Raw genomic sequence first — 44447 nt, forward strand, 5'->3', positions numbered from 1 at the left:
CACCAGCGAGCACTCCCGTGGCGCGTAGCAGGGCCTGCGCACAGCACCCAGGCCGAGTTGGCGATAAAGCGTCCCTCCGTTATCTTTAGCCTTCTGGTTGCCCGTCCCGTTGACCTGCTGCGATGCGTGGTGGTCAGTGTCGTCGACGCGGCCGTCAACAGGGTCCGATGACGGGTTGCGATTTCTTTCTCGGCGTGTCGCCTGGGCGGCCGACGATCGAGGCGGTGCGCTGTTCACCGAGCGCGACCGCAAGGGCTTCGCGTAGTTGCCGATTCTCGGTCTCTAGTTGGCGATTTCGTTCCGACATGATCTGGAGTCGCTGCCGCAGCGATGCCTCGGATGCGCGTTGCCGGTCAGGAAGGCGGTCCCGAACAGGTGCTGGATCCCACCTGGCGCGGAGTCGTTCGACCTCGACGCGCAGGTCGGGCTGGGCGTAGAGCCAGGAGCGTGAGACCTTGGCTTCGCGGGCTAGGGCGTCGAAAGAGATCGGCTGTCCCGCGTTGTCCATTCGGCGAAGTGCGGCGGTGGCTCGGCGCCGTGTGGCGGTAGCTCGGCGTCGGGCCGCTGCGACGAGGTGGTGTGAGTTGTCAGCTCGCATGGGTGGTGTCCGTGCTCTCCGTCGCGGTCTTTTCGACCTCGCTGATCATCCGGTCGAGGTTGTTGAGAACCTGTTGGTTCATCTCGACCATGCGGACCTGCCCGCTGCGTTCGGAGACATCGAGGAGGGTGAGGGTGCGCCGCTGCTGCTCGCGCAGTTCGGGTAGGAACTCCGGGCCGGTGAGGAAGACTGGGCAGGTCAGACAGGCGTTGGCATGCGGACAGGTCCGCTGCAGCGGCAACCCACAGTATCCGTTCGGCAAGGTCTGGGTGGCCATACCGTATCGGGTTTTGGCCCATTGTGCTTGTGCCAGTGGACCTTCTGGGTCGATCGCGACTCTTTCACCTTTGATGTTGACCTTGGTCGCTGCTTCCCAGCGGCGCCGGACGGTTTGGTCGGTGATCCGGGCGTAGTGGGCGGTCATCTGGGTTGATTGGTGATCGAGTAGGACTCGGATGACCTCTTGGGGCACGTCGCGGTTGATCAGGCGACAGGCAAAGGTGTGGCGCCATTGATGTGGGGTGAGCTGCGCTGGCTGGCCGTGCTGATCGTGGACCTCGCAGGTGGTCAGCCAGGAGTTGAGCATGCCGCGATAGCTGTAGTAAGTCATGGGATTTCGTCCACTGAGGTTGCGGGTGATGGCGGGAAATAGGTGTCGATGCTGCCCCGGCCAGCGGTCGGAAACTCGCTGTTGTTGGGTGCGGATTTCGTTCTCGAGGTCTTCATCGATGGGGACGGCGGCCTCACGGCGCATCTTGTTGTTGAAGTAGCGCAGATAGGCGGCGTGTTGTCCGTCGTAGAGCAGGCAGTCGAACGGCAGTGTGCAGGCGTCGGTGGCGCGCAGCCCGCACCGGATCAAGATGATCGTGATGAGTCGACCCTCGGGGTTGGGCCACTTGTCGAGGTTGGCGGGTGCTTCGACCTGGGCCATGATGTGCTCGGCGACGCGACGGGTGAGTCTGGGCGGACGAGCGGGCAGGTCGCCGGGGAAGAACACCGCGGTGGTCGGTAGGTTCATGTCCCAGTTGTGCTGGCGGATTGCCTGGAAGAAGGCTCCGGGTGCGGTGACGGCATCTTCCTTCGCGCCGCAGCCAAGGGATTGGGTGGTAAGCCATGCCAGGTAGCGTTCGAGCAGGGCGCGGTCAATGTTGCTCAGCGCATGGGCCTTTGGAGTGCACTCGGCCAAGAATGTACTGAACCGCGTCAGACCCAGCACGTCACTCTGCACGGTGCCCACGGTCAGCCCCGCACTCAGTCGTAGCCGGGCCCAGCGTTTGGCCAGGGTTCTCAGCCACGGCTGGGTTACCCGGTCGAACCGCAGATGGGTGCGGGCGTGCGGGGTTTTGCCTGGGCTTCGGGTCAGGCCGGGCAGCAGATGCAGGCGCCAGATATCGCGGGGATACTCGACGTCCCAGCCCTTGCCGTCGCGCAGGGTTTCGACGGTGTCCTGCGCGAAGATCAGGAACCGTTGGTAAGTGCCCTCTTTCGTGCCCGCAAACGCACGCCATTGCTGAGCGGACAGGTCGAGCAGGGAGGTCACTGCAGCGTCTTTGGCGATGCGGATGGCCCAGGCAATGATCGGCGGTGCGGCGGTGATTGTGGCTTGGTCGTAGCGGCTCTGAACCGCGTATTGGAATTCGAGTTTTAGCTGGGGAGCTAGCCCGCGGAAGTCGATGCGCGCGGTGCCGCGCTGCTGGCAGTGCGCAAGGTATTCTGCGGCGTCGGGGCGGCCGAGCTGGACCCACCGGGTGGTATGAGACTTGCAGTACAGGGTCCTGGCGTTCTCGGTCCACACGGTGCAGAAGGGCAGCCCACATTGTCTGGGTTCGGGTGGACCGAGCAGCCCTGCCTGGGCCGACCAAACCGCCGGATCCGGTTGGCCGACACGGGACCACGCTGTGCGATGTCGCATGCACAATCCGACGCCGCTGCTGCCGTAGCGACATCCGATCACCGTGCAGACGCTCAGATCCCGGCGGCCATTCAACACGGGACCGGGATCGGCGAGGAACACCGCGAGCGCCGGCCGGTTGCGGTCGCGCCACCGTTGACCATGGCCCGAGCACAGCCCGTTCTCCGAGACCGGACGGTCACAGTCAGCCACCGCGCACTGCCGACGCCCCAGTACCGGATCGTCGGGATCGACAAGATAGACCTCGACACGAAACTCGGGTCGCACCACAGCCATCAGTTTCTCGAGCAGCCCGCTGCTTATGGGCGCCCGGCGTGGGCCCGGTGCGGTCACCAGTGCACCTCCCGGCCGGTGAACCAGCCCGCTGCTGCCAGGGTTGTTCTCGCGTCTTCGACGGTGAGGTGACCGTAGGTGTCGATCGTTGTGGCGATCGAGGCGTGCCCCAATAGTCCCTTCACCGACTCCATGCCGGCACCACGGCGCAGCAGCCAGGTGGCGTAGGTGTGTCGGAAAAGGTGGGGTCCGAACTCGATTCCGGTCCGCGTTCGCAGCCGCTTGACGAGGTCGTAGACCGCCGAATACGACCACGGCCGGCCCAGCGGTGCCGACCACAGGTTGACGAAGACGTAGTCCGAATCCAGTGCCCGGTATTCCCGGTTGAGGTAGTCGGCATAGAGGCGCATCAACTCCACGCTGGCCGGGATTGTCCGCGACCCTGTCTTCGCGCGGGCACGGTTGTCGTTGTCACGCGCAGTGATGGTGATCGTCTTCTCTGCGATGGCCAGGTCTTCGTGGCGCAGCCCGAGAGCCTCACCCACCCGAACGCCGGTGTCGAGCATCAGGGCAAAAAGCAGCCGGTCCCGCAGATGCTCACAAGCATCCAAGATCGTCTGAACCTGCTGGACAGTCAGCACTTTGGGCAGTGACTGCGGCGCCTTCAACTTGATCGCCCGCCGCCGCTCGCTCCCGCGTTTGGACACATGGTGCAGAAACGGCCGATACGACGTCGCCGCAGCACGACCGCGACCAGTCGTCGGCTGCAGGGTGATCAGCAACCCCGATAAATTGACGCCATGGCGGGCATGGAACCCGCAAAACGACGTCAACGCCGACAGCTTCCGATTCACGCTGCTCGCCGAGCAGAACGGTTCCACCGTGGGCAGCACCGACACGAGTCCGTCGCGGGCCTGCGGCGGCACCCGCAGCCACGCGACGAACCCGGCCACATCCTCCAGCCTGGCTGCCCGCCAGTCGACGCCGTGCCGGTCCAGGTAGGTCAGCCAGTCCTTCAAATCATGGGCATAGGCCTTGATGGTGTTCGGCGACTTCTCGATCGACGCCAGATACGACAGGAACCGCTCGACCGGTTCGACCGGTTCCAGGTCGTCACCGAGCACAGTCCACGACTCGAACCCGGTGCCCGGCATCAGCACGCGTTGCACCCTCATCTTTACCTCCCGTTCCGTGTTGGACAACGGAAGGTAATCCCGTCCACAACGCGATCCCAGGGATTTCCGGTGCACGTCGCCTACGTCGCAGACAGTGCCGATTCAGCTACAGATAACCTCCGGGCATTTCGGGGCCAACTCCGCCTGGATCCTGTGCGCAGGCATCGCCCACAACCTGCTGCGCGCCGCCGCGGTCCTGGCCGGAAGCCCCCACCGCACCGCACGCGGTGCCACACTGCGTCGCAAGATCGTCAACATTCCCGCCCGACTGGCCCGCCCCCAGCGCAGGCTAAGCCTCTGAAGGAACAAGCGGCAGCAGCGATCTAGTGCACCGGACCAGGATCGCTCGTTGACGGGCGCTTCGCATTCGGTGCCGAAGGCGCCCCGGATGGTTGGGAACGGCCTCATCGAGCCCTTGACCGACCTGGCTCCCGGGTTGGAGCACGTCACCCTGCTGCAGGGCGCGAAGGCCTACGGTGCACACGCCGGACACCCAGCCGCACCTTCCGACGCGTGAGCGCGACCCGCGCGCCCAGCACGACAACTTCTACTGGCTTCAGGAGGACTACCTCCGACAGGCCTCGGAGACATGGGGTTTCGCGTGGACCATCTTCCGGCCACAGGTCGTGGTGGGTGGGGCCTGGGGTGCGTCCATGAACCCGTCGATAGCGCTGGCTCGTCGATGCAGGCCTTCTGGCAGAGGCATTCGACTGGGCGGCCACGGCGAAGGCGGCGCGCAACGAGACGTTCAACATCACCAACGGCGACGTCTTCGCCTGGCGCGACGCCTGGCCAGTGCTGGCCGATGCATTCCACGTCGATGTCGGGCCAGACACGCCGATGCACCTCGCGGAATACCTGTCAGACCGGGAAGCGCTGTGGCAGCAGGTAGTCGCACGTCACGGGTTGCGGCCACTCGGCCTGATGCAGTTGCTTGGTGAAAGCCATCACTACGCCGACCTTCTCTTGCGGATGGGAGCCGGCACGATTGCGCATCCGACCCTGTTGAGCACGATCAAGCTTCGCCAGGCCGGCTTTACTGCCTGCTGCGACAGCGAAGACGTCCTCAGACACTGGGTCCGGGTGCTGCAAGACCGGAGGTTGATTCCGCGGAGCAAGAGCGAGGGCGTTAGGACTTCTGTCGCTCCTTGAGCTCGGCGAGAACCTCGTCGGTGTGCTCGCCGAGTCCCGTTGCGGCCCAACGCGGTTCCCACGGCGTGCCGTGGAAGTCGGCAGGCGTCGCGACCATCGGGATGCTCGCGTCCCCGTCGGGTACATCGACCAGACCACCCCCGGCGTGGAACTGTTCGTCGCCCAGGATGTCCTCGAGCGAGTTGATCGGCGACCAGAAGAAGTCCGGTTCGCGGTTGAAGACGTCGGCCCATTCGGCGAGCGACTTGGTCGCGAAGATCGCGTCCAACTCGGCGATCAACCGTTCGCCGTTGAGGAAGCGGTCCCGGGCGGTGGCAAAGCGTGGGTCACGCAGCCAAACCTCCTGCCCCACAGCTCGACACAACGCGGGCCAGTGCCGGTCGCCCTCGAGGCCAACGATCCAGAACCGCCGTCCGTCGCCCGCCGCATAGTTGTTCATGCACGGATTGCCCATCGACTCACGCTGACCGATGGAGATGGGATGGCCAGCGAGCAGGTAGGTATTCAGGTCGAAACTCACGGTGTAGACACCCTGGCGATACAGGGATGTCGTGACGAGTTGACCCGCGCTGGTGCGCGCGCGGGCGACCAAGGCCACGCACACCGCCGCGGCCAATGTCATGCCGACCGCGTGATCACCCATGCCGCCACGCTGGAACGGGGGCGTGTCACCGGGCCGCGTCAGCAAGTGCGCCAACCCTGCGCGAGCCCAGAATGCCGCGACGTCGTAGGCCGCCCGGTCCGCGTCGGGCCCGGTCATTCCATATCCAGTGATCAATCCGTAGACGAGGCGCGGATTCAGAGCCGCCACGGTCTCGTAGTCCAGCTTGAGGCGCTGTAACGCAGCGGGCCGCACATTCGTCAGGAAGACGTCCGCGTCGGCGAGCAAGTCCATCGCGCTGGCACGGCCCTCGTCAGTCCCGACGTCCAGAACGACGCTGCGCTTGGACCGATTGTCCATCTCGAACGGTGGGCTCGCGGCGTGACCGTCCTGTGGGAGACCCAGCATGCGGCCGAACGTTCGCGCGGGGTCGCCCGTCGGGGGCTCGATCTTGACGACGTCGGCGCCCCAGTCGGCGAGGATTCCGCCCGCCGCAGGGCCCGCCACCCAGACACCGAGTTCGACCACCTTGACGTCTTCCATGGGTCCCGCCATGTCGCCTCGTTTCGTTTCGGGTTCCGCCGAAGCACCTTACGGTTGGACGTTGCTTTGTAAACTAGTGCACCAAATGGGTGACGTCGGGCCCGTTGGAGAGGTCACTGTGATGTATATCGTGCCGCGCGGCTACCGTGACCACGCATTTCGCGTTCTACCATCAGATGTACCGACCGCTGCACTTCAGATCTCGACGGAGCTCTTCACGTGAATGGACCAGCAACCGCTGAGCGGGGTTCCGATGACGTTGTCGGCGATATGTCGACCAGGCACCGAATTCTCGCTGCCACCGCGGAGGTGCTCGGGAGTAGCGGACAGACCAAGCTGAGCCTCTCCGAGGTGGCATTGCAGGCCGGCGTATCGCGACCGACGCTGTACCGCTGGTTCGCGTCGAAAGACGAGTTGCTCGCTGCGTTCGGACGTTATGAACGCGACATGTTCGACTCCGGGATCAACCATGCGACCTCCGGCCTCCGCGGCAACGAAAGGCTCGACGCGGCGCTACGGTTCATCGTCGAGTACCAGCAGTCGTATTCCGGTGTCCGACTCGTCGACATCGAACCAGAAGTGGTCATCGCGCAGTTGTCGCGGATCGTTCCGCTCATGCGGGGCCGTCTGGTGAAATTGCTGTCGGGTCCCAATGCCGCCGTCAAGGCCGCGACGGCGGTCCGGGTCGCGATCTCGCACTACATCGTCCGCAGTGACGATGACGACCAGTTCCTGGCGCAGCTCCGTCACGCGGTCGGGATCAAGCAGCCTGACTCAAATGGCTAGAGATCCGCTGCAGCCGTGACACTTTCGGTGGCCACGTGCTTGGCCCAGCGATAGTCGGCCTTGCCCGCCGGCGACCGTTCGATCTTCGGCGTCCGAACGAACGCCTTTGGGATCTTGTAGCGCGCAATCTGTCGTGCACAGACCTCGACGAGGTCCTCGTCGGTGGGTGACGTGCCTTCGGCAGCCTGAACGACCGCGACGACCTCACTGCCCCACCGCTCCGAGGGGCAGCCGACCACGACCACGTCATTCACGTCGGGGTGAGCGGCGATCGCGCGCTCCACCTCTTCGGCGAAGATCTTCTCCCCGCCGGAGTTGATGGTGACCGAATCGCGGCCCAACAATTCGATGCGGCCGTCCGCGAGGATGTTGGCCCGGTCACCGGGCATCGACCAACGGACCCCGTCAATCGTCGGGAACGTTCGTGCCGTCTTGGCCTCGTCACCCAGGTAGCCGAGTGGCACGTAGTCGCGCCGGGCGAGCCAGCCCTGGCCGTCCCCCGGTGAGAGGACATGGTCGAAATCGGTTGCGACCAAGGCGGTGTCGGATTGCGGTGCGAAGACTGCGGGTGGCTTGTCTTCCGCGGCGGCCCCCACCGTCAAGCTGCTCATCTGCATGCCCGACTCGGACGCCCCGACGCCGTCCACGAGAAAGAGGTGGGGTAGCGCAGCCAACAATCAATCACGGAGAGTAGGCGTCAACGCCCCGCCCCCATTGCTGATCGTAATCAGCCCGGAGAGGTCGTAGTCGCCCGCCTCGATCTCCTCGACCAACGGGCGGGCAATCGCATCGCCGACGGTGGTGAGGGACAACACCTTCTCGCGCTGTACGAGGTCCAGTGCGGCGGCGGGGCGGAAGCGCTCGACGTCGTCGGGGATGACGATCCTTCCTCCCATGGCGAACGCGTGATATGCGGCCCACTGGGCCGCACCGTGGATGAACGGGGGGATCATCAGGATCGACATCAACCCCGCGGACTTGCGGACCTGCGCGGTCAGCTCCTCGTAGGACGCCAACGGCCGGTCACTGCCGAACGGACGGCCACCCATGGACGAGACGAAGATGTCGTGTTGACGCCACAGCACGCCCTTCGGCATGCCCGTGGTACCGCCCGTGTACAGAATGTAAAGATCGCCCGGAGACGGCTCGGGCATCCCTGCGGCAGGCGGTGGCGTGTTCACGATCGACTCGTAATCAACTGCGCCGGGCAATAATTCGTTGCCGGAGTGGTCAGCGATCTGAATGAGGACGGCGAGATGAGGCAACCGGTCGCGGATCGCCGCCACGCGGGGGGCGAATTGGGCGTGGTACACCAGCGCCGACGCCTTCGAGTCGGCGAGGAGGTACTCGAGTTCGTCTTCCACGTAGCGATAGCTCACGTTGAACGGCGCCACTCGGGCGCGGTAGCCGTCGATCATGGCCTCGAGGTACTCATTGCCGTTTCGCAGGTACAGACCGAGGTGGTCTTGTCCCGACTCGTGCCCAGCCAGTTGGTCACGCTCGGTGTGGCAGCCCAGTCCGGCGGCGACGAGGTAGTGGGGGCCACCCCGTCGACGCGCGCGTCGGCATCGGCATAAGTCAGCCGTCGGTCCCGCCAGACGAGCATCTCCTGATCGGGAACGGTCGCCGCCACCGTCCTGAAAACCGTCGACAGATTGAACTGAGCGTTCACGACGTCATGATCCTCGGACACGGCGAGAGCGTGACATTTTTATCCCATTTTGTAAACTCCGAAGACTGGACTTCGACGCAGGTCGCCTATCGTTCACCACGAGAAACACCCGTCGACGACGCACTGACGAAGGAGACGTCGTGCCATCGGTAGAAGTGAATGGCGGCATTCGACACTCGGGCCATGGCCGCCCCCACCATCCTGTAATTCCTCAGTCGGTAGCTCGCCTCGCCCAGATGCAGGAGTATGGACCAAAAGAGTGACACTCCACCGATATTTTGTAAAGCTAGCTAGATGACGAGCGTGCAGAGCGATTCGGGTGTGTTGGCCGGCGACGAGCGGATGCTGATCGACGGCGAACTCCAAGACACCGGCAACGGTGCGAAGTTCGACGTGATCCACCCCGGCAGCGAACAGGTCGCCGGCCAAGCCACCGACGGCACGGTGGAGGACATGTCGCGTGCGGTCGGTGCGGAACGCCGTGCGTTCGACGAGACCGACTGGTCACGCGATCTCGAGTTCCGCTACCACTGTCTGACGCAGTTGGCTGCGGCGCTGGACCGCGACAAGGAACACCTGCGGCGGGTGCTGATCACCGAGGTCGGTTGCCCGATCACGTTGTCGGGCAGCCAGATCGAGAGCCCAATCGCAGAAGTCACGCATTGGGCCGAGCACGGCAGAGACTTCGAGTACCTCGTCGACACCGGTGTGCACGACACCCCGATGGGCCCGGCGCGGCGCAAGATCCACTACGAACCGATCGTGTGGTCGGGGCGATCACCCCGTGGAACGTGCCGTTCTATCTGAACATCGCCGAGACCGTGCCCGCCCTGATGGCTGGCAACACCGTCGTCCTCAAGCCTGCGCAGCTGACGCCGTGGTCGGGCAGTGAGTACGGCCGCATCGTCGCCGAGGAAACCGACGTCCCGGCCGGCGTGTTCAACGTGGTGGTGTCCAACGCGAACGAGGTCGGCGCTGCGCTGTCCGCGGATCCCCGGGTGGAAATGATCACCTTCACCGGGTCGACCGCGACCGGCCGGGCGATCCTGGCCGCCGGAGCGGCGACGGTGAAGAAGACGCTGCTGGAACTGGGCGGCAAGTCCGCGCACATCGTGCTCGACGACGCCGACTTCAACTCCGCCCTGCCCTTGGCGGCGATGATGGCATGCGTGATGTCTGGGCAGTCCTGCATCCTGCCCAGCCGGATCCTGCTGCCCCGCAGCCGTTGTGAAGAAGGTATCGCGCTGCTCAAGACCAGTATGAAGAACTTTTCCGGTCGGCGACCCGTGGACGCCGGGCAACATGCAGGGCCCGCAGATCAGCGAAACCCAACGCCAGAAGGTCCTTGGTCTGATCCGGGGCGGGGTGGCTGCGGGCGCTCGTCTGGTCACCGGCGGCGGCGTCCCGGAGAATCTGCCCGTCGGCTACTACGTACAGCCCACCCTGCTGGCCGACGTCGACCCGAACTCAAAGATCTCCCAGGAGGAGATCTTCGGTCCCGTGCTAACCGTGACCCCGTACGACACCGACGACGACGCGGTCGCGATCGCCAACAACTCCATCTACGGCCTCTCCGGCGAAGTCAGCAGCGGCGACGTCGACCGCGCCATGGCCGTCGCGATGCGGATGCGCACCGGCAACGTCACGATCAACGGCAAGTCCCACTTCGGCATCACCAGCCCCTTCGGCGGCACCAAGCAGAGCGGGCTGGGGCGCCGCAACGGCGATGAGGGTTACCGGGAATACCTGGAGGGCAAGACAATCGGGCTGCCGGAATGAGCGACGAGACGGACATCGCCGCGCTTCTGTACCGCTACGCCCGCGCGGTCGACACCAAGGACTGGGACCTGTACCGCTCGGTGTTCACCGACGACGCCACCATCGACTACTCGTCGGCCGGCGCCATCGCAGGCACACGTGACGAGGTTGCCGATTGGCTGAGCGTGGGTTTCGCCGCCATCCCGATGTCGATGCACTACATCACCAATGTCGAGGTGCTCGGATCGGACGGCGACAACGCGCGCGTGCGCGCCATGTCCTACAACCCGATGCAGCTGCCCGGAATGACGGAGTTGAGCTCGTGCGGCGGCTACTACCACCACGAGTTGATCCGCACTGAAGGCGGCTGGCGCAGCCGCAGCCTGCGCGAGGAGAACATCTGGTTCCTCAACGCGCCAGGCGGCTAGCCCTCCGCCGCGAGCTGCCCACACGCGGCGGCGATCTCGCGACCGCGGGTATCGCGGACCGTGCAGGACACCCCCCGCTCGCGGACCCGCTTGACGAACTCGCGCTCGGCGGGCTTGGGACTGGCGTCCCACTTGCTACCCGGCGTGGGGTTGAGCGGGATGACGTTGACGTGCACCAGCGGACCCAGGGCGCCGTGCAGCTTCTTGCCGAGGAGGTCTGCTCGCCACGGCTGGTCGTTGACGTCACGGATCAGCGCGTATTCGATCGACACGCGGCGGCCGGTCACGTCTGCGTAATACCTTGCGGCGTCGAGGGCTTCGCCGACGTTCCACCTGTTGTTGACTGGTACCAGGGTGTCGCGCAACTCGTCGTCGGGAGCGTGCAGGGACAGCGCCAGCGTGACGCCGAGGCGTTCGTCGGCGAGCTTGCGGATCGCGGGAGCCAACCCGACCGTCGAGACCGTCACCGACCGCGCCGAGATGCCGAACCCACCAGGCGGGGGTGTGATGATCCGACGCACCGCGGCGAGTACCCGATTGTAGTTGGCCAACGGCTCACCCATGCCCATGAAGACGATGTTCGACAGGCGGCCGTCATGCTCGTCGCGCATGGCCGCCGACGCGGCGCGCACCTGCTCGAGAATCTCTGCGGTGGAAAGGTTTCGGGTGAGACCGCCCTGCCCGGTGGCGCAGAACGGACACGCCATGCCGCACCCTGCCTGCGACGAGATGCACACCGTGTTGCGCTGCGGGTAGCGCATCAGCACCGATTCGAAGGTGGTGCCGTCCACCGCGCGCCACAAAGTCTTTCGGGTGTCCGCGCCGTCGCACTCGATCGACCGCACGACGTTCAGCAGTTCCGGGAACAACGCCTCCGCGACCTTGTCCCGCATGGCAGTCGGCAGGTCTGTCATGGCGTGCGGATCGGCGATCAGCCTGCCGAAGTATTGGTTGGCCAACTGCTTCCCGCGGAACGCGGGCAGTCCCAGTTCGGCGACCGCTGCGCCGCGGGCGTCGTCGTCGAGATCGGCGAAGTGCCGGGGCGGCTTTCCTCGCTGCGGCGCCTCGAACACCAAGGGCAGTTTCATGGTCCCGTTCATTATCAGGCCTGCTCACTCAGAACGTCGCGGACGGCCCCGTCGACGGCCGCCAGGGCACCGGCGTCGACTCCGGCACGGCCCCGCACGAACACCGTCGCGCGACTGGTCGGAGGCAGCCCCTCGGCCAGGCACAACCCGTCCGGCAGCCGTCCGATCATGGGCAGCAGCGCGACGCCGAGGCCGGAACGCACGGCGGCGAACAGGCCCGAAAGGTCGGAACTGTCGGCCGCGATGCGATAGGGCACACCGATGCGGTCGAGCGCGGCGAAGTTCGGCTCGCGGAGGGTGCACGGCTCGGAGAACGTCACGACCGGCAGCGGCTCGCTTGCGGACACCGAGAAACTGCGACCCGAGATCCATTTCAGCGCAACCATTCCCGACGCGTTGGCCGGATCGAGACCAGAGCCGTCGAGCATGACCGCCAGGTCGACGACGCCGTGCTCGATCGCGTCGGCAAGCATTACGTTGCGTAATAGTCGAAACCGCAGCCGCCATTCGGGAAGCCGCTCCCCCAAGGCACTCGTCAGGCCGGGCAGCATGACTTCGGCGCCGTGTTCGGTCGCACCGATCAGCAGCACCCGTTCCTCGGCCGCCCCCAGGTCGGCCAGTGCGGCGTCGTGCGCCGCCAGAATGGTGCGTGCGTGGGCGAGGACCCGGTGGCCCAGCTCGGTGAAGGCGACGCCGCGGCCGGACCTCTCGACGACGGGTCCCCCGACGACGGCCTCGACCCGTCGGACGTGCTGGCTGACGGCGGACTGCGTCAGATGCAGGACGGTCGCGGCGCGGTGAAATCCGCCACAGTCGGCGACGGCCACCACGCTGCGCAGCGGCGCAATGTCGAGGACCTGACCCATGCCGCCAAGGTACTCCGATCAGTAGAAACGATCAAAGAGGCGCATTCCGCGACCGATTGACGTCAACTGCCGATGAATCGATCAGCGATGCCGATCAATCGCGATCGCCGATAGTCGTTGGACGCGGCACGTCGCCGTTCACGATTCGACCAAGGCCCTGTTCGCGGTGGCCGGGGTGGTGCTGCTCAACGCGACGCTGGGGGTGTCGCTGTACGTGCGGGCGATCAACCTGCACGGCGCGGCCGGGCGTCCTGTCGTGGTTGCTGCTCGGTCAGGGCGTCGACGTCGGAACGGGCATCGGTCTGCTGTTCGGGGCGCTCGCCTGCTGGATCAACTCCAAGGCCTCCAAGCCCTCCAAGGCCTCACGCGAGAAGCGTCAGGACGACCCACGTCGCGACGGCCGAGGGCAGGACCGAATCGAGACGGTCCATCAGGCCTCCGTGGCCGGGTAGCAAGGTGCCCATGTCCTTGATTCCCAGATCGCGCTTGACCTGCGACTCGATGAGGTCCCCGAGCGTGCCCGTGAGGACCAGCATGAGCCCGAGCGGGACGCCAACCCAGGCGGGCTTGTCGAGCAGGTACGTCACGGCGAGCACCGAGGCGGCGGTGCCGAAGACCAGCGAGCCGGTGAAGCCCTCCCAGGACTTCTTGGGACTGATCGCCGGCACCATCGGGTGCTTGCCGAACAACACTCCAGCGGCATACCCGCCGATGTCGGAGAAGACCACGCCCAGCATCAGGCAGAGCACCCGCCAACGGCCGTCCTCGGGATAGACGAGCAGGACACCGAACGCACCGAACAGCGGTATCCAGGCCGCCAGGAAGATCGTCGCCGTGACGTCGCGCAGGTAATTCACCGGCGGGTCCTTGAGGCCCCCCGAGAGCAGCCGCCAGATCATGCACACGACGACGGTGGCGCCGAACGCCCCCAGGGCGCCCGTCGGGCCGAAGGGCCACGTCAGCCAGACGATGGCCTGGCCGCCGACGAGGAGCGGAATGATCGGGATCGCGTAACCGGCGGTCCGCAGCCGCCGGACGACCTCGTGGGTCGCCACGGCCATGGCAGCCGCCACGACCGGCACCCAAACCAGCGGTGCGAACACCAGGATGGCGATGACACCGAAACCCAGGAACGCCCCGACCGCGATGGCGGCGGGTAGGTTGCGCCCGGCTCGCCCTTGTTTCTTCTTGGGCTCGGATGCGTCGGCCCCTTCGGCGGGCGCCATGTCGGTGTCTGCCACCGTGCTGTTACTGAAGGTCTGGTCTCCGGCGACCTAGACCTCCAGCAGCTCGCCTTCTTTGTGCTTCACCAAGTCGTCGATCTGGCCGGTGTAGGTCTGGGTGCTCTTGTCCAGATCCTTCTCGGCCCGGCCGACCTCGTCCTCGCCTGCTTCGCCGTCCTTCTTGATGCGGGCGAGCTCCTCCATCGCCTTGCGACGGATGTTGCGCACCGTCACCTTGGCGTCCTCGCCCTTGGACTTGGCTTGTTTGACCAGGTCGCGCCGACGCTCCTCGGTCAGCTGAGGAATCGAGATGCGGATGACGTTGCCGTCGTTGCCCGGGTTGACGCCGAGGTCCGAATTGCGGATCGCGTCCTCGATGGGACGCAGCTGGTTGGCCTCGTACGGCTTGATGACGACGAGCCGGGCCTCGGGCACGTTGATGCTGGAGAGCTGGGTGATCGGCGTGAGCGAGCCGTAGTACTCGACCTTGACCCGATTGAACATGCCGGGATTCGCGCGGCCCGTGCGAATGGACGACAGGTCGTCCCGCGCCACGGACACCGCCTTCTCCATCTTCTCCTCGGCCTCGAAGAGGGTTTCGTCGATCACTAGTTCTTCTCCCGTCGCTGTCGCTCGACCACGGGCCATTGTCCCGTCCGCCGGCGCTCGCTCAGTCGTCCACCAGTCAGGTGGTGACCAGTGTGCCAATCCTCTCACCTGCGACCGCGCGCGCGATGTTTCCGTCGGTCAGCAGATTGAACACCAGGATGGGCATGCTGTTGTCCATGCAGAGGCTGAAGGCCGTGGCGTCGGCGACCTGCAGGCCGCGGTCGATGACCTCGCGGTGGGTGATCGCCACGAGCAACTCCGCGTCCGGGTTCGTCCGCGGGTCGTCGGTGAAGACGCCGTCGACGGCCTTGGCCATCAGCACCACCTCCGCGCCGATCTCCAGGGCTCGCTGCGCGGCGGTGGTGTCGGTGGAGAAGTACGGCAGGCCCATGCCTGCGCCGAAGATGACGACCCGACCCTTCTCCAGGTGCCTACGGGCGCGCCCAGGGATGTACGGCTCGGCGACCTGACCCATCGTGATGGCGGTCTGCACCCGGGTATCGATGCCTTCCTTCTCCAGGAAGTCCTGCAGCGCAAGGCTGTTCATGACGGTGCCGAGCATGCCCATGTAGTCCGACCGGCTGCGCTCCATGCCGCGCTGCTGCAGCTGCGCCCCTCTAAAGAAGTTGCCCCCACCGATGACCACGGCGACCTGGACGCCGCCGCGCACCACTTCGGCGATCTGGCGGGCGACGAGTGCCACCACGTCTGGATCGAGTCCCACCTGGCCGCCGCCGAACATCTCGCCGCCCAGTTTGAGCAGAACGCGCGAGTAACCCAGCTGGCCGGCAAGGACCGTTTCCGCCATCCTGACTCCTTCGGCTCCGCCCACGAGACATCCGCCCGAACGTTCTACCCGCGACGACGCCCCCAATCCTGCCAAACGGCTTGATTGGGGGCGCCGAGGGGTGGCGAAGGTCAGCCCTTAGCCCAGGTGCGCCGACAGCAGCCAGGCGCCCACCGACATGCGACCGTTGCCCTCGTCCTGAATGCCCGCACCGGCAAAGTCCTTGAACCCGGTGAATTTCTCCGCGACGTTGACGTGGATGCGGGCCGGTCGGACGTCGTCGATGACCCAGTACTTGGACACCACGTCGCGCAGTTCCTGTTCGGTGACGGGGTGTGCGGGTCCGGCGTCACCCATCGAGCCGCGGTCGAAGACCAGCACGAAGTACGACGCACCCGGCGCGGCGGCCCGCACGATCGACTGCTGGTACCCGTCGCGAAGTTCGACGGGCATCGAGTGGAAGAGGGTCGAGTCCACGATCGTGCCGAAGCGTCCGTCGTAGCCGGTGAAGGCGCTGATGTCCGCGACGTCGAAGGTGGCATTGGTCAGACCGCGCTTGGTGGCCTCTTCGCGCGCCAACTCGATCGCGGTGGCCGACTGGTCGAGGCCGACCGTGCTGTAACCCTGTTCGGCGAGCGCCAACGCGGTCGCGGCCTCGCCGCAACCGGCGTCCAGGACATCGCCGTGCAACTTGCCTGCCGCGATCAGTGCCGCGATCTCGGGTTGCGGCTCGCCGATGCTCCACGGCGGCTTGGTACCGAGACCCATTTCTTCGGCCTCGCCGCGGTAGGCGGAATCGAACATGTCGTCAGTCGGATGAGTCATGCCATCCTGTTTATCAACTTAGTTGATATGTGTCAAGATGATTGACATGAATGAGGCTGGGGACGAACCGCTGGGCTATCTACTCCAGCGATTGGCGATGTCGTTGCGCTCCGAAGTGACGTCGTCGGCGCTCGAGCCGTTGGGACTGTCGTTCCCGCAGTACATCTGCATGCGGACCCTGTCGAAGTCGCCTGGCCGCTCCAATGCCGACCTGGCCCGCGACGTCAGCGTGTCGCCTCAGGCCATGAACATGGTGGTGCGGGGGCTGCAGGACCGTGGTCTGGTGGCACGGCCGGCGGCGGTGACGTCCGGGCGCTCCCTGCCCGCCGAGCTCACCCGCGACGGTATCGAGCTACTGAAGCGGACCGACGCGGGCGTTCGCGACGCCGAGCGAAGGGTGTTGGCACCCCTCAGCCCAGAGCAGCGAGCAGACTTCAAGGAGTTGCTCGCCGCCCTGGGCTGAGGGCGGTTACGACTGGCAGCTCAGGACTCCATGGCCTTGGCCGCCACCGGCAGACCCGCGTGGTGCGCACCATGGCACGCCTTCGGCGGCGTCGGCGGAATGTCCAGTGCCGGATTGCCGTCGAAGACGGCCGATCGGCTTGAGATGGAACCCCGTGTAGGCACAAGGCATCACCGGCCAGTCCTCCGGCCGCACCACGTGATGCGCGCCGAGCGTGTACCAGAGCACCACGTCGGTGTTCTCCAGCGGCGCGTCGTCCGCCACGAACTCCGGTAGCCCCTGGGCGTCGGCCGACTGGTACATGTAGTCACCCGCGGCGAACTTCTCCGCGTCGTCGTACTTGGTGACCCACAGGTTGTGCTGAACGAACCGCGCCCGATCGTAGATGTAGGAGCCCTCCTGCACCATGACGGGCACGATGTCCTTGGGCACAAACTTGTAGGCCGTCGGACTGCCCAGCTCGTTCTTCATCGTCGGGTTGGTGACCTTCCAGTACCGACCGGTCTTCCAGTCCCAGTCGCGAGCACCGTCGGCCTCGGACGCCACCAGGGTGTCCTGGGTGATCCAGGCGTTGTTGTGCGGATTGAGCGCAGGATCGGGCTCCGGGATCGAATCCACCTCGTACACACTGTTTCCCGGCCCGTCGACGCTCATGTCGAGCCGGAAGTTGAAGAAGTGCTGATGGTTCGGCCCATAGACACCCGGTGCGACCAACTTGCCCCAGCGCGGAACCTCGCCCTCGGCGATCGAGCCCATGGTGAGCACGCCCGACAGCTTGACCTCGACCTCGATGGACGCGTCGTTGTAGAAGTACCAGAAGAACCCGTACTCGTAGTTGCCGACGGTGCAGATCATCGAGACGACCAACCGGCGCGAGCGCCGGACCTCCACCTCCTGCGTACGGAAGTCGTTGTGCTTCCAGGAGATTCCGTAGTCCTCCTCGTGCATGCAGATGGCGTTGGGGATCGTCACCGCGTTGCCGTCCGAGTCGTTGACGGTGCCGTCGAAGTAGTGGATCTCGCCGAGACAGTCGCAGCCCAACGTCAGCGGGTTGGCCGAGAAGCCCATGCCAACCTCACCCATGTCGAACACGTTCTTGTTCCAGTGCGTCGGCGAGGTGTCGCCGTAGGGCACCACCATCTCCGACAACGAACCCCGGTACATGATCGGCCTGGTCTCGCCGCGGTCGGTGTAGGTCACCTCGTGCAGCGTGATCCCCTCGCGAGGATTGAAACCGAGGCGCATGGACCACTTCTGCCACGTCACGTGCCACCCGTCGACGGTGAAACTGGGCCCGTCGGGTTGAGTGATCTCGATCGGCTTGACGTCCGAACGGAACTCGGTGAAGGCAGGACGGTTGTTCGGGTCGAACATGAACCGCGCGTCGTAATTGCCCGCCGTCGGCGGCATCGGGACCACACCGTGATCCTCGATGTCGATGATCTCCATGTTGTCGAGGTCGAACGTGACGATCAGGCCCTCGACCGGACGCGCATAGCCGTGCTCGGACGGCGCCGCCCGCATGAAGGTCAGCGGACGACAGATCAGTGGCGAGTTGTCGTAGTGGTCACCCTGGCCGCAATAGCCCGCCGGCCACGGGATGTTCAGCTCGCCGTGTTTCTTCCCTTGCCATTACTGATGTCCGGCAGGTTAACTCGACCTAAGTCGGATTACGTTGCCGTGTCACGCCTGCAACGAATTCCGTTGCCTCAACCGAGGCGTGCAGCGAATCTCCCTGCCCCTCAGTGTGATTGGACGTCGAAATCCGCATCACTTCTGGGTGAGGAGGCGGAACGGCGCGGCCTCCTCCAGCTCGTATGCCAGCGCGAGCAGCGTGGCCTCGCGCCCCATTCGTGCGCTGAACATCATGCCGATGGGAAGACCGTCCTCTGACTCGCCCAGTGGCAGCGAGATTGCCGGGTCGCCCGTGACGTTCTGCAGGGGCGTGAAGGCCACCCAGTCCACCAGCCGGTCGATGATCTGCTCGTAGTCGGCCGTCGGGTCGAGATGCCCGACGACGGGCGGAACGTCGGCCAATGTGGGCGTCAGCAGCACGTCGTAGTCCCGCACCCGTGTGAGCATCCGGCGTCGCAGTGTCGCCAGGCGGGCGATCGCCAGCGGAAGCCGGTGCAGATTGCCCGCCGCGAAGCCCTCGAGACCGAGACTGAGGTTGTCGAGCTTGTCGCGATCGAAGGAATCGCCGAAGCGGCCCCGTCCGCCCCGCAGCAGCGCGAAGGAGAGCAGTGCCCAGTACAGGAGGAAGTCGTCGATGAAGGACGGCGGCACCGGCGGTTCGTCGAGACGTTCGACGTGGTGCCCCATCCTTTCGAGTAGTGCAGCGGTAGCCAGTGTCTGGTCGCGGACCGCGGGGCTGCATTCCCGCTTGACGGACTTGGTGAACAAGGCGATGCGCAGTCGATCCCGTCCCGGCCGCGTCACGTCTCCGATCGGATCGAGTTTCGGTTTGCGCCAGACGTTCTCGGCCTCGCGGTAGAACGCGGCAGTATCACGGACCGACCGGGTGACCACCCCGTTGGCCACGATGCGAATCGGCATCTGGCGCATGTCCTTGTCCAAGGGCAGACGGCCGCGCGAGGGCTTGAGTCCGACCAGCCCGTTGCACGACGCCGGGATCCGGATCGAGCCACCGCCGTCGTTGGCGTGCGCGATCGGTACTACGCCCGCCGCGACGAAGGCTCCGGAGCCCGATGACGACGCACCGGCGGTGTGGTCGGTGTTCCAGGGGTTGCGCACTGCGCCGAGACGCGGATGTTCGGCGACGGCGCTGAAGCCGAACTCCGACATCTGTGTCTTGCCGAGCGCGACGAGGCCCGTCGACAGGTAGGCGCGGGTGAATTCACCGTTCACGATCTCCGGCCGCGGCTGCCAAGCGTCGGTACCCTCCATCGTCGGCATGCCCTCGACGGCGACGTTGTCCTTGACGAAGGTCGGCACGCCGTCGAAGAACCCGCCATATCGGGTCTGGGCCGCTGCTCGGACGCGGGCCCGGTCGAAGGCCTCGTAGGCCAGGCCGTTCAACTCAGGGTTGACCTTCTGCGTTCGGGCGATCGCCGCCTCGACGACGTCCACTCTCGACACCGCCCTGGATCGGATGGCCTCGGCCACCGCCGTGGCGTCGAGCTCGCCCAGTGCGTCGTCGCCGAACGCAGATACGAAGGTCATCACCCGACGCTAGCAACACACGTGTGCAATAACGCCGTCGGGTCATCGACCGCTAGATACGGAGAAACCCCGCGCCCACCGGGATCGCCGGTGGGGGCGCGGGGTCTCCTAGATGAGCGATTTGGTGCGTCGCCCAAGTCAATGCGTCTAGGCGCGACCGACCTCGAAGCGGACGAACCGGGTGACGGTCAGTCCAGCATCGTCGATCACGGCCTTGACGGTCTTCTTGTCGTCGGAGATGGCCTGCTGCTCGAGAAGGACGACGTCCTTTAAGAAGCCCGTGAGGCGACCTTCGATGATCTTCGGCAGCGCCTTCTCGGGCTTGCCCTCTTCGCGAGCCGTCTCCTCGGCGATGCGTCGCTCGTTGGCGACGGCATCGGCGGGAACGTCGTCACGCGTCAGGTACTTCGCCTTCATCGACGCGACCTGCAGCGCGACGGCGTGCGCGACCGCGACGTTGCCTCCGGTGTACTCGACGAGCACGCCGACGGCGGGCGGCAGATCGGACGACCGCTTGTGCAGGTACGCCTCCACCGTGCCGTCGAAGTACGCGACGCGACGCAGTTCGAGCTTCTCGCCGATCTTGGCGGAGAGGTCGGCGATGACCTGCTCGACGGTCTTGTCCCCGATGGTGGCGGTCTTCAACTCCTCGACGTCGGACGCCTTGAACTCGGCAGCCGCGGTCACGATCTGCGCCGCCACGGCCTGGAACTCCTCGTTCTTGGCGACGAAGTCCGTTTCCGAGTTCAGCTCGATCAGCGCGCCGCCCTTGGCGGCGACCAGGCCCTCGGCCGTCGCACGCTCGGCGCGCTTGCCGACGTCCTTGGCACCCTTGATGCGCAGGACCTCGACGGCCCTCTCGAAGTCACCGTCGGCTTCGACGAGCGCGTTCTTGCAGTCGAGCATGCCCGAGCCAGTCAGCTCCCGAAGTCGCTTGACGTCGGCAGCGGTGTAGTTCGCCAATGTCTCAGCCTCTCTAGGAAGATTCAGCGGTCGTCTCGGTGGCAACGGCTTCCGCTTCCGCGGGGGCAGCCGAGGGCGCCGTGGCCGTGGCCAGCAGTTCCTGCTCCCACTCGGCCAGCGGCTCGGCACCCTCGGCGGCGGCTTTGTCGGCGCCGGCGCCGGAGCGGGCCTTGAGCCCCTCGGCGACCGCAGAGGCGATCACCTTGGTGAGCAGTGAGGCCGAGCGGATTGCGTCGTCGTTACCCGGGATCGGGTAGTCGACGAGGTCCGGATCGCAGTTGGTGTCGAGGATCGCGATGATCGGGATGTGCAGCTTGCGCGCCTCCGCGACCGCGAGGTGCTCCTTGTTGGTGTCGACGACCCAGATCGCCGACGGCACCTTCTGCATGTCGCGGATACCGCCGAGGCTGCGCTCGAGCTTGTTCTTCTCGCGGGTCAGCATCAAGATTTCCTTCTTGGTGCGGCCTTCGAAGCCACCGGTCTGCTCCATGGTCTCCAGCTCCTTCATACGCTGGAGGCGCTTGTGCACGGTCTGGAAGTTGGTCAGCATGCCGCCGAGCCAGCGCTGGTTGACGTAGGGCATCCCGACGCGGGTGGCCTCGTCGGCGATGGACTCCTGTGCTTGCTTCTTGGTACCGACGAACATGATGCTGCCGCCGTGGGCGACGGTTTCCTTGACGAATTCGTACGCCTTGTCGATGTACGTCAGCGTCTGCTGCAAGTCGATGATGTAGATGCCGTTGCGGTCGGTGAAGATGAACCGCTTCATCTTGGGATTCCAGCGACGGGTCTGGTGCCCGAAGTGGGTGCCGCTGTCAAGCAGCTGCTTCATGGTTACAACAGCCATGGTCGGCCATGTCCTTATTCTGTCGGTTGTCGTCCGGCGTCGGGTGATGCCGAACCCTGGCGCCCGTTGCGTGCCGGACCCGGTCTCGAGGAGCTCGAGGCGGGACCGCCCGGCATGCGTGTGCAACCCAATCGATCGGGGCTGCGGCACAGGCGCGCGAAGTCAACCCGCTCACGCGGATTGCGGGGCTGAGTTTACACCGTTGACATGCATGCTTTGTCCACGCGAGGGCAGGAGCGTGGCGACCGGGGTCATCCACAGTCGCTGTTTGGTGCACAGATCGCGCCGAGCGCCTTCCGCCACCCGGCGTCAAGGCGCTGAACTGGCCAGATGAGATCTCTGTCGATCGTACTGGCCGTCGGCGTCCTGCTGGCGGTACCGGCGTCCGCTGTCGATGGCCGGCTGGACTGGCCGCTACGACCCCGACCGGGGGTGCTGCGGACGTTCGACGCGCCGTCGCCCAACTGGAATCGCGGCCACCGTGGCGTCGACCTGGCCGGCACTGCAGGTCAGACCGTGTACGCCGCCGCGGCGGGCACCGTCGTCTTCGCCGGCGAGTTGGCGGGCAGACCCCTGGTGTCGATCGCCCATCCGGGTGGCCTGCGCACGACGTACGAACCGGTGCGGGCCGTCGTGCGGGTGGGACAGCCGGTCGATCCCGGTAGTGCGATCGGAACGCTGGTCGCCGGTCACGCCGACTGTGGAGCCGATGCGTGCCTGCACTGGGGTGCCATGTGGGGCCCGGCGTCGCGCGCCGATTACGTCGACCCGCTCGGCCTGGTGGCGACGACCCCGATCCGGCTCAAGCCCTTGGGTGCGCCTGATCGTGAACAGCACGCAACCTCGCGACGGTGACGTGGGTGTACAGCTGGGTGGTGGCCAGGCTCGAATGACCCAGCAGCTCCTGGACGACGCGGAGATCCGCCCCTCCTTCGAGCAGGTGCGTCGCCGCGCTGTGGCGAAGTCCGTGTGGGCCGATGTCGGGAGCTCCGTCGACGGCGGCCATCGTCTGGTGCACCACGGTGCGGGCCTGGCGCGGGTCGATGCGCCGTCCACGCGCGCCGAGCAGCAGTGCGGGTCCCGAGGTGGCGGTGGCCAAGGCAGGCCTGCCCTCGGTTAGCCAGGACGTGAACGCCCGCAGAGCGGGTTCGCCGAAGGGCACCGTCCGCTGCTTGTTTCCCTTGCCGAGCACTCGCAGCACCCTCCTGCCGGTGTCGACGTCGTCGACGTCGAGACCGCACAGCTCGCTGACGCGAATTCCCGTGGCGTACAACATCTCGACGATCAACCGGTCCCGCAGCGCGAGCGGATCTCCTTGCTGCGCACCGGACGTGGCGGCGTCCATGGCATCGAGTGCCTGGTCCTGACGCAGCACCGCGGGCAGGGTGCGGCGTGCTCTGGGGACTTGTAGACGTGCCGCGGGATCCCCGTCCAACAGGCCACGTCGAGAGGCCCATGCGGTGAACGTCTTCACCGCCGACGTCCGCCGCGCCAGCGTCGTGCGCGCTGCTCCCGCCGCGGCCTGGCTCGAGAGCCACGTCCGTAGCAGCGGCAGCGTGAGCCGCTCCAGTGGGGGGTCGGGCGTTCGCTCCGCGAGAAAGCTGAACAGCGAGCGCAGATCGCCGAGATAGGCACGGCGGGTGTGTTCCGACCGACCGCGTTGCAGCGCGAGGTACTCGTCGAACTCCTCGAGGACCACGTCGACCGCCACCACGATTCCCTACGTTGGCAGACGCTTCCTGGCGTCGCATTCAGTGGCGGCCCGTGTCGCCAATTCGAGACCACATGGTGACCTGACCCCGCGGACCTGATTCCGCGAAAACTTCTGCGCCACTGTGGTTTCACCAGTCACAAGCCGGAGTTTCTTGTCGGTGGTTCGAACTAGCGTTCGGTTATGAGTTCGCACGCCGTCGCAGCCATCGAGGCGCTGTAGGCCGCCCGCGACGCAGTGACCGCCATCGACGTGGACACCCTTACCCATTCCGAGTTGTTGGAGGTGCTCGATCACCTCGAACGGGACACCCGTCGCGCCCCGGTCGTGGCACATCGGGTGATCAATCGCCTGGCGGCGGAGGCCAATCCCATCGAGCTCGGCGCGACGTCGCTGGGCAAGCTGCTTGCATTCCATCTCCGCATCGGCCAGGGGGATGCACGTCGACGGATCGACTGCGCGGCTGAGCTCGGTCGACGCCGGACGCTGTCGGGGGAGTCCTTGGCCCCGGTGCACGAGAAGACCGCTGTGGCGCAGGAGGCCGGCCGGATCGGGGCCGATCACGTCGCGATCATCCGGAACTTCTTCGCCCACCTGCCCGATTCAGTCGACTACGAGACGCGGCGAGGCAGCCGAGGCCGACTTGGCACGTATCGCCAGCGAGCACGGACCCGAAGGTCTACGCCAAGCCGCAAACCTGCTGTCCGCGCTGCTGCATCCCGACGGCGACTACTCCGACGACGAACGGGCCCGACGCCGCGGGCTGACGCTTGCAAATCAACAGTCCGATGGAATGAGCCGCATCAGCGGCTGGGTGACTCCCGAGACACGGGCAGCCCTCGCCTCACACGCCTTTCACTACCTGGCGGTGTTCGACAAGTACACCGGTGAGACGTTGCACCTGGGCCGTTCACGCCGGTGCGCATCACCTGCGCAACGCATCGTGCTGTTCAGTCGCGACCGGGGCTGCACCAGACCCGGCTGCACGGCGTCTGGGTACCAATGCGAGGCGCACCATGCGGTCGCGGATTGGAAGAACGACGGCCAAACCGATGTCAACGACCTCACCCTGGCCTGTGGCCCCGACAACCGCATGATCGAAAACAGCGATTGGATCGCCCGAAAGCGCGCTGACGGCCGCACCGAGTGGATACCGCCGCCAGCGCTCGACACTGGCCAAGCCCGCGTCAACGACCTTCACCACCCCGAACGCATGCTCACCGAGGGCAACGACGACCCGTAGTGGTCAGGGTGCGACGGAGGCGCTGGCGGGATCGATGAGGATCTTGGCGTGCGTCTCGGGATCACCGAGGGCTTCGAAGGCGGTCTCAACGCCGTTCAGCCCGACCGTGCCGGTGAGCAAGGGCGAACCGTCGACCTTGCCGTCGGCCAGCATGTACAGGGTGTCGCGGAATTCCAGTGGCGTGTAACCGAATACGAATCGCAAGTCGACCTCCTTGCTGATCGCCATCGCGGGCCGCAGCTTGTCCTCCCCCATGCAGACACCGACGACGACGACGCGCGAGTTGAGCGGCGCCGCAGCCACCACGCCGTCGATCATGCCCGGGACACCGACACATTCGAAGATGACGGGCCGCTTCGGGCCAGCCGCGCCGAGAGCGTCCGCCGCGCGATAGACGTGTGACCACCCGGGCAGCTTGCGCAGTTTCTCCATCGATCCCACGCCGAGCTCGTACAGGGCTTGAGCGTCGGTGATCACGCCCTTGGTCTCGGCGGCGCGGTCGTACGGTGAATCGACCGACGGGTCGACCACGACGTCGGCACCGCACCTCGTGGCGAGTGCCCTTCTGCCGCTGGAGAAGTCACTCGCGACGACGGTCTTCACCCCGTTCGCCTTGAGGTGGCTGATCACGGCGAGCCCGACTGGACCGCAGCCGACCACGATCGCGACGTCTCCCTTGCCGATCTCGCTGCGGCGCACGGCGTGCAGCGCCACGGCCATCGGCTCGGTCAACGCCGCGATGTCGGCCGACAACCCATTGGGGACGACGAAGCTCATCGCCGCCTCGACGAGTACCTGCTCGGCGTATCCCCCGGGCGCCAGCGGTGACAGCCCCGTCAGATGCACGCCGCCGTTGGCACGCACCAGCGGGAAGGAGACGACGAGCGTGCCCGCCTTGAACTCCTTGGCGACACCGCGTCCGCGTTCAGCGACCTCACCGGAGAACTCGTGCCCCATCACGACCGGCGTGTCGGTCCGCATGAAGTCCTCGTAGCCGACCGCGGCCATCACGTCCTCGAGCTCGCCGGCGTGGTGTCGGGCATGCAGGTCGGAACCGCAGATACCGCACCGCCGCACCTCGAGGACCAGTTGGCCCTTCTGCGGCTGCCGGGCCGGAACGTCGGCCACCTCGAGGTTCCCCTCGAGGCACGTCACGGCCTTCATCGGGACACCGCGGCTGACTCGACGCGACGCAACGCCTCCGGCACCAGATCCTTGAGCGAGGCGTACCCGTCGATCCCCATGATGAGGTCGGCCTCGGCGAGCAGAGACCGCAGGACGTGCACGACGCCGTCGGCGCCACCGAGCGCCAGCCCGTACGCGTAGGGCCGCCCGACTCCGACGGCGGTGGCGCCGAGCGCCACTGCCTTGACGATGTCGGCGCCACTGCGGATGCCGGAGTCGAACAACACCGGTACACCCTTCGCCGCGTCGACGACTCCCGGCAGGCAATCGATCGCGGGCAGCCCACCGTTGGCTTGGCGCCCGCCGTGATTCGAGCAGTAGATGCCGTCGACGCCGCCGTCGATGGCGCGACGGGCGTCGTCGGGATGCTGGATGCCCTTGACCAGTAGCGGAAGCTTCGTCAAGGACCGCAACCACGGCAGGTCGTCCCAGGCCAACGAATTGCCGAACACCGAGATCCACTTGAGGATCGCGCCCTGCGGGTTCTCCTCGGGCGTCTGCGCCAGCGAGGCTCGGAAGACGGGGTCGCTGGTGTAGTTCGACAGGCAGTGCCCACGCAGCTGCGGGAAGTTGGACGTCGACAGGTCGCGCGGCCGCCAGCCGGGAACCCAGGTGTCCAAGGTGACGACGATGCCCTTGTACCCGGCGGCCTCGGCCCGCGAGACCAGGCTGGCGGCCAGGTCACGGTCGGTCGGGGTGTAAAGCTGGAAGAAACCCGGTGTGTCACCGAACTCGGCGGCGACCTCCTCCAACGGGTCGGCCGTCAGCGTCGACACCACCATCGGGACGCCGGTGCGGGCGGCAGCCCTGGCCGCGGCGAGGTCACCGTGGCCGTCCTGCGCGCACAGGCCGATGACACCGATCGGCGCCATGAAGACCGGCGACGGCAGGGTCAGCCCGAACAGGTCGATGGATACGTCTCGCTCCTTGGCGCCCACGAACATTCGCGGCATCAGGCCCCATCGTTCGAATGCCGTGACGTTGACGCGCTGCGTGCGTTCATCGCCCGCGCCGCCGGCCACGTAGGACCACAGCGACGCAGACATGGCGGCCTGGGCCTTGGCCTCCAGTTCCGCGAACGCCATCGGAAGAGACGGCAGGACGCCGGACAGGCCCTGCAGGTAGATCTCGAGTTGGTAGTCACCGAATGCCATGAGCCAAGAGTGCCAGCCCCGCTCACCCAGCGGACTGAGACTCTGCTTTCGCCAGCTCGGCCTTCCATTGCCGGAAGGTCTCCTCGGTCCGGCCGCGCCGCCAATAGCTGCGTACCACTTCGAACGTGTGGATCGGACGCCCTGCCACAGTCACCTCTTCGCGATCGTCGGTTGGTTCACCGACCATACGAGCGGGTGAGGTCGGGTGGACGTCTACCGTGCGAGCTTCCCGACGCCGTGCATGGAGCCAACTTACCGGAGCGCGATCCGCCACTTCCCGTCACGACGAAGCACCAGACCAGCGAGTTCCAAGGTCGCCAGGGGTCCCAGCAACTCCGTTGGCGGCAGACCGGCCGCCACGGCGATCTGGTCGACGGTGCGGGCACCCCGCGCTGGAAGTGCGTCGTAGGCCCGCAGCTCGGTTTCGGTGAGCCCGTCGAGCGGCGAGGTGGGCCGATCGGGCTCTGGCGCGATCTCACCCGCCGCTCCCACCATTTCCACGACCTCCTCGACGCGCGTGACGAGGAAGGCGCCGTTCCTGATCAACACGTGACACCCGGCGGACGCCGACGACGTGACTGGTCCCGGATAGGCGCAGACGGGACGTCCGAGGGCCTCCGCCCAGGCGGCCGTGTTGGCCGCGCCGCTGCGCAGACCCGCCTCGACGACGACCGTCGCTCCGGACAGCGCGGCCACGAGCCGATTGCGGGTGAGGAAGCGGTGCCGCGCGGGCCGAACGCCCGGTGGATACTCGCTGACCAGTAGCCCCCGTTCACCGATGCGGCGCAGCATCGCCGAGTGCGCGGACGGGTACGGCACGTCGACCCCGCCCGCGAGCACCGCGACGGTGAGACCCTCCGCGCCCAGCGCCGCGCGATGCGCCACGCCGTCGATGCCGAAGGCGCCGCCGGACACCACCGCCACGTCGCGTTCTGCCAGGCCGGCGGCCAGATCGGCTGCCTGATACTCGCCGTAGGACGTCGCCGCCCGCGTTCCGACGATCGAGCACGCACGTTCGGCCACGTCGGCGAGTGAATCCACCCCGATCACCCACAGCACCATCGGTGCACGCCCCGCCGGACGGTCGCGCGCGGGTCTGCCGTTGAACGACGTGAAGGCAAGCAGTGGCCAGTCGGGCTCGTCGGGAGTGACCAGACGGCCGCCGAGGCGCGCCAGTAGGTCGAGATCCTCTGCCGAGCAATCGATGTCGCGCCGCGCCTCGGTGAGTCGCGCGAGCGCGGGCATCACGTCACCCCGTTTGATGCGCGTCGCGGCCTCGACGGGTCCGACGTCCGCCACGTACGCCGCCAGATCGTGGGACGGTGGCTCGACGACCCGCGACAGGTAGGCCCATGCCCGCCTTTCGTCGTTCATCGCGCACCTCCGGCCTGACGAAAACTCAGTGCGGTGTTGACGTCGCCCAGCTCGGGCATCGGGCGGCCCGCCAGATCGGCGAGGGTCCACGCGACGCGCAATGTCCGGTCGACGCCGCGGATGCTGAGGTCGCCTCGGTCCAGGGCGGTCCGCAGCGGCGCCATCACCGTTCGATCCAGCCGGAATCGTCGGCGCAACAGCGGTCCGCTGACCTCGGCGTTGGTGCGAACGCCGTGGGGCGCCCACCGCGCCGCGGCCGCCTCGCGCGCTGCGGCCACCCGGTTGCGGACCGTCGCGGTGGACTCACCTTCGGCGGCACCCATCGCGCCCGACCGGACCGGATGCAGTTCCACCCGAAGGTCGACGCGGTCCATCAGCGGGCCGGACAACCTGCCCAGATACCTCCGCTTGACGACGGCCGCACAGATGCAGTCGCTCGGCTTGGCCGGGGCGCACGGACACGGGTTCGCCGCCATGACGAGCTGGAACCGGGCCGGATAGTGAGCGACGCCGTCGCGACGGGCAAGGCGAATCTCGCCGTCCTCCAGGGGTGTTCGCAGTGCCTCCAGCACGCTGGAGCCGATCTCGGCGCACTCGTCGAGGAAGAGCACGCCGCGATGCGCGCGGCTGACCGCACCTGGACGGGCGAGCCCGGAACCGCCGCCCACGAGTGCAGCGACGGTGGACGTGTGGTGTGGTGCGACGAATACCGGTCGAGTGATGAGCGGAGTGCCGCCGGACAGCAGGCCCGCCACCGAATGTATGGCCGTCACTTCCAGCGATTCCGCGTGCGTCAGGGGCGGCAGGAGGCCCGGAAGTCGTTGCGCGAGCATGGTCTTGCCCACCCCGGGCGGCCCGGTCAACAGCAGGTGATGAGCGCCCGCGGCGGCGACTTCGACGGCGAACCTTGCGTGTGACTGCCCGACGACGTCGGCGAGGTCGGCCATCGGCTCGGCCTCTGGCGCGGACGCGATCACTCTGTCGTCGAGCGAGCCCTTGCCCTCGAGCCAGGCCTGCAGGTGACGCAGCGTCCGCGCCCCCCACACCTGGATGCCGTCGACCAGGCTGGCCTCGGCAAGGTTGTCGATCGGCACCACGACGGTGGGCCAGCCCTCTCGCTTGGCCGCCAGCACCGCGGGCAACACGCCCTTCACCGGTCGCACGCGCCCGTCGAGCGCCAGCTCGCCTAGGAGCACCGTCTTGTCCAGCGCCGCCCAGGACTTCTTCTGGTGCGCCGACAACACCGCCAACGACAAGGCGATGTCGTACACCGAACCGGTCTTCGGAAGCGTGGCCGGCGACAGGGCCAGTGTCAGCCGGGCCATCGGCCAACTGTTGCCGCAGTTGGTGATTGCGGCCCGCACCCGGTCGCGCGCCTCCTGCAGCGCGGCGTCGGGCAGTCCGACCAGATGCACACCGGGAAGGCCCGAGGTGATGTCGGCCTCGATCTCGACGATCGCACCGTCCACCCCGCACACCGCCACCGAGTACGCCCGACCCAGCGTCATCACCCCACCCCCTCGAGGTGCGTGAGCTCCGGGATCGGACCCCGTCCGATCCGCACGCCGACGACGTCGATGCGCACCTGTGCCCAGCGGTGGTCCTGAGCGGCCAGCCACGCTCCCGCCAGACGACGCAGACGCCGCACCTTCTGCGGAGTCACCGCCTGCTCCACCCCACCGAACCGGTCACTGGTGCGCGTCTTGACCTCTACGAACACGACCACGCCTGCGGCATCGTCCGCGGCGATCACGTCCAATTCGCCGTAGCGACACCGCCAGTTGCGGGCCAGCACCCGCAGCCCGCACGACCTCAGATGCTCGACCGCCATGTCTTCACCGAGCGCACCGATCTGAGCCCGACTCCAGGTTTCCGTCATGCCCCCACCGTGCGGGCACGCTGCGACAGGGCGGTCGCTGCGTCAGGCCGTCATCCACAGACGCGAGTTCACCCACAGATGAAGACGATCTCGCCTTCGCTGCCGATGAGCGCTTCCGGCGGCCAACCGGATTACCTTGCCGGTTCGACGAGACTGTCTGAGCGGAGCCGCCAGATCCGCTGGGGACTGGATCCGGGTATCCGCTCGATCTCGCAGCGGGCCTCGAGGTCGACTTTGGTGTAGGTGCAGTAGTTGCGCACCCGCTTGTTGGGGAAGAGTGGATGGTCGGCGAAGCGGTGCTGGGCCTCGTCGACGATGAGCTTGAGCGCCAGGGTCCCGTCGGGGTCGGACTCGTTGTCGAGCATGCCTAGGACGTGCGCTCGCATGAGTTCGTACTGCTCGAGGTCCATGGTCCAGCCGTCGAGGCCGCCGAGGCGGGTGGCATTGAAGATCTGGACGCGTCCGTGTTGGCGTGCGGCTGCGTCGGCGTCCCACGCACTCTGGGGCACGGGTCCGCAGTGGGGATCCCGGGCTACGCTCACCGCTGCGTCTGCTCTACGAAAGCTTTGAGCTGGCGCAGATCCGCGACGTGGAGTGCGCGGACACGGTGGCCGAGCAGCCGGTCGACCAGCAAGCGCGCAGGCTGTGGCAATGGCACATCGTTACGAAAGTCCAGATGAACCGTGGTTCGTTGGGCGGTGATCGTCTCGATGCGGAAGCCCACTTCGGGGCGCATCGTGCGCCCGCGAAGTCCGCGGTTTGTCAGGCGGTACTCGACCAGCTTGCCCGGCTCGGTGCGCACCAGTTGCTGACGTCCCTGCTCTATGCCGGCGGCGTCGGTGAAGACGATGTTGGAGCCGACGGAGGTCCCGTCGCCCTGCACGGCGCATGTGTAGCCAGTGGCTTGCGGCCAGGCCGACCACTGCATCAACTCGTGTTCATCAGCGATCGCGGCGTATACCTCATCGGCGGCGCGGTCGACGACGACGCTCACGGTCCACTTCACCCGCACATCCCCTTAGTTCGATGCTCAGACAGTATGGTGATCTAACCATGTCAGCCGATTCAACCCAAGACGAGTTGCTGATCGCGTGCCGGAGGATCGGGGAGGCCATGGACCTCTTCGACGAGGCGGCCTGCCGATCCCTCGGGATCGGGCGCAGCGACCTGCGCGCACTGAACCTGCTCGAGGACGGTCCGATCGGCGCAAGCGAGATTGCACGGCGGCTCGGTCTGACCAAGGCCAGCGTCACCAGCCTCATCGACCGACTGCAGCGAGCGAACTACGTAGCCCGTCGTGCCGATGACGCGGACCGCCGCGCGGTACTCGTCGAGCTGCAACCCGCCACCTGGCAGGCGCTCGCGAGGATCTATCGCCCACTGGGACTGCACGTCGCTGCCAGCACGACGAACGTGACCGGCGCGCACCGGCGGCGTGTCTCTGCCACGCTGCGACAACTGGGTGCCGCATTCGACGAGGCCCGAAGCGGCCTCGGGCGTCCATGAAACCGGCGGTCAGATTTGCGACGCCGACAACCAAGTCTTCCACGCCGACGTCGTAAGGCATTGGTGCAGTATTACGTTCGTACACGACGTCCTCAGTGCATGGTGGGCAGCAGCGCGATGAAATTCTCGGCAGCGGCCTGCATCCGTGCCGGCGCATAGCCCGACTTGCGCAGCGCCTCGGAGCCGCGGAGGAACGTGAGCACCAGCAGCGCCAGTTGGTCGGGTTCGACGGCGGGATCGATGTCGCCGTCGCGCTGAGCCGCCGCGACGGTGTCCGCGAGCAGCGCCTGGTGCTTCTGCATGGAAGCCTTGACCCGACGAGCCACATCCTTGTCGGTGGAACCCAATTCGGCGGCACTCTTGGCCAAGAGGCAGCCGCGCCTGGCTTCAGCGGGGGTGGTACTCGCCTCGTTCCTGAGGTGACCGACCAGACGGTCGAAGGCCGAGACGCCTGGCGCGCCCAAGTCATCGGCGACCGATGCCATGGTGCCGGTGCAGTAGTCGTCGAGCGCCCGCAGGTAGAGCCCGTGCTTGTCCCCGAACGCGCCGTAGAGACTCCCGCGGCCCAGACCCGTCACCTCCGTCAGATCGTCCAACGACGTGCCTGCGTATCCAGCGGACCAGAACTGGTCGCGCGCGGCCGCGACGACGTCTTCTTCGACGAACTTTCGAGGGCGAGCCATGCCTCGACCTTACTCATTGTTAACCGATCGTTCCAGAATCGTCGGCGACCGGTCGTGCGGGCCAGCGCGCACGCGCCAGGCAGTGCTGATGGGGGTGATCAGAGTTGCGCTCGTATCGGGCGTCGTCCCCGCCATCCGAATAAGTCGTCGGGACTGCGCAAGGCGGTGCCGGTGGATACATAGGACGCATACGCCAACCACAGCAGGCGCGGGACGAGGAGCCACGCTGCCTTGCGGTCGACTCGTGACGTTGCGACGACGCCGTGCGAGGTCACCGCGAGTCCCGCCACCGTGTCGAGCGCCCCGAGTATCGGGCTGCGGAGCCCGAAGTACAGCCCTGAGAACGACGCGAACAACCCCCAGGAGACGGCTTCGGAGGCGAGCGCCGTGCGGCGGCCCGGGGTGTCGTGCGGCAGGTTGGCCACCCGCAGGTTGGAGTACGCGGTGAGGATGTTGTTGATCGCCCATACCGGAGCGAACACCCAACCGGGTGGCGCACCGGGCGGGGTGACTTGCCGCGCGTAAAACTCTTCATCGCCGTTGTAGCCCGCGGGTATTGCGCTGCAGAGGTTTGCCAGGGCGCCCACCGCGGCAGCATGCCACCAGCGATAACGCCGCCGGGACGTGGGCATCCATTCAGGGCTGACAGAAATTTGTTCGGGTCCGGTTCTCATCTCGTCCTCCTTCGGTCCCCTTCGACGGTCGCAATACAGCGGTGCCCTGAGTTTGCGTTCACGACTACCTCCGTTTCCATGTGTCTCGGTAAACGAGCTACTCTCCCGGGGCTAGTATTGCTCCGTGGCCGAGCTATCGCAACCCGACGACGTCGAAGCCCGCGAGCGCGCGCGTATGTCCGCCTCCGAAATGTCGTGGGCACTTCGCGAAACACAGCGGGCGCAGGCCAGTGTCGACCGGCGGCTGGCCATGCAACTGGACCTACGCCCCTTGGACTACCAAGCCCTCAATCACGTCATGACTGCAACTGAGCCCTTGGGGCCGGCGGAACTCAGCGCCAGGCTGGCGATCTCGACCGGCTCTGGCACCGAGCTCGTCGACCGGTTGGAGGCCGCCGGCCATCTCGAACGGCACCCCCACCAGACCGACCGCCGACGACGGATTCTGCAACCAGCCCCGGCGGCCGTCGACCGCATCCTCGGCCAGCTCGGACCGCTGTTCACCGCACTCGACGACCTCGCCGAGGGCTTCACACCCGAGGAACAGTCCACCGTCATTCGCTACTTGCGCGCAGCGGCCGAGTCCTTGAACGAGTATGCCGAAAACCCTGACGTGACCCACGGCGCATAACTGTCGGTGGTCGGACCCGGCTCCATGCCGAGCATGCAAGGATGAGCCGCATGGCGTCCGGATGCACCACCGCGCGTGGGCAATTGATGGACGGGATCCGGCGGCGCACCGCATCCGTGCTGATCCTGGCCGCAGTTGCGGCCATCGGCACCGGATGCGACTCCGGGACCGTCGTGAACACCGACGACGCCCGCCCGACCACGCAGACCAGCACGTCCGCCCCACCCCCGCTGCCGAGTCGACCGACCAACGACACGCTGGCCAACGCCTTCGACTACGCCGCACCGCAGGCGGACGGGCAGACGGCCTACTACTTCACCAGCCCCAGCAAGCGATGGGTGTGCGCGATCATTCCGCGAGGGACGGCAGGCTGTCAGTCATCGACGGGATCGACCATTCCCGTCAAGGGCGCACCAGACACCGTGCCACGACAAGACGGGACGAACGGCACGCCGAACGCCATCCAGGTGGGTAGAAACGCCGATCCTCAGTTCGCCGATCTCGACGCACCCGGGTACTCCCTCGCCCCCGGCCCCGCAGCGATCCTGCCGTTCGGCAGGGTGCTGATCGCCTCCGGGTTTCGCTGCAACGTACAGGAGGCGACGGGGATCTCCTGCGCCAGCGAACTGACCGGGAAGGGCTTCACCTTCAGCGCCGACGGATTCACTCTTCAGTACACGGATCTGCCCGCGTAGTTTCGCGCGTCGACGTGTCAGACCACTACGTCCGCCTGACTGCCCGCGCGCGCTCCAGGTATGTTCGTTAGGTAATCCTCACCTGATGAGCACTGTCTGGGCCACCACCAGCGCGGAAGGGACGTATTCGATGCGGTCACCTTGGAGGCGGATCGGCGTGCTGCTGTCCGCTATCGCGCTCGTCGCGGGCGCCACGGCGTGCTCGTCGTCGTCCAACGAGTCCGACGGGCTGTTGATCTACAACGCCCAGCACGAGTCGCTGACCAAGGAGTGGATCGACGCCTTCACCAAGGCGACCGGCATCAAGGTGACCTATCGCCAAGGCGGCGACACCGAGCTGGGAAACCAGTTGATCGCCGAGGGCGCCTCGTCGCCCGCCGACCTCATCCTCACCGAGAACTCACCGGCCATGGCCGCAGTCGAGAAGGCTGGGCTGTTCGCGGACGTGGACCAGGCGACGATCGACCAGGTGCCTGCGCAGTACCGACCGGCGACCAAGAAGTGGACCGGAGTCGCCGCACGCACCACGGTGTTCGCCTACGACAAGTCCAAGCTCACCGAGGACCAGTTGCCAAAGTCGATCATGGATCTCGAAGAGCCGGCGTGGAAGGGCCGATGGGGCGCTCCGCCGGTCAAGCCGGACTTCCAGGCGATCGTCGCGGCGATGCTCGAGCTCACCGGTGAGCCCGCGACGTCGGCGTGGCTCGCCGGGCTGAAGACGAACGCCGAGATCTTCCAAGACAACATCTCCACCCTGCGGGCCATCAACGCGGGCGAGGTCGACGGTGGCGTGATCTACCACTACTACTGGTTCCGGGATCAGGCCAGCACCAAGGAGATCAGCGGCAACACCGCACTGCACTACTTCCGCAACGCGGACCCGGGCGCCTTCGTCTCCATCTCCGGCGGCGGCGTGCTCGATTCCAGCAAGAAGAAGGACCAGGCCCAGCAGTTCTTGACGTTCATCACGAGCAGGGAGGGCCAGGAAGTGCTCGAGAAGGGCAACTCCTTCGAGTACCCGGTCGCCAGCGACGTGCCGGCCAACCCGGCACTGGTGCCGCTCGCCGACCTGCAGGCGCCTGCCGTCAACCCCTCGGACCTCGACGCCCAGAAGGTCACCGACCTGATGACGAAGGCCGGCCTGCTCTAGATGGTGCGGTAGGTGATCACCACCGACACGGTCCCGGCGGCGCCGCGCCCGCAGCGCGTCGACCGTTCGGGTCCCCGTCCCGGACCGCTGCTCATCGGCGTCGTCGCGGTCTTGGTCGCTGCCACCTTCGTGCCGCTCGGTTACGTCGCCTGGTCGGTGGCCTCCACCGGGCCATCCCGGGTGTATGCCCTCGTCGCGCGGCCGCGCGTCGGCGAACTGCTCTTCAACACGATCGGGCTGGTCGTCGTGACCGTGCCGCTGTGCGTCGTCCTCGGCGTCGCCGTCGCGTGGCTGGTAGAGCGCACCGACGTGCCGGGCCGCGCGATCTGGCGCCCGTTGTTCGTCGCACCGCTGGCCGTTCCCGCGTTCATCAACAGCTACGCGTGGGTCAGTGTCGTGCCCTCCCTGCACGGCTTCTGGGCGGGAATCCTGGTGGCGACGATGTCGTACTTCCCCTTCGTCTACGTGCCCGCCGCCGCGACGCTTCGCCGGCTAGACCCTGCGATCGAGGAATCCGCCAGGGCACTGGGCTCCAGCCCGACGGGCGCCTTCTTGCGGGTGGTGCTACCCCAGCTGCGACTCGCTATCCTCGGCGGCGGCCTGCTCATCGGGGTACACCTCCTCGCGGAGTACGGCGCCTTCGCCATGCTGCGCTTCGCCACCCTGACGACCGCGATCTTCGAGCAGTTCCAGGCCACGTTCAACGGCGCGGCGGGCAGCACGCTCGCGGGCGTCCTGGTCCTGCTCTGCCTCGTCCTGCTGGTCGGCGAGGCGGCAGGCCGCGGCAACGCCAGGTACGCGAGGATCGGCTCGGGCGCACAACGGCAACTGTCGCCACATCACCTGCGCGGCATGGCGATTCCCGCCGTCACCTCACTCGCGGCACTCGCTGTGCTGGCCCTCGGCGTTCCGGCGTGGACGGTGACCCGCTGGCTGTGGATCGGCGGCGGGAGTGTCTGGGCGACCGACGAGATCATGACCGCCACCGTCCAGACCGCGGGCCTGGCGGCGGCGGCCGCAGTGTTGACGACGGTGCTCGCCTTCCCCTTCGCATGGGTGGCCGTGCGGTACCGCGGATTCTTCGCACGCTTCGTCGAAGGGTCCAACTTCATCACCAGTTCGATGCCGGGAATCGTCACCGCCCTGGCCTTGGTCACGGTCGCGATCCGCGTCGCTTCGCCGCTCTACCAAACGATCTCGCTGGTGCTGGCCGCGTACGTGCTGATGTTCATGCCGCGCGCCATGGTCAACCTGCGCTCGGGCCTGGCGCAGGTGCCACCCGGGATCGAGGAGGCGTCGCGATCCTTGGGCGTGTCACCCACCCGGACGCTACTGCGCGTCACGCTGCGGCTCACCGCCCCGGCCGCCGCGGCAGGCGCCTCGCTGGTGTTCGTCGCCGTCGCCACCGAATTGACGGCCACCCTGCTGCTCGCCCCCACCGGCACCAGCACGCTGGCGATGCGGTTCTGGTCGCTGAGCAGCGAGCTCGACTACGCGGCCGCCGCGCCCTACGCGCTTCTCCTCGTCGTGTTGTCGGTACCGGTCACCCTGGTGTTGTTCCGCCAGTCGACCAGGGTGGCCGCGCTGTGACGGTGAATGCGCTCGAGGTCACCGGTCTCGCCAAGTCATTCGGCGGCCACGAGGTGCTTCACGGCGTCGACCTGAGTGTGCCCAAGGGCACCGTCACCGCGGTCGTCGGCGCCTCCGGATGCGGTAAGACCACCCTGCTCCGCCTCGTCGCCGGCTTCGAAACCCCGGACGCAGGAACCATTTCCATCGCCGGACGCCTGGTCACCCACGCCGACGGATTCACCGCGGCGCACCGACGCGACGTCGGCTACGTCGCACAGGACGGCGCACTGTTCCCGCACCTCACCGTCGGCCAGAACATCGCATACGGGTTGACCGGCAGTGCCCGCAGTTCCCGCGCCCGGGTCGCCGAACTACTCGAGACCGTCTCCCTCGACGAGTCCTTGGCGCGACGCCGACCCCACCAGCTGTCCGGCGGCCAGCAGCAGCGCGTCGCGCTCGCAAGGGCACTCGCACGCGAACCCGCACTGATGCTGCTCGACGAACCCTTCAGCGCGCTGGACACCGGTCTGCGGGCGTCCACCCGCCAGGCCGTCGCGCAGTTGCTCGCCGCGGCCCACGTGACGACGCTTCTGGTGACCCACGACCAGGAGGAGGCTCTCTCGATCGCCGATCAGGTGGCCGTCATGCGCGACGGTCGGTTCACAGGAGTCGGTACGCCCCAACAGGTTTACCTCAATCCCGGAGACCGGTTCACCGCCCAGTTCCTCGGCGACTGCGTGCTGTTGCCGGGCACGGTCACCGGGGGTGTCGCCGACTGCGTGCTGGGCCGCCTTCCCGTGCGCGACCGGGCCGCCGACGGGCCTGCGACCCTCATGCTGCGGCCCGAGCAGTTGATCGCCACGGCCGTGTCCGACGAAGGTCACGGCCATGGGAACGGCAAGGGAGTCGGAACCGTGCTGTCCTCGGAGTTTCGCGGACACGACGTTCTGCTCGTCGTCGATCCCGGTGGAGGCGAACCGATCACCGTGCGTCAGCACAGTCTCGATCCTCCGGCCGTCGACGCCAAGGTCCGCGTCGACGTCATCGGGCCCGTGGTCGTCCTCGACGAGCGACCATCGTGATGCTCGACCGACTGATCGACCACCTCGCCTCGCACGGCGAGCACCCCGCGCTGCTGACCGCGCACCAGCGATTCTCCTACCGCGAACTCGCCGACCAGGTCGCCGCCAGCGCCTCCGAACTCGGTGGTCGGCGCAGGCTCGTACTCCTGGAGACCCGCAACGACACCGAAACACTGGTGAACTACCTCGGGGCACTGGCGGGCGGCCACGTCGTCATACCCCTGCCCGCCGACGGTGACCACACGGCCGTGATCGAGGCCTACGACCCCGAGGTGATCGTCCGCGGCGACAGCGTGGAGCACCGCCACCGCGCCGCCCACGAGCTGCATCCGGATCTGGCGCTGCTGTTGTCCACGTCCGGCAGCACGGGGTCACCGAAGCTGGTGCGCCTGTCGAGGACCAACCTGGTCGCCAACGCCGATGCCATCGCCACGTATCTCGACATCCGGCACACCGACAGGGCCGCAACGACTTTGCCCATGTCGTATTGCTACGGGCTCTCGGTGATCCATAGCCACCTCCTGCGCGGCGCCGGACTCGTCTTGACCGACCACTCGGTCGTCGACGACGAGTTCTGGCACCTGATGACGCTTCACCGGGGTACGACCTTCGCGGGGGTGCCACACACCTTCGACCTGCTGGACCGCATCGGCTTCGACGACATGTCGCTACCGCATCTGCGGCACGTCACTCAGGCCGGTGGCCGGCTCGCACCAGATCAGGTCCGGCGGTTCGCGGGGCTCGGCCGCCGCCGCGGGTGGCAGCTGTTCGTGATGTACGGGGCTACTGAGGCCACCGCCCGAATGGCCTACCTCCCACCGGAACTCGCGTCCGAGAATCCGCGCTCGATCGGTGTGCCGGTACCCGGTGGCACGTTCGACGTCGAACCGGTCGACGGAATGCCCGACGACATCGGCGAACTGGTCTACCGCGGCCCCAACGTGATGATGGGCTACGCACACGGGCCCGACGACCTCGCGACGGGCAGTACCCTCGCCGCCCTGCACACCGGTGACCTGGCCCGCCGGAACTCGAACGGTCTCTACGAAGTCGTCGGCCGCATCAGCCGCTTCGCGAAGTTGTACGGTTTGCGCCTCGACCTCGAGCGGGTCGAGGCATCTCTGCGCGACGCCGGCATCACCGCGATCTGCACGGAAGGTGACGGCCTGCTGTTGGTCGCGGCGGCCGACCGTCCCGCGGGCTGCGACGTGGCCCTCCTCGCCGCGGAGGCGTCGGGGCTGCCCCGCGCGGCGATCCGCGTACTCGACGTCGACGAGATCCCCCGATTGCCCACGGGGAAGCCCGATTTCCAAGGCGTCCGAGAGCTGGCCGACCGCCGCTCGGCGGCCGACGCGGACGCACCCGACCTACGCGGGCTGTTCGCCGACGTGTTGCAACTCGACGCCGCGTCGATCGACCCGAACGCCAGCTTCGTCGACCTCGGCGGAAACTCGCTTTCCTACGTGTCGATGTCGGTACGCCTCGAGCGCGCGATCGGCCACCTCCCCGCCGACTGGCAGCGGCTGCCGCTGCGAGACCTGGAGTGCGCCTCAAAACCTCGACGGTGGTGGGGCACCACGCTCGAGACCAGTGTCGCCCTGCGGGCGATCGCCATCGTGCTCGTCGTCGGCTCGCACGCCGGGCTGTACACGCTGTGGGGCGGCGCCCACATTCTGCTGGGCATTGCGGGCTACAACTTCGGACGCTTCTGCCTGACCCCGCTCCCGCGCCTCCAAAGAGCCCGTCACCTGCGGAACACCATCGCGTGGATCGCCGTGCCCTCGGCGGCGTGGGTCACCATCGCCCTGATCTTCACGAACGACTACACCGCGTCGAACCTGCTGCTGGCCAACAAGTTCTTCGGCCCCAGCGACAGCATGACGGCGGGCAGGTTGTGGTTCGTCGAAGTCGTGGTGTGGATTCTGGTGGTCCTTGCGCTGGTGTGCTGGACGCCGATCGGCGATCAACTCGAGCGGCGCAGGCCGTATGCGTTCGCGCTGGTGTTCCTGGCGCTGGGCCTCGTGGTTCGCTTCGACGGGTTCGGCATGGGCCACGCGGCGTGGTTCACCGTGCTCGCCTTCTGGTTCTTCGCCATCGGGTGGGCGGCGTCGAAGTCCTCGACGGTTCGACAACGCGTCGCCATCACGGTGATGCTCGCGGTCGGCGTCGTCGGCTACTTCGGAAACACCCACCGAGAACTGCTGGTGTTCACGGGCTTGGCGCTCCTGATCTGGCTGCCCGCCATCCGATGCCCGTCGGTGCTCACCGTGGCGGCGGGCGTGCTCGCCGAGGCGTCGCTCGTCATCTACCTGACGCACTATCAGGTGTACCCGTTGTTCGGTGACCACCGACTGCTGGGCGTCACCGCCTCGGTGCTGGTGGGTGTCGTCCTGACGCAGCTGCTGACCATGGCGCGCAGGCGGATTAGCGTTCGCGGGGCGTGGCCCGTCAACTCTCGGACGGCTGCTCCCGCTCCGCGATGAGACCCTCCTGCGCCACGGTGGCGGCGATCTCGCCGTCCGCCCCGACGAGGCTGCCGGTGATCACGCCTCGGCCGCGTGCCGCCGCGGGTGACTTGGTCTCCAGCAGGTTCCAGCGGTCCGCCCGCACCGGTCGGTGAAACCAGATGGACGAATCCGTCGTTCCACTGCGGTGGGTGCGCGCCTTCATCGAGTGACCGTGCACCTGCAGCGCAGGATCGATCATGTACACGTCGCAGACGTAGGCCGCGATGACGTCGTGCAGCAGCGGATCGTCGGGAACGGGCACCTCGACGCGCCACCAGAGGCGTCTCGTGAACTCGCCGGTCGACCAGTCGTCGACTACGCGAATGTCGATCTCGTCCAGGGGCATCGACGGTGCGGGCCCGGCAGGGCCGGTGCGTGGCAGGGTCTCGGGATCCTGCGGCATCGAGGCGAACCGGCCGTGTTCGGGCCCGGTCAGCGGCACGGAGAACGAGACGCTCGCCGCGGTCATCAGGCGGCCGGCCTGACGGGACTCCACCCGACGGGCCGAGGCCGTCCGCCCGTCGAACACGCGCTGCACGGTGTACTCGACGCGATCGGCCGCCTCGCCGCCCCGCAGGAATTGCAGATGCATGCTGGTGGGCAGCTTGGCGGGCGCCACGGTGCGGGCGGCAGCGACCAAGGTCTGGGCCATGAACTGGCCGCCGAACGCACGCTTGCCCTCGGGTCCGCTGGCCGGCCCGATCCAGGAATCCTCCGACGGGCCTGCTTCGAGGTCGAGCAAGCGCAGGAGTGCGCTCACGCGACCATGCCCGCGTCGGCCAGCCGATCGATCTCGGCATCGGACAGGCCGAGCCTGTCCCGGAGCAGGTCGGCGGTGTGATCGCCGAGTGCGGGCGACGGCAACGCCGACTGGTAGGCACCGTTGACCGCCAGCGGTAGCCCCGGCGCCAGATACTCGCCGATCCGTGGCTGCTCGAGCGTGCTGAACAGCGGGTTGTCGGTCACCTTCGGGTCGGCCGCGGTCTCGGCGAAGGTGCGATAGCGCTCCCACAGAATCGACGTCGCCGACAGGGCCGCGGTGATCTCGTCTGCGGTGTGATCGGTGAACCACACCGTGAAGAGCCCCGTGAGCGCGTCGCGGTGCCGATACCGCTCGCCCTCGTCGGTGAAGTCCGCGCCGAGTGCTTCACCAAGTGCGGCAACGGCTTTCGTCGTTCCAGTCACTTCGGCCAAGTCCCGGAAGTGCCGACCCGTGAGCGCCACGATCATGAACGACGCCCCGTCACCGCTGGCGAACGCCTGACCGTACTGGCCGTAGATCGAGTTGCCGATGCGTTCCCGCGCTACGCCGTTGACCATCACCTCGGTCAGGAAGCTGAGGTTGCCCGCCGTGGCCAGAGCTACGTTCTCCAACGGGACGCCGATGCGCTGGCCCTGCCCGGTGGCGTCCCGGTGCCTCAGCGCAGCCGTCACGGCAAGCGCCACGTAGAGCCCACACGTGACGTCCCAGGCGGGCAGGACGTGGTTGACCGGGTTCGCGAACCCGGTCGGCCCGGTGACCAACGGAAAGCCGATGCCCGCATTGACGGTGTAGTCGACACCGGTGCCGCCGTCGGCTCGGCCCGACACCTCCACGTGGATCAGGTCCGGACGCGACTTCACCAACGTCTCGTACGAATGCCATTGACGCCCCGCCACATTGGTGATCAGGATGCCACTGTCGACGATCAGCCGCGTGATCAGTTCCTGCCCCGCGTCGGATCGCACGTCGATCGCGGCGGACAGCTTGCCCTTGTTGAGCCCAGCCCAGTAGATGCTCTCGCCCTCGGCGGTCAGCGGCCAGCGGTGATAGTCCGCGGCCCCACCGACGGGGTCGACGCGAATCACCTCGGCACCCAGTTGGGCGAGCGTCATACCGGCCAGCGGTACGGCGACGAAGCTGGAGATCTCGATGATCCGCACCCCCGCCAACGGCCTGGCAGCATCCGGATGTTCGGTCGTGGTCACCAGGTCACGATATTGGCCGCGGGTTGGGCCCCTTATATCAGGTCGACGGCGTCCGCGATGGAGTCGAGAACCCGGCTGGGCCGGAAGGGATACTTCTCGATGTCAGCGAGCGTCGTCGATCCAGTGAGCACCAGGATCGTCTCGAGGCCGGCCTCGATGCCTGCGACGACGTCGGTGTCCATCCGGTCGCCGACCATGAAGGTGCTCTCCGAGTGCCCCTCGATGCGGTTGAGCGCACTGCGGAACATCATCGGGTTCGGCTTGCCGACGAAGTAGGGCTCCCGTCCGGTGGCCTTGGTGATCAACGCCGCGACCGAACCGGTGGCGGGCGTCGGCCCCTCCGCCGACGGCCCGGTGACATCGGGGTTGGTGGCGATGAAGCGTGCGCCGCCCCCGATGAGCCGGATGGCCTTCGTGATCGCCTCGAACGAGTACGTCCGAGTCTCGCCGAGGACCACGAAGTCGGGTCCGGTGTCGGTCAGCGTGTAACCCACCTCGTGAAGAGCCGTCGTCAGGCCCGCCTCACCGATCACGTAGGCCGATCCGCCGGGCAGCTGATCGTGCAGGAAGGCGGCGGTCGCCAGCGCCGAGGTCCAGATCGAGGCCTCCGGCACCTCGAGACCGGACCGCAGCAGGCGGGCCGCCAGGTCACGCGGAGTGAAGATCGAATTGTTGGTCAGCACCAGGAAGGGACGCTTCTTGTCCACCAACCGCTGCAGGAACTCGGCGGCGCCGGGTAGCGCACGTTCCTCGTGTACGAGGACGCCATCCATGTCGGTGAGCCAGCACTGCGGTGCCTTGCGCATCCCTCCAGTGTGGCAAGTCCCGGCGGCGTCGACGTCAGCGCACCACCACAGTCGACGGAATCCGCGGCGCGCCGAGCGCGGACCGGTGCGACGGCGGCTGGCGGCCCTCGGCGTCGGTGATGCCGTAGCGCATCGCCAGTTCGGCGCCGATCAGGGTCTGACCGCTCAGTTCGGCCAACGCGGCATCCCGGTGGAGCGCGTCGATCAGACGCCCGGTGAACTCCGGGGTCTCGGCGTGCCGTGCGGTCTTCGCCAACGCCTCCGGACGTCCGTCGAAGGCGCGGCGAAACGCATCGGTCAGCAGGATCCCCATCCAGATGGAGACGGTCGACACGCCGGTGCCCGCGAAGTCGACGGCCATGTCGGCGGCCAGCTTGTCGACGCCCGCCTTCTGCGCCCCGTACGCAGGGCCGTGCATGCGATTGAGCAGAACGAGACTGTGACCTACACCACTCTGGTAGTGGAAGTCAAGAAAGTAACGCGTATATTGCGGCATTCTCAAATTAACCCCCGGCCAACCGACCGGGGGGTCCCGGATGCCGTGCAGGTAGTCGACACCCTCCACGACGATCTGTTGTCTCACAACGCAATACAGACCCCTCCAGGGCATCTTCGTACAGCTCCTCAGCTTCGATCAGGCCGTCTGCGGAGACGGCTGTCATCTCCAGCACAGGCAGCGAGAACCGCCGGGGTGCGTCCGGGTTTCCGGGTGCCCCCCGGCACGGCGGATTACGACGAGTGGATACTCCCGGTAGTCCACGTCCGGGAGCAACGAAGACCACCGCGACACCGGGGAGGGCCTGCCCCAGGATCGGCAGGACCACCTCCTGGGGCCTGATCATTTCCTGACCATGACGTACTCGGCCCGCGCCGTG

41 protein-coding genes and 8 pseudogenes are annotated in these 44447 nt (G+C 66.9%); 18 read left to right on the forward strand and 31 right to left on the reverse strand.

Annotated features, from left to right (window positions below; genetic code table 11):
• Window positions 1-154 precede the first annotated feature (154 nt).
• From VET27_RS26490 to VET27_RS26500, 3 genes are read right to left on the reverse strand one after another with little or no spacing between them, the layout of a single operon-like run.
• A complete protein-coding gene (locus VET27_RS26490) occupies window positions 155-598 on the reverse strand; it encodes a DUF6262 family protein (protein WP_526523022.1) in 444 nt (147 codons plus the stop codon).
• Window positions 588-2843 carry a tyrosine-type recombinase/integrase gene (locus VET27_RS26495; RefSeq protein ID WP_526523024.1) on the reverse strand — a complete coding sequence of 752 codons (2256 nt, stop codon included), beginning with the start codon at window positions 2841-2843 and terminating at the stop codon, window positions 588-590. Before VET27_RS26495 ends, VET27_RS26490 begins: the two co-directional genes overlap by 11 nt.
• Window positions 2840-3958 carry a tyrosine-type recombinase/integrase gene (locus VET27_RS26500; RefSeq protein WP_526523026.1) on the reverse strand — a complete coding sequence of 373 codons (1119 nt, stop codon included), beginning with the start codon at window positions 3956-3958 and terminating at the stop codon, window positions 2840-2842. The genes VET27_RS26495 and VET27_RS26500 overlap by 4 nt, the downstream gene beginning before the upstream one ends.
• 118 nt (window positions 3959-4076) lie before the next feature.
• Here VET27_RS26500 and VET27_RS26505 point away from each other — a divergent pair.
• From VET27_RS26505 to VET27_RS26515, 3 genes and pseudogenes are all read left to right on the forward strand, one after another.
• Window positions 4077-4247, forward strand: a pseudogene (locus VET27_RS26505) (IS1380 family transposase); the annotation flags it as partial.
• 99 nt (window positions 4248-4346) lie between these two features.
• Complete coding sequence (locus tag VET27_RS26510; protein WP_526523029.1) at window positions 4347-4475, forward strand: hypothetical protein; 129 nt, start codon at window positions 4347-4349, stop codon at window positions 4473-4475.
• A 278-nt stretch (window positions 4476-4753) separates the two neighbouring features.
• Window positions 4754-5110, forward strand: coding sequence for a hypothetical protein (locus tag VET27_RS26515; RefSeq protein WP_526523031.1), 357 nt, complete (start codon window positions 4754-4756; stop codon window positions 5108-5110).
• Here VET27_RS26515 and VET27_RS26520 read toward each other — a convergent pair.
• The gene (locus VET27_RS26520) at window positions 5088-6266 is read right to left on the reverse strand and encodes a CaiB/BaiF CoA transferase family protein (protein ID WP_526523033.1); all 1179 of its coding nucleotides are present in this window, start codon (window positions 6264-6266) and stop codon (window positions 5088-5090) included. The two genes, VET27_RS26515 and VET27_RS26520, sit on opposite strands and share 23 nt — an antisense overlap.
• Before the next feature lie 258 nt (window positions 6267-6524).
• Between VET27_RS26520 and VET27_RS26525 the strand changes: the two genes are divergently transcribed.
• Window positions 6525-7040, forward strand: a complete 516-nt coding sequence (locus tag VET27_RS26525) for a TetR/AcrR family transcriptional regulator (protein ID WP_526523095.1) — start codon at window positions 6525-6527, stop codon at window positions 7038-7040.
• On the opposite strand, the pseudogene VET27_RS26530 reads toward VET27_RS26525, so the two are convergent.
• Window positions 7037-8646 (reverse strand): annotated as a pseudogene (locus VET27_RS26530) (AMP-binding protein). The gene VET27_RS26525 and the pseudogene VET27_RS26530 sit on opposite strands and share 4 nt — an antisense overlap.
• 360 nt (window positions 8647-9006) lie before the next feature.
• Between VET27_RS26530 and VET27_RS26535 the strand changes: the two are divergent.
• Together VET27_RS26535 and VET27_RS26540 are read left to right on the forward strand one after the other, a co-directional pair.
• Window positions 9007-10491 (forward strand): annotated as a pseudogene (locus tag VET27_RS26535) (aldehyde dehydrogenase family protein).
• Window positions 10488-10898 (forward strand): nuclear transport factor 2 family protein, encoded by a 411-nt coding sequence (locus VET27_RS26540; protein ID WP_526523035.1) that lies wholly within the window; start codon window positions 10488-10490, stop codon window positions 10896-10898. The pseudogene VET27_RS26535 and the gene VET27_RS26540 overlap by 4 nt, the downstream one beginning before the upstream one ends.
• On the opposite strand, the gene rlmN is transcribed toward VET27_RS26540, so the two are convergent.
• Complete coding sequence (gene rlmN / locus VET27_RS26545) at window positions 10895-11986, reverse strand: dual-specificity RNA methyltransferase RlmN (protein ID WP_526523037.1); 1092 nt, start codon at window positions 11984-11986, stop codon at window positions 10895-10897. The two genes, VET27_RS26540 and rlmN, sit on opposite strands and share 4 nt — an antisense overlap.
• A gap of 14 nt (window positions 11987-12000) precedes the next feature.
• The gene (locus tag VET27_RS26550; protein ID WP_526523039.1) at window positions 12001-12852 is read right to left on the reverse strand and encodes a LysR family transcriptional regulator; all 852 of its coding nucleotides are present in this window, start codon (window positions 12850-12852) and stop codon (window positions 12001-12003) included.
• Between the two features lie 133 nt (window positions 12853-12985).
• Here VET27_RS26550 and VET27_RS26555 point away from each other — a divergent pair.
• Window positions 12986-13304, forward strand: a pseudogene (locus VET27_RS26555) (DMT family transporter); the annotation flags it as partial.
• Here VET27_RS26555 and VET27_RS26560 read toward each other — a convergent pair.
• The 4 genes from VET27_RS26560 to VET27_RS26575 all read right to left on the reverse strand — a co-directional run bounded on the left by VET27_RS26560 (window position 13215) and on the right by VET27_RS26575 (window position 16296).
• The gene (locus VET27_RS26560; RefSeq protein ID WP_526523097.1) at window positions 13215-14078 is read right to left on the reverse strand and encodes a phosphatidate cytidylyltransferase; all 864 of its coding nucleotides are present in this window, start codon (window positions 14076-14078) and stop codon (window positions 13215-13217) included. The pseudogene VET27_RS26555 and the gene VET27_RS26560 sit on opposite strands and share 90 nt — an antisense overlap.
• 48 nt (window positions 14079-14126) lie before the next feature.
• The gene (gene frr / locus VET27_RS26565; protein WP_526523041.1) at window positions 14127-14684 is read right to left on the reverse strand and encodes a ribosome recycling factor; all 558 of its coding nucleotides are present in this window, start codon (window positions 14682-14684) and stop codon (window positions 14127-14129) included.
• A 76-nt stretch (window positions 14685-14760) separates the two neighbouring features.
• Window positions 14761-15492, reverse strand: coding sequence for a UMP kinase (pyrH, locus tag VET27_RS26570; RefSeq protein WP_526523043.1), 732 nt, complete (start codon window positions 15490-15492; stop codon window positions 14761-14763).
• 117 nt (window positions 15493-15609) lie between these two features.
• The gene (locus tag VET27_RS26575) at window positions 15610-16296 is read right to left on the reverse strand and encodes a class I SAM-dependent methyltransferase (protein ID WP_526523045.1); all 687 of its coding nucleotides are present in this window, start codon (window positions 16294-16296) and stop codon (window positions 15610-15612) included.
• Window positions 16297-16342: 46 nt separating this feature from the next.
• On the opposite strand from VET27_RS26575, the gene VET27_RS26580 reads away from it, so the two are divergent.
• Window positions 16343-16759, forward strand: coding sequence for a MarR family winged helix-turn-helix transcriptional regulator (locus tag VET27_RS26580; protein WP_526523047.1), 417 nt, complete (start codon window positions 16343-16345; stop codon window positions 16757-16759).
• A 20-nt stretch (window positions 16760-16779) separates the two neighbouring features.
• On the opposite strand, the pseudogene VET27_RS26585 reads toward VET27_RS26580, so the two are convergent.
• The 4 genes and pseudogenes from VET27_RS26585 to rpsB form a co-directional block, all read right to left on the reverse strand.
• Window positions 16780-18358 (reverse strand): annotated as a pseudogene (locus tag VET27_RS26585) (primary-amine oxidase); the annotation flags it as partial.
• 171 nt (window positions 18359-18529) lie between these two features.
• Window positions 18530-19942, reverse strand: coding sequence for an amidase (locus VET27_RS26590; RefSeq protein ID WP_526523049.1), 1413 nt, complete (start codon window positions 19940-19942; stop codon window positions 18530-18532).
• Between the two features lie 147 nt (window positions 19943-20089).
• Window positions 20090-20905, reverse strand: coding sequence for a translation elongation factor Ts (gene tsf, locus VET27_RS26595; protein ID WP_526523051.1), 816 nt, complete (start codon window positions 20903-20905; stop codon window positions 20090-20092).
• Between the two features lie 13 nt (window positions 20906-20918).
• On the reverse strand, window positions 20919-21752 hold the full coding sequence (gene rpsB / locus VET27_RS26600; RefSeq protein ID WP_526523053.1) for a 30S ribosomal protein S2: 834 nt from the start codon (window positions 21750-21752) through the stop codon (window positions 20919-20921).
• 330 nt (window positions 21753-22082) lie between these two features.
• Here rpsB and VET27_RS26605 point away from each other — a divergent pair, with 330 nt between their 5' ends.
• Complete coding sequence (locus VET27_RS26605) at window positions 22083-22607, forward strand: M23 family metallopeptidase (protein ID WP_526523055.1); 525 nt, start codon at window positions 22083-22085, stop codon at window positions 22605-22607.
• On the opposite strand, the gene VET27_RS26610 is transcribed toward VET27_RS26605, so the two are convergent.
• Window positions 22555-23451 carry a tyrosine recombinase XerC gene (locus VET27_RS26610; protein WP_526523099.1) on the reverse strand — a complete coding sequence of 299 codons (897 nt, stop codon included), beginning with the start codon at window positions 23449-23451 and terminating at the stop codon, window positions 22555-22557. The genes VET27_RS26605 and VET27_RS26610 overlap by 53 nt on opposite strands.
• Window positions 23452-23802: 351 nt before the next feature.
• On the opposite strand from VET27_RS26610, the pseudogene VET27_RS26615 reads away from it, so the two are divergent.
• Together VET27_RS26615 and VET27_RS26620 are read left to right on the forward strand one after the other, a co-directional pair.
• Window positions 23803-24018: pseudogene (locus VET27_RS26615) on the forward strand (DUF222 domain-containing protein); the annotation flags it as partial.
• A gap of 88 nt (window positions 24019-24106) precedes the next feature.
• Window positions 24107-24706 carry an HNH endonuclease signature motif containing protein gene (locus VET27_RS26620; protein ID WP_526523057.1) on the forward strand — a complete coding sequence of 200 codons (600 nt, stop codon included), beginning with the start codon at window positions 24107-24109 and terminating at the stop codon, window positions 24704-24706.
• A 3-nt stretch (window positions 24707-24709) separates the two neighbouring features.
• Here the strand turns inward: VET27_RS26620 and VET27_RS26625 are convergent, their stop codons facing one another.
• From VET27_RS26625 to VET27_RS26660, 8 genes and pseudogenes are all read right to left on the reverse strand, one after another.
• Window positions 24710-25870, reverse strand: a complete 1161-nt coding sequence (locus VET27_RS26625; protein WP_526523059.1) for a zinc-binding dehydrogenase — start codon at window positions 25868-25870, stop codon at window positions 24710-24712.
• Window positions 25867-27045 carry an alpha-hydroxy-acid oxidizing protein gene (locus tag VET27_RS26630; RefSeq protein WP_526523061.1) on the reverse strand — a complete coding sequence of 393 codons (1179 nt, stop codon included), beginning with the start codon at window positions 27043-27045 and terminating at the stop codon, window positions 25867-25869. The genes VET27_RS26625 and VET27_RS26630 overlap by 4 nt, the downstream gene beginning before the upstream one ends.
• Window positions 27046-27067: 22 nt before the next feature.
• A pseudogene (locus VET27_RS26635) lies at window positions 27068-27160 on the reverse strand (siderophore-interacting protein); the annotation flags it as partial.
• A gap of 137 nt (window positions 27161-27297) precedes the next feature.
• A complete protein-coding gene (gene dprA, locus VET27_RS26640) occupies window positions 27298-28419 on the reverse strand; it encodes a DNA-processing protein DprA (RefSeq protein WP_526523063.1) in 1122 nt (373 codons plus the stop codon).
• Window positions 28416-29927 carry a YifB family Mg chelatase-like AAA ATPase gene (locus VET27_RS26645; RefSeq protein ID WP_526523065.1) on the reverse strand — a complete coding sequence of 504 codons (1512 nt, stop codon included), beginning with the start codon at window positions 29925-29927 and terminating at the stop codon, window positions 28416-28418. The genes dprA and VET27_RS26645 overlap by 4 nt, the downstream gene beginning before the upstream one ends.
• Window positions 29927-30298 carry a YraN family protein gene (locus VET27_RS26650; RefSeq protein WP_526523067.1) on the reverse strand — a complete coding sequence of 124 codons (372 nt, stop codon included), beginning with the start codon at window positions 30296-30298 and terminating at the stop codon, window positions 29927-29929. The genes VET27_RS26645 and VET27_RS26650 overlap by 1 nt, the downstream gene beginning before the upstream one ends.
• A 131-nt stretch (window positions 30299-30429) precedes the next feature.
• Window positions 30430-30840: a DUF6958 family protein gene (locus tag VET27_RS26655; protein WP_526523070.1), complete on the reverse strand. Its 411-nt coding sequence runs from the start codon at window positions 30838-30840 to the stop codon at window positions 30430-30432.
• On the reverse strand, window positions 30837-31304 hold the full coding sequence (locus VET27_RS26660) for an SRPBCC family protein (protein ID WP_526523072.1): 468 nt from the start codon (window positions 31302-31304) through the stop codon (window positions 30837-30839). The genes VET27_RS26655 and VET27_RS26660 overlap by 4 nt, the downstream gene beginning before the upstream one ends.
• 47 nt (window positions 31305-31351) lie before the next feature.
• Here VET27_RS26660 and VET27_RS26665 point away from each other — a divergent pair, with 47 nt between their 5' ends.
• Window positions 31352-31804, forward strand: a complete 453-nt coding sequence (locus tag VET27_RS26665; RefSeq protein ID WP_526523074.1) for a MarR family winged helix-turn-helix transcriptional regulator — start codon at window positions 31352-31354, stop codon at window positions 31802-31804.
• Between the two features lie 92 nt (window positions 31805-31896).
• Here the strand turns inward: VET27_RS26665 and VET27_RS26670 are convergent, their stop codons facing one another.
• The gene (locus tag VET27_RS26670; protein ID WP_526523075.1) at window positions 31897-32487 is read right to left on the reverse strand and encodes a TetR/AcrR family transcriptional regulator; all 591 of its coding nucleotides are present in this window, start codon (window positions 32485-32487) and stop codon (window positions 31897-31899) included.
• Window positions 32488-32585: 98 nt separating this feature from the next.
• A complete protein-coding gene (locus VET27_RS26675) occupies window positions 32586-33074 on the reverse strand; it encodes a TspO/MBR family protein (protein WP_526523077.1) in 489 nt (162 codons plus the stop codon).
• 211 nt (window positions 33075-33285) lie between these two features.
• On the opposite strand from VET27_RS26675, the gene VET27_RS26680 reads away from it, so the two are divergent.
• The 6 genes from VET27_RS26680 to VET27_RS26705 all read left to right on the forward strand — a co-directional run bounded on the left by VET27_RS26680 (window position 33286) and on the right by VET27_RS26705 (window position 40774).
• Window positions 33286-33792, forward strand: a complete 507-nt coding sequence (locus VET27_RS26680; RefSeq protein WP_526523079.1) for a MarR family winged helix-turn-helix transcriptional regulator — start codon at window positions 33286-33288, stop codon at window positions 33790-33792.
• Between the two features lie 41 nt (window positions 33793-33833).
• Window positions 33834-34487, forward strand: a complete 654-nt coding sequence (locus VET27_RS26685; RefSeq protein ID WP_526523081.1) for a hypothetical protein — start codon at window positions 33834-33836, stop codon at window positions 34485-34487.
• A 130-nt stretch (window positions 34488-34617) separates the two neighbouring features.
• Window positions 34618-35637 (forward strand): iron ABC transporter substrate-binding protein, encoded by a 1020-nt coding sequence (locus tag VET27_RS26690; protein ID WP_526523101.1) that lies wholly within the window; start codon window positions 34618-34620, stop codon window positions 35635-35637.
• Between the two features lie 12 nt (window positions 35638-35649).
• Entirely contained in the window at window positions 35650-37227 is a 1578-nt protein-coding gene (locus VET27_RS26695; protein ID WP_526523083.1) for an ABC transporter permease, read from the forward strand.
• Window positions 37224-38291 carry an ABC transporter ATP-binding protein gene (locus VET27_RS26700; RefSeq protein WP_526523085.1) on the forward strand — a complete coding sequence of 356 codons (1068 nt, stop codon included), beginning with the start codon at window positions 37224-37226 and terminating at the stop codon, window positions 38289-38291. Before VET27_RS26695 ends, VET27_RS26700 begins: the two co-directional genes overlap by 4 nt.
• A complete protein-coding gene (locus VET27_RS26705) occupies window positions 38291-40774 on the forward strand; it encodes an AMP-binding protein (protein WP_526523087.1) in 2484 nt (827 codons plus the stop codon). Before VET27_RS26700 ends, VET27_RS26705 begins: the two co-directional genes overlap by 1 nt.
• On the opposite strand, the gene VET27_RS26710 is transcribed toward VET27_RS26705, so the two are convergent.
• The 5 genes and pseudogenes from VET27_RS26710 to VET27_RS26730 all read right to left on the reverse strand — a co-directional run bounded on the left by VET27_RS26710 (window position 40740) and on the right by VET27_RS26730 (window position 44414).
• Window positions 40740-41558 (reverse strand): acyl-CoA thioesterase, encoded by an 819-nt coding sequence (locus VET27_RS26710; protein WP_526523089.1) that lies wholly within the window; start codon window positions 41556-41558, stop codon window positions 40740-40742. The genes VET27_RS26705 and VET27_RS26710 overlap by 35 nt on opposite strands.
• Window positions 41555-42766 (reverse strand): CoA transferase, encoded by a 1212-nt coding sequence (locus VET27_RS26715; protein ID WP_526523091.1) that lies wholly within the window; start codon window positions 42764-42766, stop codon window positions 41555-41557. Before VET27_RS26715 ends, VET27_RS26710 begins: the two co-directional genes overlap by 4 nt.
• Window positions 42767-42798: 32 nt before the next feature.
• Complete coding sequence (locus VET27_RS26720; RefSeq protein ID WP_526523093.1) at window positions 42799-43572, reverse strand: HAD-IIA family hydrolase; 774 nt, start codon at window positions 43570-43572, stop codon at window positions 42799-42801.
• Between the two features lie 34 nt (window positions 43573-43606).
• A pseudogene (locus VET27_RS26725) lies at window positions 43607-43990 on the reverse strand (Rossmann-fold NAD(P)-binding domain-containing protein); the annotation flags it as partial.
• A gap of 85 nt (window positions 43991-44075) precedes the next feature.
• A complete protein-coding gene (locus VET27_RS26730) occupies window positions 44076-44414 on the reverse strand; it encodes a phage tail termination protein (protein WP_526523103.1) in 339 nt (112 codons plus the stop codon).
• Between the last annotated feature and the right edge of the window lie 33 nt (window positions 44415-44447).

Origin of the sequence: Mycobacterium sp., assembly GCF_035633495.1 — a bacterium.
In the GTDB taxonomy this organism is placed as follows: Bacteria; Actinomycetota; Actinomycetes; order Mycobacteriales; family Mycobacteriaceae; genus Mycobacterium.

What these genes read in the sequence shown, in the direction of transcription:
- VET27_RS26650 (WP_526523067.1), bottom strand. Translation starts at nt 30,298, where the DNA reads ATGACGGAAACCTGGAGTCGGGCTCAGATCGGTGCGCTCGGTGAAGAC.
- VET27_RS26580 (WP_526523047.1), top strand. Translation starts at nt 16,343, where the DNA reads ATGAATGAGGCTGGGGACGAACCGCTGGGCTATCTACTCCAGCGATTG.
- VET27_RS26665 (WP_526523074.1), top strand. Translation starts at nt 31,352, where the DNA reads ATGTCAGCCGATTCAACCCAAGACGAGTTGCTGATCGCGTGCCGGAGG.
- VET27_RS26720 (WP_526523093.1), bottom strand. Translation starts at nt 43,572, where the DNA reads ATGCGCAAGGCACCGCAGTGCTGGCTCACCGACATGGATGGCGTCCTC.
- VET27_RS26690 (WP_526523101.1), top strand. Translation starts at nt 34,618, where the DNA reads ATGCGGTCACCTTGGAGGCGGATCGGCGTGCTGCTGTCCGCTATCGCG.
- VET27_RS26490 (WP_526523022.1), bottom strand. Translation starts at nt 598, where the DNA reads ATGCGAGCTGACAACTCACACCACCTCGTCGCAGCGGCCCGACGCCGA.
- VET27_RS26510 (WP_526523029.1), top strand. Translation starts at nt 4,347, where the DNA reads ATGGTTGGGAACGGCCTCATCGAGCCCTTGACCGACCTGGCTCCCGGG.
- VET27_RS26590 (WP_526523049.1), bottom strand. Translation starts at nt 19,942, where the DNA reads ATGACCTTCGTATCTGCGTTCGGCGACGACGCACTGGGCGAGCTCGAC.
- VET27_RS26520 (WP_526523033.1), bottom strand. Translation starts at nt 6,266, where the DNA reads ATGGCGGGACCCATGGAAGACGTCAAGGTGGTCGAACTCGGTGTCTGG.
- VET27_RS26705 (WP_526523087.1), top strand. Translation starts at nt 38,291, where the DNA reads ATGCTCGACCGACTGATCGACCACCTCGCCTCGCACGGCGAGCACCCC.
- VET27_RS26645 (WP_526523065.1), bottom strand. Translation starts at nt 29,927, where the DNA reads ATGACGCTGGGTCGGGCGTACTCGGTGGCGGTGTGCGGGGTGGACGGT.
- VET27_RS26525 (WP_526523095.1), top strand. Translation starts at nt 6,525, where the DNA reads ATGTCGACCAGGCACCGAATTCTCGCTGCCACCGCGGAGGTGCTCGGG.
- rpsB (WP_526523053.1), bottom strand. Translation starts at nt 21,752, where the DNA reads ATGGCTGTTGTAACCATGAAGCAGCTGCTTGACAGCGGCACCCACTTC.
- VET27_RS26540 (WP_526523035.1), top strand. Translation starts at nt 10,488, where the DNA reads ATGAGCGACGAGACGGACATCGCCGCGCTTCTGTACCGCTACGCCCGC.
- VET27_RS26500 (WP_526523026.1), bottom strand. Translation starts at nt 3,958, where the DNA reads ATGAGGGTGCAACGCGTGCTGATGCCGGGCACCGGGTTCGAGTCGTGG.
- VET27_RS26670 (WP_526523075.1), bottom strand. Translation starts at nt 32,487, where the DNA reads ATGGCTCGCCCTCGAAAGTTCGTCGAAGAAGACGTCGTCGCGGCCGCG.
- VET27_RS26605 (WP_526523055.1), top strand. Translation starts at nt 22,083, where the DNA reads ATGAGATCTCTGTCGATCGTACTGGCCGTCGGCGTCCTGCTGGCGGTA.
- VET27_RS26685 (WP_526523081.1), top strand. Translation starts at nt 33,834, where the DNA reads ATGAGCCGCATGGCGTCCGGATGCACCACCGCGCGTGGGCAATTGATG.
- VET27_RS26560 (WP_526523097.1), bottom strand. Translation starts at nt 14,078, where the DNA reads ATGGCGCCCGCCGAAGGGGCCGACGCATCCGAGCCCAAGAAGAAACAA.
- VET27_RS26575 (WP_526523045.1), bottom strand. Translation starts at nt 16,296, where the DNA reads ATGACTCATCCGACTGACGACATGTTCGATTCCGCCTACCGCGGCGAG.
- VET27_RS26630 (WP_526523061.1), bottom strand. Translation starts at nt 27,045, where the DNA reads ATGGCATTCGGTGACTACCAACTCGAGATCTACCTGCAGGGCCTGTCC.
- VET27_RS26550 (WP_526523039.1), bottom strand. Translation starts at nt 12,852, where the DNA reads ATGGGTCAGGTCCTCGACATTGCGCCGCTGCGCAGCGTGGTGGCCGTC.
- VET27_RS26625 (WP_526523059.1), bottom strand. Translation starts at nt 25,870, where the DNA reads ATGAAGGCCGTGACGTGCCTCGAGGGGAACCTCGAGGTGGCCGACGTT.
- rlmN (WP_526523037.1), bottom strand. Translation starts at nt 11,986, where the DNA reads ATGAAACTGCCCTTGGTGTTCGAGGCGCCGCAGCGAGGAAAGCCGCCC.
- dprA (WP_526523063.1), bottom strand. Translation starts at nt 28,419, where the DNA reads ATGAACGACGAAAGGCGGGCATGGGCCTACCTGTCGCGGGTCGTCGAG.
- VET27_RS26730 (WP_526523103.1), bottom strand. Translation starts at nt 44,414, where the DNA reads ATGATCAGGCCCCAGGAGGTGGTCCTGCCGATCCTGGGGCAGGCCCTC.
- pyrH (WP_526523043.1), bottom strand. Translation starts at nt 15,492, where the DNA reads ATGGCGGAAACGGTCCTTGCCGGCCAGCTGGGTTACTCGCGCGTTCTG.